At 68.9% G+C, this 57671-nt stretch carries 48 protein-coding genes, 4 pseudogenes and 1 riboswitch (2 of these 53 cut by a window edge); of the genes and pseudogenes, 22 read left to right on the forward strand and 30 right to left on the reverse strand.

Translation table 11 applies throughout. From position 1 onward, the window contains the following. From IU449_RS02030 to IU449_RS02040, 3 genes are all read right to left on the reverse strand, one after another. Positions 1 to 166, reverse strand: the 5' portion of a protein-coding gene (locus IU449_RS02030; protein WP_195000262.1) for a GlsB/YeaQ/YmgE family stress response membrane protein. The gene continues 104 nt to the left of window position 1, outside the view; only the first 166 of its 270 coding nucleotides appear in the window; the start codon lies at positions 164 to 166; its stop codon lies off the left edge, out of view. Positions 167 to 306: 140 nt separating this feature from the next. Further along, entirely contained in the window at positions 307 to 1884 is a 1578-nt protein-coding gene (locus tag IU449_RS02035) for a threonine/serine ThrE exporter family protein (protein WP_195000263.1), read from the reverse strand. 37 nt (positions 1885 to 1921) lie between these two features. Next, positions 1922 to 2470, reverse strand: a complete 549-nt coding sequence (locus tag IU449_RS02040; RefSeq protein ID WP_195000264.1) for a TetR/AcrR family transcriptional regulator — start codon at positions 2468 to 2470, stop codon at positions 1922 to 1924. Positions 2471 to 2586: 116 nt separating this feature from the next. Here IU449_RS02040 and IU449_RS02045 point away from each other — a divergent pair, with 116 nt between their 5' ends. Then, positions 2587 to 4515 carry an acyl-CoA dehydrogenase gene (locus IU449_RS02045; protein WP_195000265.1) on the forward strand — a complete coding sequence of 643 codons (1929 nt, stop codon included), beginning with the start codon at positions 2587 to 2589 and terminating at the stop codon, positions 4513 to 4515. Here the strand turns inward: IU449_RS02045 and IU449_RS02050 are convergent. The 4 genes from IU449_RS02050 to IU449_RS02065 all read right to left on the reverse strand — a co-directional run bounded on the left by IU449_RS02050 (position 4503) and on the right by IU449_RS02065 (position 9380). After that, on the reverse strand, positions 4503 to 5168 hold the full coding sequence (locus tag IU449_RS02050; protein WP_228803639.1) for a phosphatase PAP2 family protein: 666 nt from the start codon (positions 5166 to 5168) through the stop codon (positions 4503 to 4505). The two genes, IU449_RS02045 and IU449_RS02050, sit on opposite strands and share 13 nt — an antisense overlap. Positions 5169 to 5190: 22 nt before the next feature. Further along, entirely contained in the window at positions 5191 to 6078 is an 888-nt protein-coding gene (locus IU449_RS02055; RefSeq protein ID WP_195000266.1) for a nuclease-related domain-containing protein, read from the reverse strand. A gap of 101 nt (positions 6079 to 6179) precedes the next feature. Continuing rightward, positions 6180 to 7571 (reverse strand): DUF2252 domain-containing protein, encoded by a 1392-nt coding sequence (locus IU449_RS02060; RefSeq protein WP_195000267.1) that lies wholly within the window; start codon positions 7569 to 7571, stop codon positions 6180 to 6182. Between the two features lie 111 nt (positions 7572 to 7682). Continuing rightward, positions 7683 to 9380 (reverse strand): GMC oxidoreductase, encoded by a 1698-nt coding sequence (locus IU449_RS02065; protein ID WP_195000268.1) that lies wholly within the window; start codon positions 9378 to 9380, stop codon positions 7683 to 7685. A 166-nt stretch (positions 9381 to 9546) separates the two neighbouring features. On the opposite strand from IU449_RS02065, the gene IU449_RS02070 reads away from it, so the two are divergent. The 7 genes from IU449_RS02070 (at position 9547) to gcvP (ending at position 16687) form a co-directional block, all read left to right on the forward strand. After that, a complete protein-coding gene (locus IU449_RS02070) occupies positions 9547 to 10140 on the forward strand; it encodes a CDP-alcohol phosphatidyltransferase family protein (protein WP_324188046.1) in 594 nt (197 codons plus the stop codon). 42 nt (positions 10141 to 10182) lie between these two features. Then, entirely contained in the window at positions 10183 to 10581 is a 399-nt protein-coding gene (gcvH, locus tag IU449_RS02075) for a glycine cleavage system protein GcvH (RefSeq protein ID WP_195000270.1), read from the forward strand. A 164-nt stretch (positions 10582 to 10745) separates the two neighbouring features. Further along, the gene (gene garA / locus IU449_RS02080; protein ID WP_067862573.1) at positions 10746 to 11228 is read left to right on the forward strand and encodes a glycogen accumulation regulator GarA; all 483 of its coding nucleotides are present in this window, start codon (positions 10746 to 10748) and stop codon (positions 11226 to 11228) included. 122 nt (positions 11229 to 11350) lie between these two features. Further along, on the forward strand, positions 11351 to 12118 hold the full coding sequence (locus IU449_RS02085) for a MerR family transcriptional regulator (RefSeq protein ID WP_195000271.1): 768 nt from the start codon (positions 11351 to 11353) through the stop codon (positions 12116 to 12118). A 145-nt stretch (positions 12119 to 12263) separates the two neighbouring features. Beyond that, positions 12264 to 12737 (forward strand): bifunctional nuclease family protein, encoded by a 474-nt coding sequence (locus IU449_RS02090; protein ID WP_195000272.1) that lies wholly within the window; start codon positions 12264 to 12266, stop codon positions 12735 to 12737. Between the two features lie 204 nt (positions 12738 to 12941). Then, positions 12942 to 13499, forward strand: a complete 558-nt coding sequence (locus IU449_RS02095; protein WP_228803641.1) for a MerR family transcriptional regulator — start codon at positions 12942 to 12944, stop codon at positions 13497 to 13499. A gap of 99 nt (positions 13500 to 13598) precedes the next feature. After that, a riboswitch (glycine riboswitch) is annotated at positions 13599 to 13695 on the forward strand. Between the two features lie 169 nt (positions 13696 to 13864). After that, a complete protein-coding gene (gene gcvP, locus IU449_RS02100) occupies positions 13865 to 16687 on the forward strand; it encodes an aminomethyl-transferring glycine dehydrogenase (protein ID WP_195000274.1) in 2823 nt (940 codons plus the stop codon). Here the strand turns inward: gcvP and IU449_RS02105 are convergent. Continuing rightward, the gene (locus IU449_RS02105) at positions 16675 to 17298 is read right to left on the reverse strand and encodes a TetR/AcrR family transcriptional regulator (protein WP_228803645.1); all 624 of its coding nucleotides are present in this window, start codon (positions 17296 to 17298) and stop codon (positions 16675 to 16677) included. The two genes, gcvP and IU449_RS02105, sit on opposite strands and share 13 nt — an antisense overlap. A gap of 66 nt (positions 17299 to 17364) precedes the next feature. Here IU449_RS02105 and IU449_RS02110 point away from each other — a divergent pair, with 66 nt between their 5' ends. Then, positions 17365 to 18846: an ABC-F family ATP-binding cassette domain-containing protein gene (locus tag IU449_RS02110; protein WP_416382147.1), complete on the forward strand. Its 1482-nt coding sequence runs from the start codon at positions 17365 to 17367 to the stop codon at positions 18844 to 18846. After that, a complete protein-coding gene (locus tag IU449_RS02115; protein WP_195000277.1) occupies positions 18839 to 19744 on the forward strand; it encodes a virginiamycin B lyase in 906 nt (301 codons plus the stop codon). The genes IU449_RS02110 and IU449_RS02115 overlap by 8 nt, the downstream gene beginning before the upstream one ends. Positions 19745 to 19872: 128 nt before the next feature. On the opposite strand, the gene IU449_RS02120 is transcribed toward IU449_RS02115, so the two are convergent. From IU449_RS02120 to IU449_RS02135, 4 genes are all read right to left on the reverse strand, one after another. Next, positions 19873 to 21540, reverse strand: a complete 1668-nt coding sequence (locus tag IU449_RS02120; RefSeq protein ID WP_195000278.1) for a VWA domain-containing protein — start codon at positions 21538 to 21540, stop codon at positions 19873 to 19875. A gap of 143 nt (positions 21541 to 21683) precedes the next feature. Then, a complete protein-coding gene (locus IU449_RS02125) occupies positions 21684 to 21956 on the reverse strand; it encodes a WhiB family transcriptional regulator (protein ID WP_195000279.1) in 273 nt (90 codons plus the stop codon). 56 nt (positions 21957 to 22012) lie between these two features. Beyond that, positions 22013 to 22555, reverse strand: a complete 543-nt coding sequence (locus tag IU449_RS02130) for an HNH endonuclease (RefSeq protein WP_195000280.1) — start codon at positions 22553 to 22555, stop codon at positions 22013 to 22015. 531 nt (positions 22556 to 23086) lie between these two features. Further along, positions 23087 to 24607, reverse strand: a complete 1521-nt coding sequence (locus IU449_RS02135) for an acyl-CoA dehydrogenase family protein (protein WP_228803646.1) — start codon at positions 24605 to 24607, stop codon at positions 23087 to 23089. A 98-nt stretch (positions 24608 to 24705) separates the two neighbouring features. On the opposite strand from IU449_RS02135, the gene IU449_RS02140 reads away from it, so the two are divergent. Next, complete coding sequence (locus IU449_RS02140; protein WP_195000281.1) at positions 24706 to 25476, forward strand: winged helix-turn-helix transcriptional regulator; 771 nt, start codon at positions 24706 to 24708, stop codon at positions 25474 to 25476. 17 nt (positions 25477 to 25493) lie between these two features. Here the strand turns inward: IU449_RS02140 and IU449_RS02145 are convergent, their stop codons facing one another. The 4 genes from IU449_RS02145 to IU449_RS02160 form a co-directional block, all read right to left on the reverse strand. Further along, on the reverse strand, positions 25494 to 26021 hold the full coding sequence (locus tag IU449_RS02145; protein WP_195000282.1) for a DM13 domain-containing protein: 528 nt from the start codon (positions 26019 to 26021) through the stop codon (positions 25494 to 25496). A 95-nt stretch (positions 26022 to 26116) separates the two neighbouring features. Further along, complete coding sequence (locus IU449_RS02150; protein WP_195000283.1) at positions 26117 to 27406, reverse strand: acyl-CoA dehydrogenase family protein; 1290 nt, start codon at positions 27404 to 27406, stop codon at positions 26117 to 26119. Positions 27407 to 27408: 2 nt separating this feature from the next. Further along, the gene (locus IU449_RS02155) at positions 27409 to 28047 is read right to left on the reverse strand and encodes a TetR/AcrR family transcriptional regulator (RefSeq protein WP_195000284.1); all 639 of its coding nucleotides are present in this window, start codon (positions 28045 to 28047) and stop codon (positions 27409 to 27411) included. 19 nt (positions 28048 to 28066) lie between these two features. Then, positions 28067 to 28807, reverse strand: coding sequence for an SDR family NAD(P)-dependent oxidoreductase (locus tag IU449_RS02160; protein ID WP_195000285.1), 741 nt, complete (start codon positions 28805 to 28807; stop codon positions 28067 to 28069). A gap of 227 nt (positions 28808 to 29034) precedes the next feature. Here IU449_RS02160 and IU449_RS02165 point away from each other — a divergent pair, with 227 nt between their 5' ends. Next, positions 29035 to 31212 carry a malate synthase G gene (locus tag IU449_RS02165; protein ID WP_195000286.1) on the forward strand — a complete coding sequence of 726 codons (2178 nt, stop codon included), beginning with the start codon at positions 29035 to 29037 and terminating at the stop codon, positions 31210 to 31212. A gap of 649 nt (positions 31213 to 31861) precedes the next feature. Here IU449_RS02165 and IU449_RS02170 read toward each other — a convergent pair. Next, the gene (locus IU449_RS02170) at positions 31862 to 32278 is read right to left on the reverse strand and encodes an SRPBCC family protein (RefSeq protein WP_195000287.1); all 417 of its coding nucleotides are present in this window, start codon (positions 32276 to 32278) and stop codon (positions 31862 to 31864) included. Positions 32279 to 32377: 99 nt separating this feature from the next. Here IU449_RS02170 and IU449_RS02175 point away from each other — a divergent pair, with 99 nt between their 5' ends. From IU449_RS02175 to IU449_RS02190, 4 genes and pseudogenes are all read left to right on the forward strand, one after another. After that, entirely contained in the window at positions 32378 to 32692 is a 315-nt protein-coding gene (locus IU449_RS02175) for a transposase (RefSeq protein WP_195000288.1), read from the forward strand. A 35-nt stretch (positions 32693 to 32727) separates the two neighbouring features. Then, a pseudogene (gene istA, locus IU449_RS02180) lies at positions 32728 to 33546 on the forward strand (IS21 family transposase); the annotation flags it as partial. A gap of 60 nt (positions 33547 to 33606) precedes the next feature. Then, the gene (locus tag IU449_RS02185) at positions 33607 to 33906 is read left to right on the forward strand and encodes a transposase (protein WP_195000289.1); all 300 of its coding nucleotides are present in this window, start codon (positions 33607 to 33609) and stop codon (positions 33904 to 33906) included. 2 nt (positions 33907 to 33908) lie between these two features. Beyond that, positions 33909 to 34373: an IS3 family transposase gene (locus tag IU449_RS02190; RefSeq protein WP_195000290.1), complete on the forward strand. Its 465-nt coding sequence runs from the start codon at positions 33909 to 33911 to the stop codon at positions 34371 to 34373. Here IU449_RS02190 and IU449_RS29760 read toward each other — a convergent pair. Continuing rightward, a complete protein-coding gene (locus tag IU449_RS29760; RefSeq protein ID WP_416382093.1) occupies positions 34269 to 34544 on the reverse strand; it encodes an IS110 family transposase in 276 nt (91 codons plus the stop codon). The genes IU449_RS02190 and IU449_RS29760 overlap by 105 nt on opposite strands. Positions 34545 to 35219: 675 nt before the next feature. Here IU449_RS29760 and IU449_RS02200 point away from each other — a divergent pair. Continuing rightward, a complete protein-coding gene (locus tag IU449_RS02200; RefSeq protein WP_195000292.1) occupies positions 35220 to 35822 on the forward strand; it encodes a hypothetical protein in 603 nt (200 codons plus the stop codon). A gap of 292 nt (positions 35823 to 36114) precedes the next feature. Then, complete coding sequence (locus tag IU449_RS02205; RefSeq protein WP_195002249.1) at positions 36115 to 37140, forward strand: IS110 family transposase; 1026 nt, start codon at positions 36115 to 36117, stop codon at positions 37138 to 37140. Between the two features lie 143 nt (positions 37141 to 37283). On the opposite strand, the pseudogene IU449_RS02210 reads toward IU449_RS02205, so the two are convergent. Next, a pseudogene (locus IU449_RS02210) lies at positions 37284 to 37534 on the reverse strand (transposase); the annotation flags it as partial. A gap of 672 nt (positions 37535 to 38206) precedes the next feature. On the opposite strand from IU449_RS02210, the pseudogene IU449_RS28800 reads away from it, so the two are divergent. Next, positions 38207 to 38488, forward strand: a pseudogene (locus tag IU449_RS28800) (reverse transcriptase N-terminal domain-containing protein); the annotation flags it as partial. 123 nt (positions 38489 to 38611) lie between these two features. Here the strand turns inward: IU449_RS28800 and IU449_RS02220 are convergent. Further along, positions 38612 to 39321, reverse strand: a pseudogene (locus tag IU449_RS02220) (IS256 family transposase); the annotation flags it as partial. Between the two features lie 166 nt (positions 39322 to 39487). On the opposite strand from IU449_RS02220, the gene IU449_RS02225 reads away from it, so the two are divergent. Next, positions 39488 to 40114: a tyrosine-type recombinase/integrase gene (locus tag IU449_RS02225; protein WP_195000293.1), complete on the forward strand. Its 627-nt coding sequence runs from the start codon at positions 39488 to 39490 to the stop codon at positions 40112 to 40114. A gap of 266 nt (positions 40115 to 40380) precedes the next feature. Here the strand turns inward: IU449_RS02225 and IU449_RS02230 are convergent, their stop codons facing one another. The 9 genes from IU449_RS02230 to IU449_RS02270 all read right to left on the reverse strand — a co-directional run bounded on the left by IU449_RS02230 (position 40381) and on the right by IU449_RS02270 (position 50789). Beyond that, positions 40381 to 40998, reverse strand: a complete 618-nt coding sequence (locus tag IU449_RS02230) for a hypothetical protein (protein ID WP_195000294.1) — start codon at positions 40996 to 40998, stop codon at positions 40381 to 40383. Between the two features lie 370 nt (positions 40999 to 41368). After that, positions 41369 to 41971: a hypothetical protein gene (locus IU449_RS02235; protein ID WP_195000295.1), complete on the reverse strand. Its 603-nt coding sequence runs from the start codon at positions 41969 to 41971 to the stop codon at positions 41369 to 41371. Positions 41972 to 42291: 320 nt separating this feature from the next. Beyond that, complete coding sequence (locus tag IU449_RS02240; RefSeq protein ID WP_195000296.1) at positions 42292 to 42495, reverse strand: zinc-ribbon domain-containing protein; 204 nt, start codon at positions 42493 to 42495, stop codon at positions 42292 to 42294. Positions 42496 to 43081: 586 nt separating this feature from the next. Then, positions 43082 to 43825: a PaaI family thioesterase gene (locus IU449_RS02245; RefSeq protein ID WP_195000297.1), complete on the reverse strand. Its 744-nt coding sequence runs from the start codon at positions 43823 to 43825 to the stop codon at positions 43082 to 43084. A 97-nt stretch (positions 43826 to 43922) separates the two neighbouring features. Further along, the gene (locus IU449_RS02250; protein ID WP_195000298.1) at positions 43923 to 44846 is read right to left on the reverse strand and encodes a 3-methyladenine DNA glycosylase; all 924 of its coding nucleotides are present in this window, start codon (positions 44844 to 44846) and stop codon (positions 43923 to 43925) included. 215 nt (positions 44847 to 45061) lie between these two features. Next, positions 45062 to 46126: a hemolysin family protein gene (locus IU449_RS02255; protein WP_195000299.1), complete on the reverse strand. Its 1065-nt coding sequence runs from the start codon at positions 46124 to 46126 to the stop codon at positions 45062 to 45064. After that, on the reverse strand, positions 46119 to 47513 hold the full coding sequence (locus IU449_RS02260) for a hemolysin family protein (RefSeq protein WP_195000300.1): 1395 nt from the start codon (positions 47511 to 47513) through the stop codon (positions 46119 to 46121). The genes IU449_RS02255 and IU449_RS02260 overlap by 8 nt, the downstream gene beginning before the upstream one ends. A 228-nt stretch (positions 47514 to 47741) precedes the next feature. Beyond that, positions 47742 to 49178 carry a GuaB1 family IMP dehydrogenase-related protein gene (locus IU449_RS02265; protein ID WP_195000301.1) on the reverse strand — a complete coding sequence of 479 codons (1437 nt, stop codon included), beginning with the start codon at positions 49176 to 49178 and terminating at the stop codon, positions 47742 to 47744. 126 nt (positions 49179 to 49304) lie between these two features. Beyond that, positions 49305 to 50789, reverse strand: coding sequence for an FAD-dependent oxidoreductase (locus IU449_RS02270; protein ID WP_195000302.1), 1485 nt, complete (start codon positions 50787 to 50789; stop codon positions 49305 to 49307). A 261-nt stretch (positions 50790 to 51050) separates the two neighbouring features. On the opposite strand from IU449_RS02270, the gene IU449_RS02275 reads away from it, so the two are divergent. Together IU449_RS02275 and IU449_RS02280 are read left to right on the forward strand one after the other, a co-directional pair. Next, positions 51051 to 51653: a UdgX family uracil-DNA binding protein gene (locus IU449_RS02275; protein ID WP_195000303.1), complete on the forward strand. Its 603-nt coding sequence runs from the start codon at positions 51051 to 51053 to the stop codon at positions 51651 to 51653. 64 nt (positions 51654 to 51717) lie between these two features. Then, positions 51718 to 56367 carry a cation-translocating P-type ATPase gene (locus IU449_RS02280; protein ID WP_195000304.1) on the forward strand — a complete coding sequence of 1550 codons (4650 nt, stop codon included), beginning with the start codon at positions 51718 to 51720 and terminating at the stop codon, positions 56365 to 56367. A gap of 437 nt (positions 56368 to 56804) precedes the next feature. Here IU449_RS02280 and IU449_RS02285 read toward each other — a convergent pair whose 3' ends face one another. Then, positions 56805 to 57671: the 3' portion of a DEAD/DEAH box helicase gene (locus IU449_RS02285; protein ID WP_324188048.1), read on the reverse strand. It continues 678 nt past the right edge of the window; the window shows 867 of its 1545 coding nt (coding positions 679–1545); its start codon lies beyond the right edge, outside the window — the gene reads right to left on this strand; it ends in the stop codon at positions 56805 to 56807.

Below are 57671 nucleotides of genomic sequence, written 5' to 3' on the forward strand. Positions count from 1 at the left end.
CGATGAAGCTGGCGAGCACGCCGCCGATGAGTGCGCCCGCCATGCCGAGTAGTGCGGTGAGCCCGAAGCTCATCTTGTCGTCACCGGGCTTCAGTGCGCGGGCGAGGAATCCGATGATCACGCCGATGATCAGGAAGCCGACGATCTGTACGATTGCGTTCCACATACCGGACAACTCTCCAACCGGTGAGGCGGCTTGTCCAGCGACATGCCGAGAAACTCCGCTGTACACGGCGTGAATTCCTGCTACCGATTGCGTTGCGACCACGCTGAACTCGTGCGGTGGCCGCGCATGTCGGATATGTCCTATCCGGACACGGTGGGCGGTTTCGGTCCGTGGCCGTGCGGGCGCCGCTTGCGCAGGGCCACCGGTTTGCGCAGCACCACCGGCTTGCGCCGGATCACCGGCTTGCGCAGCGACCCGAACCGGCTGAGGATGCGCGGCCTGCGCAGCGTGCGGTCGAACCATTCACCGAGGGTGACGCCCGCGGCCAGCGCGCAACCGACGCCGAACGCGGCGAACAGGTGGTCGAACCCCAGCGCCAGTTCGTCGTTGAGCAGCGCCGACAACCCGCGATAGACCTTCAGGCCGGGCAGCAGCGGGGTGATGCCGGCGACCGCGACCACCAAGGGCGGGGTCATCGCGCGGCGTGCCATCAGACCGCCGGCCAGGCCGACCAGCGTCGCGGCGACGCCGGAGGAGATGATCGGGCCGAAGCCCAGATATTGCACGAAGAGATAACTGATGGTGCCCGCCGCGCCGCCGAGGGCGGCAGCCGTCAAGGCGCGGCGCTCGGCGTAGCAGGCCAGTGCGAAGGCCGCCGATGCCGCCGCGCCGGCGATGATCTTCACCGGGAGATCGGTGATATCGCGGCCGGAGACCAGATCGATGGAGGGCACCGTCGCGCCGACCGTGACGCCCAGCCGCAGCGCCAGCGCGATACCGGCGATGATGCCGCCGGTCATCATCACCAGCTCGAGCATCCGGGCCGCCGCCGTGATCGGCGCCCCGGTGATGGCGTCCTGCACCGAGCCGACCAGGGCGAGACCGCTGAGCAGCACGGTGATGCCCGCGGCGACGATGAGGGTCGCGTCGACGCCGAGGCCGAGCGGCTCGGCGAAGGTGGCAAGTACGACGGCCGGGGTGGCGGCGATGAATCCGCCCACCACGTGCTGGAAGAAGAACGGCAGGCCGTACTGGTTGAGTGTGCGGTTGGTCCGGTCGATCGCGCCGGTGGTGACGAAGCTGATCGCCGTCACCAGCAGGTCGGCGCCGAGCAGGGCGGCGATCGCGGCGGCCATCAGCGACCAGCCCAGCGTCGCCACCCACCGCGGATAGGGGTGCGGCGCGGCGACGATGGCGTCGAGTTCGGCGCGCGCGTCGGCGGGGGACAGGACGTGGTCGCGGATGCGGCGGGTGAGCCGGTCGGCGGCGGCCAGCCGGGTGAAATCGTGGGAGCGGTACCGCACGATGCGCATGGTGCCCGCCGGGGGCAGCCGCGGGCCGCGATGGACCCAGACACGGATGGAGTCGTAGGTGACATCGACATCGCAGCGGGCCAGACCGTAGGTGGCGGCGACGAACCGGACCTGGGTCGCGGTGTCGATCACGCCGGTGCCGGACGCCAGCACCACCTCGCCGACCCGGACCGCGAGGTCGAGTACCTCGGCCACCGCCGCTTCGTCGGTGAGATCGATCGGTTGCAGCGGTGCGGGAGGAGCCAGGATGGCGTCGGCGGTGGCCGGCCGGTCGGCGACCAGCACGCCGACCGCCTGTTCCAGCAGTTTCGGCGCCCTGCGCAATCTGCGGTGACCACCCCATGCGGTACGCGGCTCGTGGCGGACGAGGTGGTCGACTCCTCTCGAATACGCGTCGGAATCCATGCCCGCGAAGGTAGTCGCCGCGTACGCGCCGGTCTCGCTACGAGGTTCGGGCGGCATACCTGTCCTCGAACTCGCGCAGCAGCCTGCGCAACGTCCATTCCAGCGTGGCGGTGTCACGATCGGCATCCAGATCCTGGTATCCGGCCAGCAGATACATCGCCCAGCGGGCGTGCTCGGCCGCCTCCTTCTCGTCGTCGAAGACCGCGCGCGCGGCGCGCAGCACCACCTCGGTGCGTCGGTTGTCCACCTGGTCCTGGACGGCGCGCACCTCGGGGTCGACTCTGCTCCACACCCGGATCGCCGCCTCGGCGCGATGCGGTAGCGCCAGCGTGAACTGCAGCAGGGTCTCCAGTTGCTCGAGTGGGTCGTCGAGATCTCGGGTCAGACCGACCAGCCGGGTGGTGCGTTCGGCCAGCCAGTGGTCGAGCAACTGGCTGGTGAAGTCATGCCAGTTGTCGAAGTAGTGATAGAACGACCCGGTGGTCACATTCAGCCGTCTGCACAGCGGCGCCTGCTTCAGCGCGCTGTAACCCTGCCCGGACAGCATGTCGAACGCGGCGTCGAAGTAGTCCTGCTTGGTGGCCATCGGTCTCCGTCGGTGGATCGGGGGTGGTGGCTGACCATTGTCCTCCGGTGGCGTGGCACACACCGGGGCCGCTCCGCATCACGTTTGATCACCGGTTTCGCGGTTATGGTCCAGACATGGGAACTGGTAGCTCGACGGCTGGACATCTTCGCGCGGCGCTCGACGGATCGTGGCGAGACATACGGGAACAGGCGCGCAAGGAACTCGCCGACGAACGGTTCCACGGCGATCCGACGCTGGACTACAAGGCTGCCCGGGCGCGGGTGCTCGACCAAATGCGTGAGCTGGCGGCAATGGACTATGCCAAGCGCGGGTTCGGTCTGGCGGCGGGCGGGCTGGCCGACCCGGGTGGCGCGGTCACCGCGCTCGAGATGGTCGCCTATGCCGACCTGTCGTTGTGGGTCAAGTGCGGCGTGCAGTGGGGCCTGTTCGGCGGCGCGGTCGAGAATCTCGGTACCGAACGGCACGACGAGTACCTGAAGAAGCTGATCTCGCTCGATCTGGTGGGCTGTTTCGCGATGACCGAGTCGGGCCACGGCAGCGACGTGGCCAGTCTGGAGACCACCGCCACCTACGACCCTGCCACCGAGGAATTCGTGATCCACTCGCCGACGCCGTCGGCGCGCAAGGACTACATCGGCGGAGCGGCCGAGCACGCCCGGATGGCGGCGGTGTTCGCGCAGCTGATCACCGGGGGCGAGAGCAAGGGCGTGCACTGCTTCCTGGTGCCGATCCGCGACGAGCGCGGCATGGACCTGCCCGGCGTCACCACCAGCGACGACGGTCTCAAGGGTGGTCTGCTCGGCGTCGACAACGGCCGCATCGTCTTCGATCACGTGCGGGTGCCGCGCGAGGCCCTGCTCAACCGCTACGCCGATGTCGCACCGGACGGCACGTACGAATCGCCCATCGAGAACCCGAGCAGACGCTTCTTCACCACGCTGGGCACGCTGGTGCGCGGTCGCATCAGTGTCGGCGGCGCGGCTGCGGCGGGCGCGCGGGTGGCGTTGAGCATCGCGGTGCGCTACGCCTTGCAGCGCCGTCAGTTCTCCGACCCGGACACCGGGCGCGAGATCGTGCTGATGGACTACCGGATGCATCAGCGCAGACTGTTGCCGCTGGTCGCCAAGTCCTACGCCTATGCCTTCGCCCAGAACGATCTGGTACGGCGCATGCACCTCGTGCAGAGCGGCCAGGATCTCGATCCCGGAGCGCAGCGCGCGCTGGAGAAGCGGGCCGCGGGCTTGAAAGTCGCCCAGACCAGGCATGCCACCCGCGCGATCCAGGAATGCCGGGAAGCGTGCGGCGGCGCGGGCTACCTCACCGAGAACCGGCTGGTGACCCTGAAGGCCGACACCGACGTGTTCACCACGTTCGAGGGTGACAATGTCGTGCTGACCCAACTGGTCGCCAAAGAACTGCTCACCGACTACTCCGACGAGGTGCGCGACCTCGACGCGATGGGTTGGGTGCGGTTCGCGGCCACCATGGCCGGTGACGTGGTCCGCAAGCGTTCCGGGGTGCGCCAGCTGATCCAGACCCTGCGCGATCGCGGCGGCGAAACGGTGGACGAGGCCGATCTCTCCCGCCGCGACGTGCAACTGGCGCTGTTCGCCGACCGCGAGGACTACCTGGTGCGGACCGCCGCGCACCGGCTGCGCGCCCGGGCCGAGGACACCGGTCCGTTCGAGGCGTTCAACAATGCCCAGGACCACATCCTGGCGGCCGGGACCGCGCACATCGACAGGCTGGTGTTGGAGGCGTTCATCGAGGGCATCGCCGACATCGAGGATCCCGAGGCGAGGAAACTGGCCGAGGACATGTGTGATCTCTTCGTGTACACGCTGCTCGAGGAGAACTCCGCCTGGTTCGTCATGCACCGGTTCATGTCGGTGGAGCGGGCCAAGGCGGTGCGGCGCGGGGTCAACGAACTCGTCGATCGGCTGCGCCCGCACGCGCTGACCCTCGTCGAGGGTCTCGGCGTGCCCGAGGAGATGCTGGGCGCCGCGCTGCTGCACGATGCCAATGTGTATCAGCGCTGCTGAGGCTCGCCGTCCGGGCGCTGCCGGTGAGCGTCCCGGGCTGCGTCCGGTTCGCCGGTTCCGTGTCGACCGGCGACGAGTTCCACCGCGGTACAGCAGATGATCGCGATGCTCAGCCCGGCCGCCGCACCGCCGATGACATCGGTCAGATGGTGATACCCCATGCCGACCTGTCCGGCCGCCACCGCGACCACCGCGAGGCCGGTCAGGACGGCGACCACCGACCCGGCCCGTCGCGAATCGCTGAGCAGCACGAAGGTGCAGGCCACGGCGACCATGTGGACGGTGTGCCCGCTCGGATAGGCGAGATAGTCGTGCAGCGGACGGTCGAACAGCGGCTTGAGGACCGCGGTATTCACGATCAGCGCCACCTCGGGCACCACCAGCATGGTGGCGGCCACCCGCCGACGACGCCGCCACGCGAACCACGCGACGGCGAGCAGTAGCGCCGCGACCACCACGGGCGCGTCACTGGGCGCGACGAGCCAGCGGTCCGGCGCCGAGGGCGGCCCGGCGGCCACCACATCGGCGAACGCGCTGTCCAGCGGGGTCGGGCCGCCACCGGGCGGGAACGTCAGTGGCAGCGCGAAGGTGGTGAGCGCGGCTGCTGTGGCGGTGACCGCGCGGATACCCATCCCCGCGTGTTGTCGGAGCATCCGACGACGATACGAGCCGAGGTCAATCCACGATGTAGGTGCCGAGCAGGGCCAGCACGAACCACGCCGCCCAAACCACCACGATGACCATGGCGATGGCCAGGGTGGTGCGCATCCAGGCGCGGCCCATGTCGATGTCGCCGGACTCACCGGGATAGAGCTTCCACGGGCTGAACCAGGGCGCGCGCACCAGCCGCGGACGGGCGTCGCGCTCGAGCTGGGCCAATTCCTCGGCGTAGGCCTCGGCCTGGGCCTGGTTCGGGCCGCCGTGCCAGAGCCCGATGTCGATCGGGCCGATGAAGCCTTCGTTGAGCAGTTCCTGCGGGGCGGGCAGGTAGGGCAGCAGGCCCAGGCCGCGGAAGGCGACCGCCACGTCGTTGGCGGTCCACAGATGCTTCTCGCTCTGCGCGAGCGTGTCGAAGTAGTGGCGCAACCGTGCCGGGTCGCTGCCGAGGATGGCGTCGAAACTCGGATCGCGCCACGCCTGGTGGATCTCGACGGTGGTACCGCGCGGCGGAATGATCAACGACACGCCGTGCACGGCGCGCTGTCCGAGGCCGCGCGCCGACAGCCAGTCCTGCAGCGCGTGGGTGTGCTCACGAGAGCGTTCCAACGGCGTTCGCTTGTCGCGGCCGAACACGACCGGGGACCCGCCGAGTGTCCACGAGCCGTTGAGCGGGATGTCGAGCACGCCGTCCTCGTCGATGTCGGGCACATCGGCCTCGATCACCACGCAACTGGTCGGGGTCCACACCACCGCGTCGAACTGGTGCAGCCGATCGCGGTGAAACAGGCTGCAATTGATCGTCGCGACACCGTGCGGACTGCCCGGGTCCTTCCAGGTGCGCAGCCAGTCGATCAGCGCCCGCTCGGCATCGGTGCCCGCCGGATTCTGTACTCGCACAAGCATTCGCGACCGCCCTTCACGTCGTCACCCCACCAGGGGACAGGATACGGGCGATCGGCGCGCCGCGGCGCCGCGCGCGCCGGGGCCGTGGGTATCGGCTCGGATCAGTCCGGAAGTTCGGCTCGTATCCGGCCCGCCGTGACCGCCCGCGCCAACTCCGCGTGATCGGCCTCGGTCTGATCGGCATAGCGCACCGCGAAGGCGGTCATCGACTCCTCGAATCGCTCGTCGCCGTCGAGATAGCCCGACAGCAGACGCGGATCGACCGACCTGGCGTGCGCCCTGGCCAGCAGCGCGCCCGCGAGCCTGCCGTAGTCGTCGAGATCGTCGGCGCCGAGCCCGGCCGGATCGATGCTGCCCTTGAGATTGCGGAACTGACGCACGATGAACGGCAGTTCGCGGCCGTTCAGACGCAGTGTGCTCCAGCCGAGCAGGATATCGGTCTCGGCCTGAACCAGTCTGGCGCCCTGCACGATTCGTTCGCCTTCGTGGGCCACCGGCGGTGCGGTCAGGTACGGCGCGAGCGAGGAGGGGATCGACTGCTTGAGCTGGAGCACCAGCACTTCGCCGTCGTTGCCGTGCAGCAGGGCGACATAGCTGTGCAGGCCGACGCTGCCGGTGCCGACGATGCGGAAAGCCACATCCGATACCGCGAATCGGGCGAGCAGATTGCGTCGCGACTCCCGAAGGGTGCTCGCGTAGCGCTCGAGCCCGCCGGTCACTTCGTCGGCGACCTCGTCGGTGACCGGGGTGAGTACCGGCGGATCGCTGACGAAGCGATGTCTGCGCACGCCGGTCTCGTGGTCGTCGATGTGCTCGGCCCACTTGGCGGCGACCTTGGCGCTGGTGTTCTTGCGCGCCTTCTTGGCCGCCTTCTCGAAGTCGTCGATGAGGTCGCCTGCCTCGGCGTGCTCGAGGATCGACTTGTCGGGCAGCGCGCTCCACGACTGCATGAACGGCTGTTCGGCCAGTGTGTCGATGGTGAGCCGGTAGGTGCGCGCGGCGTCGCGGGCCGCCCGTGCGCAGTCCTGCTCGCCGACTCCGGACTCCCGGCCCGCCAGCACCAGACTGGCGGCCAGGCGCTCGAGATCCCACTCCCACGGCCCGGCGATGGTCTCGTCGAAATCGTTGATGTCCATGACGATCTCACCGCGCGAGGTGCCGTACAGGCCGAAATTCGCGGCGTGCGCGTCACCGCACAGCTGCGCGTGTACGCCGCTGACCGGGCCGTCGGCGAGGTCGGCGGCCATCAGCCCTGCCGTGCCGCGATAGAAGGTGAACGGCCCGCTCGCCATCCTGCCCACCCGCAGCGGCACCAGATGCGCGAGCCGGTCGGCGTGCGCGGCGGTGAGGAACTCGAGCACGCCGGGACGGCGCTCGCCGCGGGCCTGCCGGTCGCGTGCGGTCACCGGCACCCGCTCGCGCAGCGCGCGGCCGCGGGCCCGCACTTGTTCGGCGGGCACGTAGGAGCGGAGATTCACACGATCATCGAGCACAAGCGATCACGGTAACCCCACGACGGCCCGCCGCGCGCGTCGCGGCGGGGTGACCTGCCGCGGATCCGGACTTCGCCGCGGCGCCGGGCAGGTCACCGGGACCGGTTCGGATCAGGGAGCCGTCGGGACCGGGGGATCGATCGGGGTGATCGGCAGCCGCAGCGCGCCGGGCGCGGCCTCGGGCACCGTGGGGTGCACCGGCCGGACCGGCTGGATGCGCCGGTACTGCTCGCCCAGTTCCGGCCGTGGATCGGTCTCGCCCTTGTTCGGCCAGAACGCCATCGCCCGCTCGGCCTGGGCGGTGATGGTCAGCGAGGGGTTCACACCCAGGTTCGCGGTCACCGCCGAGCCGTCGGCGATGTGCAGACCGGGATGCCCGAACACGCGCTGGTAGGGATCGACCACGCCGCTTTCGGGCCCCTCGCCGATCACGCAGCCGCCGATGTAGTGGGCGGTGGCGGGGATGTCGAACACATCCATGATCAGGCCGTGGGCGTCGCCGTCGACCTTGTCGGCGAAGCGCTCGGCGATCTCGTGGGCCAGCGGGATCCAGGTCGGGTTGGGTTCGCCGGTGCCCTGTTTCGTGCGCAGCGCACCGCGCTCGAGGAAGGAGGTCAGCGAGTTGTCCAGCGACTGCATCACCAGCAGGATCACCGAGCGTTCCGAGCCGCGATAGATCCAGCAACTGCGCAGGAAGTGGATCGGGTGCAGCAGTGTCGCCAGCAGGAACCGCAGGAACCGGAACGCGCCGCCGTCGATCATCGGGACCGCCATCGTCGCGAGCGCGTTCTGCCCGGCGCCGTAGTGGCAGACCTCGACGTGGGTGTTCGGCTCGGGGTGGATCGAGGAGGTGATCGCCACGCCTTGGGCAAAGTCGTAGCGAGTGCGGCTGGCGACATTGAGGATCGCCTCGGAATTGCTGCGCGTCAGCTCGCCGAGCCGGGGCGAGAGGTCGGGCAGCACGCCCTCGTCGCGCATCTTGTGTAGCAACTTCTGTGTGCCGAGCGCCGCGCCGGCGAACACGACCTGTCCGGCGGTGAAGGTCTTGGGCTCCTTGCGGATCCAGCGCCCGGAGCGCACCGTGTCGACCGCGTAACCGCCCCCGTCGAGCGGGCGCACCGCCGTCGCGGTGGTCAGCGAATGCACCTGCGCGCCCGCCTGCTCGGCGAGGTAGAGGTAATTGGTGGGAGTGGTGTTCTTGGCGTTGTGCGGGCAGCCGGTCAGGCAGCGCGAACAGTGGATGCAGCCGTTGCGGCGCGGGCCCGCGCCGCCGAAGTAGGGATCGTCCACCTCCACGCCTTCGGCCTCGTCGTTGAAGAACACACCGACCCTGGTCGCGTGGAAGGTGTCGCCGACGCCCATGTCCTCGGCGACCTGTCTGATGATGTCGTCGGCAGGGGTCGTGCGCGGATTGGTCACCACGCCGAGCATGCGCTGGGCCTGGTCGTAGTACGGGGCCAGTTCGCTGCGCCAGTCGGTGATGTGGGCCCACTGCTTGTCGGTGTAGAAGGCGGGCAGCGGCTCATAGAGCGTGTTGCCGTAGATCAGCGATCCGCCGCCCACGCCCGCGCCGGAGAAGACCGCGCACTTGCCGAGGATGCTGATGGCCTGCGGGCCGGTCATCCCCAGTTTCGGCGCCCAGATGGACTTGCGCACGTTCCAATTGGTCGTGGGCAGGTCCTCCGCGGTCCAGCGCCGGCCCGCCTCGAGCACGCCGACCCGATAGCCCTTCTCGGTCAGCCGCAACGCACTGACGCTGCCGCCGAACCCGGAGCCGATCACCACCACGTCGTAGTCGAACTCGGCCATTGTTTCCTCTCGATCACCAACGGTTCGATGAGATGCTTTCACAGTCATTCTTTCACCGTGGTCGTTGTGGCGAAAAGCAATGCCGAGGTTCGATGCCGAGCTCTGCGGTGGCCGCGACGGCGCGCCCGGATGGCGAGTCCGCACGCGCGTGCGGTATGCACAGCGGGTGACCACGAAAGCCGCCGACCGCATCCTCACCATTCCCAACGTGCTGAGCGTGCTGCGCCTGATCGGCGTGCCGGTGTTCCTGTGGCTGATGCTGGTCGAACACGCCGACGGATGGGCCTTCGCGCTGCTGGTCGCCAGCGGCCTGACCGACTTCCTCGACGGCAAACTGGCCAGGCTGCTCGACCAGGGGTCCCGGCTCGGCGCGATCCTCGACCCGCTCGTCGACAGGCTGTTCCTGGTGACCACCCTGGCGGCTTTCGTGGTGCGCGGGTTACTGCCCTGGTGGGTCGCCTTGCTGTTGATCGGTCGGGACGTCGTACTGGCGCTGCTGCTGCCGATCTACCGCCGCCGCGACCTCGACCCGCCCGAGGTGATCTACCTCGGCAAAGCGGCGACTTTCGCGCTGATGTCGGCGCTGCCGTGGCTGCTGGCGGGAGAGATGGATTGGCCGCTGGCCGGATTCGGCGCGGCCTTCGGTGCTGCGCTGCTCATCTGGGGCACCGTGGTGTATCTCTGGACCGGCCTGTTGTACGCGGGCAAGGCGGTGGCGGTGGCGCGCGCGATACCGGCTGTGCGGCACGGTCACCCATAGCGGATAAGGTTGCGTGCAACGTTCACGACGAAAGGACGCCACGTGGCCCTGACCCCCGAGGATCTGCGCTACACCGAGGAGCACGAGTGGGTACGCCGGATCGGCCCCACCCGGGTGCGGGTCGGCATCACCGACTACGCGCAGTCCCAGCTCGGTGATGTCGTGTTCGTTCAACTGCCCGACGTGCCACGCGCGGCCGAGGCGGGGGAGAGCGTCGCAGAGGTGGAGTCGACCAAGAGCGTTTCCGACATCTACGCCCCTCTCGCCGCGAAAATCATTGTGGTGAACGAGGAATTGACGGCCGCGCCCGAGACGCTGAACGCCGATCCGTACGGCGCCGGGTGGCTCTTCGAAGCGGAGGTGGACGACGCTTCCCTGCTCGACACCACACTCGGTGAACTGCTGGATGCGGCAGGTTATCAAGGAGTTATCGGGGGCTGAATCAGCCTTCCCGGTTCCCCCTGCACGGGCAGCCCCCGGCAGGGTACGGTCAAAGCCAACGGATGAGCCGGCGCTCTCGCGCGGGCATTCTGCCGACACGAACTCGTGTCGACCAAAGCATCACCTGCTTGCATGGATAATCAGGTTCGAGGAGGAGAGAAACGGTGAGCGAGAACAAAGACCCGGGTTACCAGGAGACCGCGGCCGAGACGACGTCGGTCTTCCGCGCGGATTTCCTGAACGAGGTCGACGCGTCGCGCTCCGAGCAGACCGGCGAACCGCCGGTCCAGGGGGTCGAGGGCCTACCGGCGGGAGCCGCTCTCCTTGTCGTCAAGCGCGGACCGAACGCGGGGTCGAGGTTTCTGCTGGATCAGCCCACCACGTCGGCGGGTCGCCATCCCGACAGTGACATCTTCCTCGACGATGTCACCGTCAGCCGGCGGCACGCGGAGTTCCGTCAGGACGACGACACCTTCCAGGTGGTCGATGTGGGCAGCCTGAACGGCACCTACGTCAACCGGGAGCCGGTGGATTCCTCCGAACTGCAGAACGGTGACGAGGTACAGATCGGCAAGTTCCGCCTGGTCTTCCTGACCGGGCCGCGCGCGCAGGCGAACGAGTCCTCGGCGGGTGCGGGAAGCATGTGAAGCGCTGCTTCGGGTGGCGGTGTCGGGAGGTATCGATCCAGTAGCGGCGTCGCCTGGAACAGGCTGGGGGACGGGAAGGGCTGGCGACGGTGAGCGGTGCGGCGCAGTGGGCGCGCGGAGGGATGTCCATCGGCTCCGTGCTCGACCTGTTGCGCCCTGACTTCCCGGACGTCACCATTTCCAAGATTCGATTCCTCGAGTCCGAGGGCTTGATCCGCCCGGAGCGCACGCCGTCGGGATACCGGCGGTTCTCGGTGGCCGACTGCGAGCGGCTGCGGTTCATCCTGACCGCGCAGCGCGACCAGTATCTGCCGTTGAAGGTGATCAAGGAACAACTCGAAGCGATCGACAGCGGGGCGGCCACGCTCGGCGTCCGGGAAGCGCGCGCCCGCTCGCATCCCGGTCGGCCGGGCGCCCCGGAACCGGAGCGTTCCGCCGGCGCCGACGGGCGCACCATGCCGCGTCCACTCAACGTGGTGGGCGAGACGGTGAGTCCCGAGGAATTGCGCTTCGATCACGAAATCCGGCTCACCCGAGCCGATCTGCTCGCCCAGGCGGGTGTCGACGAGAAGTTTCTCAACGACCTCGTCCGAGCGAATCTGGTCACTCCCGGCCCGGCGGGGTTCTTCGGCGCCGACGATGTGCCGCTGGTCAGGACCGCCCGCGCGATGGCCGAGTTCGGACTGGAGGCGCGCCATCTGCGTGCCTTCAAGCTGGCCGCCGACCGCGAGGCCGCGCTGCTCGCTCAGATCGCCGCGCCGATCGCCAAGAGCCGGGACGCGGGCGCGCGGGCGCGGGCGGAGGAGACCGTGCGCGAGCTCGCGGCGTTGTCGCTGAGCCTGCACACCCACTTGGTCAAGGCCGCGGTCCGCAGCGCTCTGGGCAATTGACCCGGCCGGCGTGACCCGACGGTGTCCGATACGCCATCGGGCCGCGGCAGCCGATCGCGGCACTCCCTGGAATTCGCTTAGACTCGTATTCACGGCGAGCTCTGCGGCGGTCGGCGGGCGGTCGGCGATTATGGGAGGCAGTGGCATGAGTGAAATGCGTGTGATCGGCATCCGCGTCGAGCAGCCACAGAACCAGCCGGTGCTGTTGCTTCGGGAGGTGTCCGGGGAGCGGTATCTGCCCATATGGATCGGGCAGGCCGAAGCCGCGGCCATCGTGCTCGAACAGGAGCATGTGACCCCGGTACGGCCGCTGACGCACGACCTGATCAAGATCATGATCACCGAACTCGGGCATACGCTCAAAGAGGTCAGGATCATCGATCTCAAGCAGGGCACCTTCTACGCCGATCTGGTGTTCGAGAACGACGTGCGGATCTCCGCGCGGCCCTCGGATTCGGTCGCCATCGCGCTGCGCGTGGGTTGCCCGATCTATGCCGAGGAGCCGGTGCTCGAGGAAGCGGGCTTGGTCATGCCCGACGAGCGCGAGGACGAGGTCGAGAAGTTCAAGGAGTTCCTCGACTCGGTATCGCCGGACGATTTCAAGGCGACCGACGGCTGATTTCTCTACCTGAAGTACAGCCTGAGACTTTTACCGCGCGTCGCGTTTGGTCCGACGACACCGGTGCCCGGAGAATCGACGGGAGTAATCTCGATAGTCGGGCCGTGGTCGCTGTCGGTGGAATCCGGCGGATGGTGAGCGTCGGTCGCTAACGGAGTCGGGTCATCGATGGGGCCAGGCGTCGGCGGAGCAAGGGAGTGGTCAATGGCAGAGCAATCGCGGGATGTGGTACAGCCAGGCCTGTTCCCCAACGATGCGGTGCCGGACGATTTGGTCGGGTACCGGGTTCCCAGCGCGTGTCAGGTCGCGGGCATCACCTACCGTCAGCTCGATTACTGGGCGCGCACGGGACTTGTCGTGCCCTCGATTCGCAGCGCGGCGGGCTCGGGAAGTCAGCGGCTGTATTCGTTCAAGGACATTCTGGTCCTGAAGATCGTCAAGCGGCTGCTCGACGCCGGTATCTCGCTGCAGAACATTCGCATCGCGGTCGATCATCTGCGCAGCCGTGGCGTGGAGGATCTGGCCGGGATCACGCTGTTCTCCGACGGCACGTCGGTCTACGAGTGCACCTCGCCGGAGGAAGTCGTCGACTTACTGCAGGGCGGGCAGGGCGTGTTCGGAATCGCGGTCAGCGGTGCGATGCGGGAACTGACCGGCATCATCGCGAATTTCCCGGCCGAACGTGCCGCGGCGGTCACCGAGCGGCCCGAGGACGAATTGTCCTACCGCCGCAAGGCGCGGATGAATCGCGCCACCGGATAGGCGTACATCGGCGTTCGCCGGATGTTCGCGGACAGTGACGAGCGCGACATGGTCTCCGGCACGTCGATTCACAGACACCCGGCCTAGACTGGGTGGGCGTCGCGTCGTGCGGGAGAGTCCCGGTTTGCTGAAACCGGGCGCCGAAGGAGCAGCACCTCCCCGTCAATCTCTCAGGCACCAGGACCGTACGACCTTCGACGCCTCTGGAAAGCGGTGATCCGTGCCTCGGCGCGGTAGCGCCCGCCCACGGGGAAAGGGACTCGGCAGCACGCCCGGTTCCCGAATCTCTCAGGCAGCAGCGACAGAGGGGGAGGGCAGGAAACCGTCGACCTGGTCGACCCCGCCCCGCCTTGGGAGTTGCCGCCGTGACCCGATCATCGTTCGCCGACCGCCATATCGGCCCCGACGCCGACGAACTGGCCAGGATTCTCGACGTCGTGGGCGTCGGATCCCTCGACGCGCTGGCCGCCGCCGCGCTGCCCGCCGGCATCCTCGACGACGCCGAAGGCCCGCTGGCCGCGCTGCCACCTGCGGTGAGCGAGCACGAGGCGTTGGCCCAGCTGTCGGCGCTCGCGGCCGCGAACACCGTCGCGACGTCGATGATCGGTCTGGGTTATTACGACACCTTGACTCCGCCCGTTCTGGTGCGCAATCTGATCGAGAACCCGGCCTGGTACACCGCCTATACGCCGTACCAGCCCGAGATCAGCCAGGGCCGCCTCGAGGCGCTGCTCAACTTCCAGACCATGGTCGCGGACCTCACCGGCATGCCGGTCGCCAACGCGTCGATGCTGGACGAGGCGACCGCGGCCGCCGAAGCCATGACGCTGCTTCGCCGGGCGGGGAGGTCGCATTCGGCCCGGCTGGTGATCGACACCGACCTGTTCCCGCAGACCCGCACCGTGCTGTTCACCCGCGCCGAGCCGCTGGGGATCGAGATCGTCGAAGCCGATCTGGCATCGGAGGGGCTGCCCGAGGGTGCGTTCTTCGGCGTCGTCGTGCAGACGCCGGGCGCGTCGGGGCGGTTGGTCGACTGGTCGTCGCTGATCGAGGCGGCGCACGAGCGTGGTGCGCTGGTCGCCGTCGGCGCCGACCTGCTGGCGATGACGTTGGTGACCCCGCCCGGCGAGCAGGGCGCCGACGCGTGTTTCGGAACCACCCAGCGCTTCGGCGTGCCGATGGGCTTCGGCGGTCCGCATGCCGGGTATCTGGCGGTGCGCACCGCGCACGCCCGTCAGCTGCCGGGCAGGCTGGTCGGGGTGTCCAAGGACGCCGACGGCAATGCCGCCTACCGGCTCGCGCTGCAGACCCGCGAGCAGCACATCCGTAGGGAGAAGGCCACCTCGAACATCTGCACCGCCCAGGTGCTGCTGGCGGTCCTGGCCGCGATGTATGCGAGCTACCACGGGTCCGACGGGTTGCGCGAGATCGCGCGGCGGGTGCACGCGCGAGCCCAGCGCCTCGCGGCCGCCCTCGGTGACGCGCTGGTGCACGACCGGTTCTTCGACACCGTGCTGGCCCGGGTGCCGGGCCAGGCCGAGGCCGTGGTCGCCAAGGCCGCGGCGTGCGGGATCAACCTGCGCCTCGTCGACGCCGATCACGTCGCGGTGGCCTGCGACGAGGCCACCACCGATGCGCACATCGAGTCCGTGCTCGATTCGTTCGGCGTCGCCGAGACCGAGCCGACGGCGGTCGGTGGTGATCGTGTCGCCGGGGTCGAGGATCGGACCTCGGACTACCTCACCCATCCGGCGTTCACCCGCTACCGCACCGAGACCGCCATGCTGCGCTACCTGCGCGGGCTGTCGGACAAGGACATCGCCCTGGACCGCAGCATGATTCCGCTCGGCTCGTGCACCATGAAGCTCAACGCCACTGTCGAGATGGAGCCGATCACCTGGCCCGGCTTCAGCAAGCTGCATCCCTATGCTCCGGTCGAGGACGCCCCCGGTCTGCTGAAGCTGGTCGCGGATCTCGAGACCTGGCTGGCCGAGATCACCGGCTACGACGCGGTGAGCCTGCAGCCCAATGCGGGCAGCCAGGGCGAGTACGCCGGTCTGCTGGCGATCCGCCGCTATCACCTCGATCGCGGCGAGACCCATCGCGACATCTGTCTGATTCCGTCCAGTGCGCACGGCACCAACGCCGCCTCCGCGGCGATGGCGGGACTGCGTGTCGAAGTGGTGAAATGCCGCGACAACGGCGACGTCGATCTCGACGACCTGCGCGCGAAGATCGCCGATCACGCCGAGCGGCTGGCCTGCATCATGATCACCTACCCGTCCACTCATGGCGTCTACGAGCACGAGGTCGCCGAGTTGTGCGCGCTGGTGCACGACGCGGGCGGGCAGGTCTACGTCGACGGCGCGAACCTCAACGCCCTGGTCGGGCTGGCCAGACCGGGCCGGTTCGGCGGCGACGTCAGCCACCTCAATCTGCACAAGACCTTCTGCATCCCGCACGGCGGCGGTGGTCCCGGCGTCGGCCCCGTCGCCGTGCGCTCGCATCTGGCGCGGTACCTGCCGGGCGATCCGCTCGAGCCGGGCTCGCACGCGGTCTCGGCCGCTCGCTACGGCTCGGCCTCGATTCTGCCGATCACCTGGGCCTATATCCGCATGATGGGCGCCGAGGGCCTGCGCCGGGCGACGCTGGCGGCGATCGCCTCGGCCAACTACCTCGCCCGTCGCCTCGACGAGTACTTCCCGGTGCTCTACACCGGCGAGAACGGCATGGTCGCCCACGAGTGCATCCTCGACCTGCGCGAGATCACCAAGAACACCGGCGTCACCGTCGACGATGTCGCGAAGCGCCTGGCCGACTACGGTTTCCACGCGCCGACGATGAGCTTCCCGGTCGCGGGCACCCTGATGGTGGAGCCGACCGAGAGCGAGAACCTGGCCGAACTCGACGAGTTCGTCGAGGCCATGATCGCCATCCGCGCCGAGATCGATCAGGTCGGCGCGGGGGTGTGGCCGGTCGAGGACAATCCGCTGCGCGGAGCGCCGCACACCGCCGAATGCATGGTCGGTGAGTGGGACCACCCGTACTCTCGCGAGATCGCCGTCTATCCCCGGGGGATGGGGCACAGCCGGGCCAAGGTGTGGCCGTCGGTGCGGCGCATCGACGGTGCGTTCGGCGACCGCAATCTGGTCTGCTCCTGCCCGCCGCCGGAGGCCTACACGCAGTGATCCGCCGTCGCGCCGGACTCTCGATCGAGGAGTCCGGCGCGGGCCGCGGCGGCCGCGATGTCGGCGGCGCGGCGCGTGAACGCCTCGTCGACCGGCTCGTGAGTGATGAGCAGCCGGTGGAAGACCGGGGCGAGGGCTTGGCGGATCACCGCCTCGGCGTCGATTTCGGCGGAGAGTTCGCCACGCTCGACCGCGCGGGCGACGATCACCGCGCACTGCCGATGCCTGGCGCGGTAGAACTCCCGTAACGCCTCGGCCGCTTCGGTGCTCTGCAGCGCCGCGGTGACGAAGGCGGTCGCGACCGGTCCCGCGGCGGGATCGGCGAAGCCGGTGTGCAAGAGCGCGGTCAGCGCCCGCAGATCCGTGCCGAAAGCACCCGTGTCGGGCAGCGGCCACGGCTCGTCGGCGGCCAGTTCGAGCGCGTCGGTGACCAGGCCGGCCGCATCACGCCAGCGACGGTAGACGGTCGTCTTGTGCACGCCTGAGCGCTGCGCCACGTTCTCCACGGTCAGTCCCGCGAATCCATGAGCCACCAGTTCGTCGAGCGTCGCCTGCCGGACGGCGTCGCGGACCCGTGCGCTGCGTCCGCCGGGTCGCCTCGAAGTTTCCAAAGACAACTCCTGTTGCATTAGTTGTTCGACTGTCGTATCTTAATGCTACACAAGTAGCGATTGGAGATTCGACTGACCACTCAACTGACCCTGCGCAATGTCGGGAAGTCCTACGGCCCGCGCGTCGTCCTCGACGCGGTATCGCTGTCGATCGCCCCCGGTGAGCGGGTGGGTATCGTCGGCGAGAACGGTTCGGGGAAGTCGACGCTGTTGCGCATCATGGCCGGGATCGAGGCGCCCGACGAAGGTGAGGTCGTCTGCTTCGCGTCCGGTGGCACGGGCCATCTCGAGCAGACTCTCGATGCCGAAACCGTCGGTGACGCGGTAGATGTCGCACTCGCGGATATTCGTGAGACGGCCCTGGCCATGCAGCGGGCCGCCGAGGCGCAGGACATGGAAGCCTATGGCGAACTGCTCACCGTGTTCGAAGCGCGCGACGGCTACCAGGCCGACCTGAGGGTCGAGCAGGCGATGCACGGCCTCGGTCTCGGGCACCTGGACCGGCATCGGGCCGTCGCTACCCTGTCCGGCGGCGAGCGCGCACGCCTGGCGCTGGCCTGCCTGCTGGCCTCCTCCCCGGAGATCCTGTTGCTCGACGAGCCGACCAACCATCTCGACGACGCCGCGCTGACCTGGCTGGAGGACCGGTTGCGTGGGCACCACGGCACGGTCGTCGTGGTATCGCACGACCGGGTCTTCCTGGACCGGGTGGCGACCGCGGTGGTGCTCGTCGAGGAGGGCGGCCTCACTCGTTTCGGTGGCGGCTATTCGGATCTGCTCGCAGCCGAGGCGGCCGCACGGCATCGGTGGGGGCAGGACTACGCGCGCTGGTGCGCGGAGATCGCCCGGCTGCGCGAGTTCTCCCGCGACACCGCGCACCGGGTCGCGGTGGGCCGGGCGCAGCGCGACAACAACAAGATGGCCTACGACCGGCATGCGGGCCGGGTGCAGAATTCGGTGTCCTCGCGCGTGCGCCAGGCGGTCGAGAAAGTACGCAGGCTGGAGGCCGATCCGGTGCCGCGGCCGCCGGAACCGTTGCGGTTCGGCGGGGGATTTCGCGCCGCGCGCCCGGTCCGTTTCGAGCTGGGTGTGCTGACACTGGGCCCGCGGGACCGCCTGCTGATCCACGGGCCCAACGGGTCCGGCAAGTCGACGCTGCTCGACCGGATGTACGCGACGGTGTCCGGGCGGGTCGGCTATCTCCGGCAGGAAGAGAGCTTCGATCCGCGGCACAGTGTGGTCGACGCCTACGGCGGTTCCCGTTCGGCACTGCTGACGACCGGGCTGTTCCGGGCGGACGCGCTGGACCAGCCGGTCGGCGCGTTGTCGGAAGGGCAGCGGCGCAGGCTGTCACTGGCCCGCCTGATCGCGGGGGAGCACGACCTGCTGTTGCTCGACGAACCGACCAATCACCTGTCCCTGCGGCTGGTGGAAGAACTGGAACAGGCGCTGGCCGACTATCGGGGCGCACTCGTCGTCGTCACGCACGATCGTGGGCTGCGGCGCAGGTTCCGGGGGACGCACAAGGAGGTGGGCGAGTTTGCCTGAGATCGTGGAAGTCGTCGAGGTCGACGGCGGTCCGTACGGTGTCGCCGTGGATGCGGCGGGCATGGTCTGGTGCACGCTGGCCGAGCGCGGAGCGATCGCACGATGGGATGGCTCACGGCTCGAGATGTTCGGGCTCGAGCCCGCCGACGGGTCGCCGACCGTCATCATCGCGCACGGAAATGACGTGTGGTTCACAGAGTTTCGCGGTAACCGGATCGGCAGGATCGGGTCGGGCGGCGCATGCGAGTACCTTCCCGCCGACTCCCCGTACGGCCTGTGCCTCGCCCCGGACGGTGCCCTCTGGTACACGGAGGTGAACGCGAACGCGGTGGTGCGTCGTGATCCGGCCGGCGCGCTCGACCGGTACACCGTCGAGGGCATGCCGTCGACGATCGCCGCAGCTCCCGACGGCACGGTCTGGTTCACCCTGAATCAGGCGAACGCGATCGGCCGGATCACCGCGGCAGGAGGGCTCTCGGTCCAGTCACTGCCCACCGAAGCCGCGGCGCCGGTGGGGATCACCGTCCGCGGGGACGGCGCCTGGTTCGTCGAGATCGGCGCCGGGCAGCTCGGCCACATCCCTGCCAGAGGCGCAGCCGGTTCCGACGACGCGGTTGCCGCTCACGGCACAGTCGCCACCCACGGTCCGGTCATCGAATTCCCGTTGCCGGATCGCGCGGCGAAGCCACACGCCGTCGTCGCCGGTCCCGACGGTGCGCTGTGGTTCACCGAGTGGGCGTCGTCGCGGCTGGGCCGGATGACCGTGGACGGCGCGGTCACCGGGTCGGCGCTCCCCGGCGCGGAACCGCACGGTCTCACCGTCGCGCCCGACGGCTCGATCTGGGTCGCGATGGAGTCGGGTGCCCTCGTGCGGGTGCGCCCGGACACGACTCGGTGACGTCGGGCTGGGCCCGAGCGCGCTGGGCAGCCGGATCGCCTCCGGGGCGCGGCCGCACCTGATGCGGTGCGGCCGGACACCGCCTGGCGCTTGCCGACCGGGACTCGTCGCCCCGGCCCGATCTCCGGCTAGGTGGTGGTCAGCGCCTGCACCACGGCGGTGCCGAAGCTCAGGTCGTCGGACGTGGTGACCTGGGTGTAGGTGCCGCCGGTCCGGCCAGCGGCCGTTTTCAGCGACTCGGAGCCGTCGCCGCCGATCGCGATCACGTCGAGGCGGACCGGGCGTTGCGGATCCGCTGCCTCGGTCAGCGCCGACAGCAGCGCGGCGCCGGTGAGCGAGGAGTCGTCGTCGGGGCCGTCGGTGATCAGCAGGATCGAATTGGTGCGTCCGGCTTCGTAGTTCTCGATCGCCGCGCGGTAGGCCGCCAGCAGCGACGGATACGCCTGGTCGGCGGCGGTCGATGTGGCTTCGACTCCGCCGAGCGCCTCGTCCACGGCGGCGCGCTGGGTGTCGGTGAGCGTGGCGGTCTCGGCCCGCACCTCGTAGGGCGTGCTCCCGTCGAGGTTCTTGCCGAAGGTCCAGAGACCGAAGCCGAAGTCCGGCGGCATGACAGTGAGGGTGGACCGCAGCGCGCCGAGGGCATTGGTCAGGCGGGTTGTCGCGCCTTCGGCGGTCGACATGGAGGAGGAGACGTCGAGCAGGACGGTCGCATGCACGCCCAGGACCGGATTGTCCAGGGTGGCGCGGACGGTCTCCAGCGCGGCGCGATTCGCACCCGCACCGGTGGGAGGCGGGGTCGCGGTGAAGCCCGCGGAGCTGAAGAACTGGGCTTGCTGGGGGTGGCGCAGATAGTCGATGAACATCCCGGCGGCCAGGTTCGCGGTCTGATCGACCCATGGTCCCGACATGAGCGCGGCCGGGTGGTCGGCGTAGACGGTGGTGCCGACCGGGCGGTAGGCGATCAGCCCTGGTTGTCCGGCGATCTGTTGTTCGGTGGCCGTCACCGCGTGCACGCCCGACCCCGCGCCGCCTGCCGCGGCCAGCGCGGAGGCCACGTCGGTGGATTCCGGAGCGCCGACCGCGAGACCGGACACCGCGGCGACCGCTTGCCCCGAGGACGCGCCCGATTCTGTCAACGGCTCTTCGCCGGACACCGCCGCGGCGACCGACATCGCGACCGCCAGGCTCGCATCGCCACCGGGCAGCGCCAGCCCCAACCCGCCCCATCCGGACAAGCCCAGCTCGTCGAGCGTGCCCTGCTGGAACCGGGCGAGATCCGCCCACGCGACCTGTGCGAGCGTCAGCGCGGCGTGCAGTTGCTCGGGCACGCCCAGCGCGATCGGGGTGGACGCGATGGGCGAGGGTTCACCGGCGATCAGGCCGGGCACCCGCATGTACTCCACCGAACGCGAGGAGTCCGGAATCCACAACACCGGCTGCGGGCCGAGTTCGCCCTCGTCCCACGCGCCGCCCGCGCGGAACGCCTCCGCGATCGCCGCCGACGGCCGCGCGAGGACCGAGACCCGCACGCAGTGATCGCGAACGATCGGTTCGGTGGCGTTGTACTTCTCGGCGACCGCTCGTACCGGCGCCTCGATATCGGGATCGACCGTGACGTCGACGACCGCTTCGCCTTCCACGCACTCGGCCGCCGCCGCGCTGTCGCGGTCGGCCGCTCGATCCTGGAACCGGAACCACGCGAAGACCGCCACGACCAACAGCAACAGGGCCACCACGGCGAGAACCGGACCCTTGCTGATGCCTCTGGATCCGTTGTCGCTGCGATGTGTACCCACGGCCGGTAAGTGTATGGTCACGCGCCGTGTGACGAACGTCGAGGGAGGCAGTCGCCCGCGGACGGGGGAATCGCCAGGTCAACCGCATCAGACCCGGCAGGCGAGCGCCTCGCCTCGCCGGGCCTGACGCATCGCGGACCGGATCAGTCGCGCACCAGGTGCCCCCGGTCGAACTCCGAACCGCCCCAGACCCCCGACTGCCCGGTCTCGGCGGCGAACTCACCGCAGGCGGTCCGGATGGGGCAGCTCGCGCAGATGGCGCGGGCGTAGTCGAAGTCCTCGGACGGGAACGGGAACCAGGCATCGTGGTTGGGATCGCCGCGGCAGGCGGCGCGATGCCAGTCCCGCGCGTCGGACAACGGCAGCAGGTCGGCGAGGACCCGCTGGGCCGCGGTGGGCAGGGTTCGGACAGACATGACGGCGGTCTCCTCTCTGTGTGCCGCTGTCGGCTGTGCCGGGCGTGCGCAGTCGGCTACGCCGGCAATTGCCTCCAGATCTGACGTTGCCGCTTGCCCAGGTGGTCGGGTGCCTTCGGCTGCCACAGCAGCCGCATCCCGGCCTCCTCCGGCGTGCGGTCGGCCTTGCGGGTGTTGCAGGGCGCGCAGCAGGCGACGAGGTTGTCCCAGGTGTTGGGACCGCCCCGGCTGCGTGGGCGGATGTGGTCGACGGTGCGCGCCCAGTCCGCGCAGTAGCCGCACCGGTTGCCGTCGCGGCGCAGGATGCCGGCCAGGGTGGCGCGGCTGTCGTCGCGCAGGGTCACCGCGTGCTCGAGGAAGACGTACCGCAGCAGACGGATGGTCTGCGGCAGCGCGATCTCGAGCCGCTGCGACCGGATCGGGAGGTAGGGCTCGCGGTGGGCGATCGACTCGGCCGCCCCGCTGATCAGCAGCACGACGGCCCGGTCGGCGGTGACCTCGTCCAGCGCCTCGTAGGAGGCGTTGAGCAGCAGCACACGGCTGTGTATCCAGTTGTCTGCGGTGATGGCCACCGTGGTGGTGGCGGAGCTGAACGGCATCGGGCTCACCAGGTTTCGTGCGGAGATCATGGGCTGACGACGGGGCTGCGGTGATCGGCGCCGGGACGGCGGGTGATGCCGTCGGCGATCGTCGGGGAGAGGGGTACGGAATGTCAGGAACGGACGCGCACAGGTGATCGCGGTCAGCGATCGGCGTCCCGGGCGTCTGCCCGGCACATCGTGGGGAACGGCTGACGGCCGTACCCGTGTTCGCGGTGCAGTGCACTCGGTTTCGCGTCGATCAGTCGATTCGACGGCATCGGCCACCCCCTTCCCCGTGCTCGGCGCTCCGTCCCCCCGGTGGGGTGAGCGGCGTGGAATGCCATGGTGGCACGGATAAGAAGGGATTGTCGCCTCATTTTTCGACGGCCGCTCGTCCGGCCGGACGGGGAGATGCCCCGATCGCCGTGTCGCTCGGCGACCACGGCACATGCTCGGCGGCTGAGCGGGTCTCGACCGAAAACGACGCCGCACCCGTGCGTCGGTTCACGGGTGCGGCGTCGGGGTTCGTCGGCTGAGTGATCTGTCGGCTCACCCCAGCGGGCTGTGGCCGAGTTGGACGTTTCCGGTGAAGCGCAGTTGCTTGGCGCGGGGCAGAGGATGGAACAGGATGCCGTGCACGTCGCGGTAGCGGCGTTCGATGTCGCAGCCGCGGGAGTAGCCGAGGCCACCGACAGTTTCCATGGCCAGCCGGACGGTGGTCAGGAGGTGATCGGCGGCGACGGTCTTGCGGCTGAGGGTGCGGGCGGCGTGCGCGTCGGTGTTGTCGAAACCCAGGTCGTCGGAATCGGTGAACATGGCCGCGATCAGGTCGGCGGCGGTGGTGTGCACATTGGCCAGCTCGCCCACGGTCTGCACGACATGCGGGTCTGTGCGGCCTGCTGTCATGGCGAGCGCGGTGTCCACGGCACCGTCGGCGATGCCGAGGTAGGCGGCGGTGACGAGCGGCATCGCCGCGCCGATGACCGTGTTCAGCAGCGGCGGCCAGACATCGGCGGGACGGATCAGCGAGACCGCCACGTCGGGGACGAACACGTCCTCGAGCACCACCGTGTGCGATCCGGTGGCGCGCAGGCCGAGCGTGTCCCAGGTCTGCTCGATGCGCACGCCGGGCGCGGAAAACGGTACGGCGCAGTGCAATACGCGCGGACCTTCCGGTGCGCCGTCCCAGCGGACGCTGGTCACCAGGATCGTGCCCGCCTCGCAGCCGCTGGCGGGCGCCTTGCGAGCGGAGACCCGGTAGCCGCCCTCGACCCGCTCGGCGTGGCCGTTGGAGGCGACCCAGTCCGAGGCGCCGGTGCTGACCAGGATCGCACCCGCGGCGACCTTGCCGAGCACGCCGGAGGCGTCCGCGCCGTGCTTGTGCCGCCATACCTGGGTTGCGACCAGATGACAGTGCATGGCGAAGGCGACGGCGGTCGAGGGATCGTGGCGGCCCAGTTCGCGCAGGATCGTGCCCACGTCGGTGTGCGTCGCGCCGCCGCCGCCGAACTCGGTCGGCACGCCCGCGGCGGAGAGGCCGTGGTCGCGCAGCAGGTCGAAGGCGGTCCGGGACAGCTCGCCGGTGCGGTCGCGCTCGGCGACCTCGGGGCGGAGGGATTCGCCGACGATGCGCGCGCGGTCCACCCAGTCGGCGGTGGTGTGCTCGGGACCGGTCACCGCGACGGCCGGACCGGCATCGGTGGCCGTAGCGGTCGAGGTGGGGGTGCCTGTTGTCCGGGTGGTCGTGGTGGAGGTGGGTGTGTTGGTGGTTGGCGTGGCCGGGGTGGCTCCGGTGGTCGCAGTGCCGACGACGGCCGGGCCGGGCGCGACGGTCGTGGGGGCGGTGGCGACTGCGGCGGTCCGGGGCGGCTCAGGGAGCGTGATGGTCGGCGTCGAAGGGGTGGTCGTGGTCGGCGTCGAGCCGTTGGTGGCGCGCACCCTCGTGGTCGGCTCCGCGGTCGGGTCGGATGTGCGGGGGGACGCGGCGGGGATGACGGCCTCGGCCGGGTTCGGGCCGGCGGTGGTGGCCGGCGTGGATTCGGGGGTCGGGGAGGCAGCGGTAGTGGTCATGTTTCGAAGCTAGGAACCAGCGCGATAACCGGATAGTCCAGGAAATGAACTCCTCCGGTGCACGAACAGGACCGGCGGACTCGCCAGGTGGAGGCCTCATGACGAATCCGACCGCGCTGAACCCGACCCAGCTGGATCCGACCGCGCTTGATTCGACCGGTGCGCCTGGGAATTCGGTCGCGCCGAACGTGAGCGCGGGCTACGGCCAGTACTGCCCGATCTCGCGTGCCCTGGAACTGCTCGGCGAGCGCTGGTCGTTGCTGATCCTGCGCGACCTGGTGCTCGGCAGCACCCGGTTCAACGATCTGGCGCGCGGGCTTCCCGGCCTGTCGCGCAGTCTGCTGGCCAAGCGGCTGCGGCAGTTCGAGCGCGCCGGGCTGGTGAACAAGACCGGCGCGCACTATGTGCTCACCGAGTCCGGTCGCGACCTCGGGCCGATCCTGTTCGGCCTGGCCGAATGGGGCGCGAAATGGACTTTCGGCGAGCCCGACCCCACCGAGATGGACCCCGACCTGCTGGTGTGGTGGATGCACACACGGCTGGACACCTCCGCCCTGCCCGGGCACCGCCAAGTGTTCGCGGTGCGCTTCACCGACGATCACCGCCGCTACTGGATCGTCGTCGACCGCGGCGCGCCCTCGGTGTGTGTGACCGATCCGGGGTTCGACGTCGATGCCACCATCGTCTCCGACGTCGGTTCGCTCTATCAGGTCTGGCTGGGCCGGATGCCGATCCTGCACGCCATGCGCTCCGGCCGCCTGACCTTCACCGGCCCCTCCGCGCTCACCCGCCGGATGCCCGAGGTGCTGCGCCTGAGCCCGGTCGCGCCGTACTTCGCGACACCGCTGCACGCCGAAGTCAGCGCCTGACTTGGGCAGGACTGGGCTCAGGTGAGCGCGAGTTCGGCCGCGCCGAAGGAGACGTCGAAGCGGTCACACCAGATCGACACGTTCGGCACGGCGGCGAGATCCACCTCGGCGGGGACCGGGTAGTTCTGATCGCCGCGATTGCCTTTCAGCTGACCGAGGTCGACGTGCTCGTCGTCGTCGAACACGTGCCAGCCTTCCCTGCCCGCAAGGACAGGTGCGGCGGCGAGCCAGACGTGCAGGTCGGGACCGTCGGATGTGTCCAGATTCTCCACGCGCAGGACGCGGGAGCCGTCGGCCAGGCCGAGTACGACGACCGTGCCCGAGGTGGCGTGCTCATGGGAGATGAACGCGCCGCGCGCCAGCACCCGCGGCTCGGCGGGATCGTCGCCGGCGACCGCCGCCGTCGGCGCCGGCTCCTCCACCGTGGTGGAGGTGAACAACCGCCACGGCTCGAATACGACGGTGGCGGCCACGAGCACGATCGCCGCGACGACCACGAGCGCCCAGGTGATCGGCGAGCGGGCGAGGGAACGGGCCGAAGGCATACTGTCCTCCCGGGTCGGGTGCGAAACGCCTCAGGCAATCATGTCCGCCCCGTGTCCCTGCCGCCATACCTGTTTTTCGCGGGTCGGTGAATCCGTCAGAGGTTGCCGACGATGTGTTCGAGCCGCTGGGCGACCAGCTCGCGCGCCTTCTCCTCGAGCGCCGGGCGGTACCCGCTGGGGTACACCTGGTCGCCGGGCTCATAGTTCTTCAGCACCTCTTTGGCGAGGGTGACCTTGTGGACCTCGGTCGGACCGTCGGCCAGGCCCATCACCTCGGCGTAGGTGAGCATGTCGACGAACGGCAGGTCGGTGCTGACGCCGATGGCGCCGTGCAGGTGCAGCGCGCGCTGGGCGATGTCGTGCATGACCTTCGGCATGGCGACCTTGATGGCGGCGATGTCCTTGCGGACCGCAAGATAGTCCTGTTCCTTGTCGATGCGCCAGGCGGTGCGCAGCACGAGCAGCCGGAACTGCTCCATCTCGATCCAGCTGTCGGCGATGCGCTCCTGGGTCATCTGCAATCCCGCGAGCGGGCCCTTGCGCATCTGCCGCGACACCGCGCGCTCGCACATCATGTCGAAGGCCTTGCGCACCAGGGCGACCGTACGCATGGCATGGTGCACCCGGCCGCCGCCGAGACGGGTCTGGGCCACGATGAAGCCCTGGCCCTCTTCGCCGAGCAGGTGGTCGGCGGGCACCCGCACATCGGTGAACCGCAGGTGGCCCTCGTGCTCGCTGAAGCCGGGGACGTGGAAGTTCTTGACGATCTCCAGGCCGGGGGTGTCGGCGGGCACGATGAACATCGACATGCCCTGGTAGGGGCTGACCTCGCGGTTGGTGACCACCATGACGATGTGGAACGAGGCGAACTGGGCGTTGGAGTTGAACCACTTCTCGCCGTTGATGACCCAGTGGTCACCGTCGCGCACGGCGGTGGTGGTGAACAGCGTCGGGTCCGAGCCGCCGGTGGGTTCGGTCATCACGTAGCAGGAGCCGATCTCGCCGTCGAGCAGTGGCTGCAGGTACTTCTGCTTCTGCTCCGGGGTGCCGTAGTGGGCGAGGATCTCGGCATTGCCGGAGTCGGGGGCCTGGCAGCCGAACACCGATGGCGCCCAGACGGAGGTGCCGAGCACTTCGTTGAGCAGGGCGAGCTTCATCTGGCCGAAGCCGGGACCGCCGAGCTCCGGGCCGAGGTGACAGGCCCACAGACCCTGCTCCTTGACCTTCTCCTTGAGCGGGCGCATCAACGCCATCGCTTCTCTGTCCGTGCGGTCGTAGGGGTTCGGGTAGATCAGGTCCAGCGGCTCCACCTCGGTGCGGACGAACTCCGCGGCCCAGTCCAGTTTCTTCTGGAACTCCGGATCGGTTTCGAAATCCCAAGCCATGGTCAGCCTTTCGTGTCGGGGTCGGTGCGGACACCGTCGAGAACGGTGCTCGCGAGAATGTCGGCGATCTCCTCTGGGGTGCGGCCGCCGTGCGGGCGGTACCAGAGCACCACCGTGTTCAACATGCCGAGCAGGCTGTTGGTGACGACGTGGTCGGCGGTGCGCAGCACGCCCGCCGCCGCGCCCGCGTCGAGCGTGCCCTGCCACTGCCGCTGGATGCGGTCGCGCAGGTCCTGTAGTTGCGTGCCGCGCTCGCCGGTCAGCGCGGTCACGTCGCGCAGCTGGATGGCGACCTGGCGGCGGTGCGCGACGATCAGGCGCACGTGGCTGTGGATCAGCAGGCGCAGCGTGGTGACGGGGTCCTCGCCCGCGGCGACGATGCGGTCGGCATCGGCGAGCATCAGCTCGGTGTAGTCGCGCAGGATCTCCCACAACAGCTCCTCCTTGGAACCGATGTGGTAGTAGAGCGCGCCGCGCTGCACGCCCGCCCGGTCGCCGATCTCGGCCACGCCGGTGCCGTGGAAACCCTTCTCCGCGAACAACTCCACGGCGGCCTCCATGATCCGCGCCCTGGTGTCGCCGGGCGCGGAGGTGGCGGCGGGCGGGCGGCCGCGTCGGCGCGCGGGCGCGGCGTCGGTCATCGCCGCGCCGTCCCGGCCGTCATCGCCAGCCGCCGTCGAGGGCGAGCGTGGCGCCGGTGGCGAAGGAGGACGCCTCGGTGGCGAAGAACAGTGCCGCTCCCACGATCTCGTGCGGCTCGCCGACTCGGCCGAGCGCGTTGCGCCGGGTGAGCTCGGCGCGCATCTCCTCGGACCAGGCCGCGGAGATGTCGGTGGCGAACGGGCCGCACTGGATGGTATTGACCCGCACCGAGGGTCCGAAGGTCTGCGCGAGGCCCGCGGTGAGCGCGTTCAGGCCCGCCTTCGCCGCGGCGTAGGGCACCGCCAGTGGCTCCGGCTCGGCCGCCTCGATCGAGGAGATGTTGATGATGCTGCCGCCGCCTGCCGCCGCCATCCGCGTGCCGATCAGGGCCGCCAGCCGGAACGGGCCCTTGAGGTTCACCCCGATCACCTTGTCGAACATCGCCTCGCTCACCTGGTCCACGCTGGGATAGAGCAGCGACATGCCCGCGTTGTTGACCAGCACGTCGACCCGGCCGAACTCGTCGTAGGCCGCCTCGACCAGGGCGTCGCACTGCGCCCAGTCGCTGATGTTGGCGGCGACCGGCAGCGCGCGGCGTCCGTGCTGTTCGCGGACCTGCGCGGCGAGCTCGGCGCAGCCGTCGAACTTGCGGCTGGCGATCACGACGTCGGCCCCCGCGGCGGCGAAGGCCAGCGCCATCTGTCTGCCGAGGCCGCGGCTGCCGCCGGTCACGAGGACGACCTTGTCGGTGAGGGGCACCGGCACTCCTTCGATCGGGGAAGAGCGGAACGCGGAGAAGATCGGAACACGGACATGTTCCGAAGTAAATGTTCCGATCAGTACATTAAAGCGGCCGGCCGCCGAGAGCAAGAGCCCGCTCCCGCCAATCCGCAGCTACGCCCTCGGCCCTGGCAAAGTGGCCGACTACCGGTGGGTAATATGAAGGCCGTCCTTTCCCACCCGGCTTCTCGGAAATGAGGCAGTAGATGACAGAGCGGATTCAGGTCGGCGGGCTCCAGGTGGCCACGGTTCTCCACGACTTCATCGAGAACGAGGCACTGCCCGGCTCCGGCGTAGATTCCGCCGCGTTCTGGGCGGGTGCGGAGCAGGTGATCAACGATCTGGCTCCGCGCAACCGCGCCCTGCTGGCCGAGCGCGACGAGATCCAGGGCAAGCTCGACGCCTGGCACGGCGAGAACCCGGGCGCAGGCTACGACAAGGCCGCCTACAAGAACTACCTCACCGAGATCGGTTACCTACGGCCCGAGCCCGCCGATTTCACCATCGGCACCGCGAACGTCGACGCCGAGATCGCCACCACCGCGGGCCCGCAGCTGGTGGTGCCGGTGATGAACGCGCGCTTCGCGATCAACGCCGCCAACGCGCGCTGGGGCTCGCTCTACGACGCGCTGTACGGCACCGACGCCATCCCGGAGACCGGCGGCGCCGAGAAGGGTTCGGGCTACAACCGGGTCCGCGGCGACAAGGTCATCGAGTGGGCGCGCAACTTCCTCGACGACGCGGTCACCCTGATCACCGGTTCGCACATCGGCTCGACCTCCTACAAGATCGTCGACGGTGAGCTCGAAGTCGGTCTGGAGGACGGCACCGAGATCGGCCTGGCCGATGCTTCGCAACTGGTCGGCTACCTCGGCGATCCGGCCTCGCCGACCTCGATCCTGCTGAAGCACAACGGATTGCACATCGAGATCCAGATCGATCCCGAGTCTCCGATCGGCAGCACCGACACCGCGGGCATCAAGGACATCGTGCTCGAGTCCGCCGTCACCACGATCATGGACTTCGAGGACTCGGTCGCCGCGGTCGACGCCGAGGACAAGGTGCTCGGCTACCACAACTGGCTGGGCCTGATGACCGGCACCCTGGCCGAAGAGGTCGCCAAGGGCGGCAAGACCTTCACCCGCACCATGAACCCCGACCGCGTCTACACCGCGCTCGACGGTTCGGAGCTGACCCTGCACGGCCGTTCGCTGCTGTTCGTGCGCAACGTCGGTCACCTGATGACCTCCGACGCGATCCTCGACGCCGAGGGCAACGAGGTGCCCGAGGGCATCCTCGACGGCCTGGTCACCTCGCTGATCGCCAAGCACTCGCTGCGCGAGGACGTCGCTCTCAAGAACAGCCGCACCGGCTCGGTCTACATCGTGAAGCCGAAGATGCACGGCCCCGACGAGGTGGCCTTCGCCAACGAGCTGTTCGACCGCGTCGAAGACGTGCTCGGCCTGCCGCGCCACACCCTCAAGGTGGGCATCATGGACGAGGAGCGCCGCACCACGGTCAACCTCAAGGCCTGCATCGCCGCCGCCAAGGACCGCGTGGTGTTCATCAACACCGGCTTCCTCGACCGCACCGGCGACGAGATCCACACCTCCATGGAGGCCGGGCCGATGGTCCGCAAGGCCGACATGAAGGCCCAGCAGTGGATCGCCTCCTACGAGGACTGGAATGTCGACACCGGCCTGATCACCGGCCTGTCGGGCAAGGCGCAGATCGGCAAGGGCATGTGGGCCATGCCGGATCTGATGGCCGACATGCTGGCCCAGAAGATCGTGCACCCGAAGGCGGGCGCCAACACCGCGTGGGTGCCCTCGCCGACCGCCGCCACCCTGCACGCCACCCACTACCACCTGGTGGACGTGTTCAAGCGACAGACCGAGATCGCCAAGGGCGGCCCGCGCGCGACCGTCGACCAGATCCTGGAGATCCCGCTGGCCGCCGACCCGAACTGGACGGCCGAGGAGAAGCAGCAGGAGCTGGACAACAACTCGCAGTCCATCCTGGGTTACGTGGTGCGCTGGATCGACCAGGGCGTCGGCTGCTCGAAGGTGCCCGACATCAAGGACGTCGCGCTCATGGAAGACCGTGCGACGCTGCGCATCTCCAGCCAGCTGATGGCCAACTGGCTGCGTCACGGCATCGTCACCGAGGACGAGGTGGTGGCCAGCCTGAAGCGGATGGCGCCGGTGGTGGACCGCCAGAACGCCGGTGACGCCAACTACCGCCCGCTGTCGCCGGACTTCGACGGCAGCATCGCGTTCCAGGCCGCCAAGGAGCTGATCCTGGAGGGCACCACCCAGCCCAACGGCTACACCGAGCCGATCCTGCACCGTCGTCGCCGTGAGGCCAAGGCCGCGTGCAAGTGAGTGATGTTCGGTGATTGAAAAGTAGCTTGCTACAGCTCTTTTCGACTCGAGGCCCCGCACCTGGAACACAGGGTGCGGGGCCTTCGTCATCACTGAAGATCAGCTCGAATACCGGCTCGTCACGCTCAGAACGGCCACAAAACGGCCACACGCGGGACATGCAGTCGGTGTCGGAAAGTGATGCTCTACCAGCGACGATGGCTGCCGCCATCCTTGATGAGTACGTCGTGGCGTGCGGCTACGGAGTGTCGTGATAGATCAGGAGGCCGCCGACCAAAACCTTCGCGGGGCTATGGGCACGGCGCATACCGAGCTAAGTCCAGCGGTCTGCGGAGGTTGAGACGGCGCAATCGCGGTCGCAAGCGATTCCGAGATTTCGACCATCGCCGTGATGTCGAGGATCCCGTCCGTTGCAGAGGTCGGCGTCGACTTCAAATCCGACCACAACCTGCGGCACCGGCATTCAGCGCTGGGCTACCGGACACCGGTCGAGTACGCTGCGGCCTGCACCCACACCCACCACCCGGTGGAGTGCGGGATCAACTACCAACGGACGAAACAACCCGGGCTCTACTCCCGGTGGTCGCATTATCGGGGACCGGCCAGTTGAACCCCGAGTATGCGGGGCGGCGCCCGGGGCGGGCGACCCTCACACCTGTTGGGCTTCCGCTCCTCGGACCAGTGCATCGACCATCGCAGGCATGCTTGCGCGCAGCATCAACCAGACAAGGGGACCGGTGAAGGGAATGCGGGAACTGAATGCCGCTTCCCAGGTGATGACGCACCCGTCGGGCTGTTGCATTATGCGGACATCGGCGCGGTGATCTCTGACGGGGATGCCCGACATGATCGTGTAGGCGTGATGGTGGGGGTGATCAGCAACCAAGATCCGTTCCCGCATGGTCAAGCCGCTCACCACGATGCGGCGTACCTCGCCTTGTTCCTCCCAGGTGGCGGTCCGGGCGCCTGCCAGCCATTCCGGCCAGCGCCCGGGATCGGCGAGCAGCTCATAGACGGTCTTCGATGATGCGTGGCAGAAGCGTTCGAATCGCAGGGAGAAGCGCATGCGATGAAGCGTGCTGTGCAGTGCCGTAGACGCTTTGCGCGGTTCCCGCTGACTGGGACTGAACTGTCACGGGTTGGATGCCGCTTCTCCTAGAGGAAGATGGTTCCCATCATGTCGAAGCGTTACCCACCCGAGGTTCGTGAGAAGGCCGTGCGTCTGGCTCTCGAACGTCTCGATGAGTACGGAACTCCTCAAGCGGCCGCCCAGGCCATCGCGCCGTTGCTCGAGGTCCATTTCGAGACGTTGCGGATCTGGATCAAGAAAGCTCTGGCAGAGGGCGCCCAGCCGAGCAGAACGTCCGGCGCGGGCTTGTCCTCGGCTGAGCGCGAGGAATTGGTGAAGCTGCGCCGCTGTCGGCGGAACGTGAAGACTGACCACCGCGCGGCAACTCAAAATGGACCATCTGGTCGGTGACCCTGGCTTGATCCGAGCCAGGGAGGACCGAAAGGATGCTTGCTGTGGAGGATTGGGCTGAGATTCGTCGTTTGCGCCGGTCAGAGGGGATGCCGATCCAGGTGGTCGCCCGGGTGATGGGCGTGTCCCGTAATACGGTGAAGCGGGCGTTGGCCTCGGACGGGCCGCCGAAGTATCAGCGTCTGGCGAAGGGGTCGGTGGTGGACGCGGTCGAGCCGCAGATACGGGAGTTGCTGCGGGCGTATCCGAGGATGCCGGCGACGGTGATCGCCGAGCGTGTCGGCTGGACTCGTTCGGTGCGGGTGCTCTCGGGCCGGGTCGCGGAGCTGAGGCCGGTGTATCTGCCGCCGGATCCGGCGTCGCGGACGACGTATGTGGCTGGGGAGATCGCGCAGTGTGATTTCTGGTTCCCGCCGATCGAGTTGCCGGTGGGGTTCGGGCAGGTTCGTGGCCCGAAGCAGTTGCCGGTGTTGACGATGGTGTTGGGGTATTCGCGCTGGTTGATGGCGATGTTGATCCCGTCGCGGCATGCCGAGGATCTGTTCGCTGGTTGGTGGGGCCATATTCATGGGTTGGGGTCGGTGCCGAGGGTTCTGGTCTGGGACGGGGAAGACGCGATCGGTCGCTGGCGGGCCGGGCGCAGCGAGCTGACCGCCGAATGTCAGGCGTTCCGGGGAACGCTGGGAACGAAGGTGTTGATCTGCAAACCAGCCGATCCCGAGGCCAAGGGCATGATCGAGCGGGCTCACGACTATCTGGAGCGGTCGTTCCTGCCGGGTCGGTCGTTCGCTGGACCGGCCGACTTCAACACCCAATTGCAGGGGTGGCTGGAGTTGGTGAACGCGCGCCTGAGGTTCCCCCGCTTTCTTGGAGGGCTCTGAGCATGGTCCGATAGGGCCAGGAAGGAGCCCCGCGTGGCAGCACCGAAGAAGTACCCGGACGAGTTGAAGGCCCGAGCGGTTCGGCTGTATCAGGACTCGGACCCGAAACCGACGGTCCGGAAGTTGGCCCAGCAGTTGGGTGTGCATCACGAAGCGTTGCGCACCTGGATCCGCCAGGCCAACGCCGGGCAGCGACCGGAACCGGCGACCGTTGATCTGGCCGAGGAGAACAAGCGCCTGCGTAAGCAGGTCGCCGAGCTTGAGCGCGTCAACGACATCCTGCGTTCTGCGAGTGCGTATTTCGCCTCGGAGCTCGACCAGACCCGGAGGTGATCGTGCGCTTCGTCGAAGACAGCCCGCACCCGGTCGAGCTCGTATTGCGGGTGCTCGGTATCGCGTCGTCGACCTACTACTGGTGGCGCAAACGCCTGCGGGAGCCGTCGGCGCGGCAGATCGCCGACGCACAGTTGCTGGCCGAGATCGTCGACATCCACACCAGTTCTGGCGGGACCTATGGCTCGCCCCGGGTGCATGCGATGCTGGCCCGCCGCGGGGTCGCGGTCGGGCGTAAACGGGTGGAGCGGGTGATGCGCGGCGCCGGGTTGCAGGGCGGCATCGAACGCATCCGACTTGCCACCGGAGGACCGATAGCGGTCGCGATACCGCGACACCGCAAACGGGTTGATCGCGAATACTTACCGTCCAACAGCGCGCAGACCAGCCACCAGCAGACCACGCGTAGTCTCGATCGCGATCGGCAACTGTTCGCCGACGGGATCATGCTCGAACAGCATCCGTGACAGGATACTCAGTCCCTCGGCTGTATCCGGAATTCGTTCGCTGGCAATCACTTTGCCGTCGTAATCGACGATCGCCACATCGTGATGATCCTGCGCCCAGTCGATCCCGCACGCCAGTGCCGCCAATTCATAGCCTCCTCGCTCGTGATCCGACAACTTGCAGCGGGGCACGGCGCCCTAATGGACAGTGTTCTGCGGCACGACATCTCACGAGCCATTCCGCCCCGCTACCGACGGGCGCCCGAACTCGCTGAAGACTCGAAGGTCTGCGGGAGACGAAGGCTCACACCCGTCAGTGACCGGCATGATCATCCTCGTGATGGTGGGTGCTGTCACATGATCGGAGACAACACCCACCACGAGGCGCCGCTCTCGATGACCGGGCTCGATGGCCCTCGGCTGGTATGGGCGTCCGTTGCCATTACGGCTGGTACAACACCCAGCGCATCCAGAAGAAGCTCGGCTGGCGATCACCTGATGAGTTCGAAGCCAGCTACCATCACCGAGTTCCAGCCCAAAGCTGGTAATCCGCCCTCCAACAATGCGGGGAACCTCATGGTGCGTGGGTGACCTGGCGGCCACCGTCATCGACGCATTCCGTGACTGAGACGTGCCGTCGGTGATCGGCCGCCGCGTCGGGGAGATCCGGCACGGGAAGAGCGGATACCGGCTGGTCGGGTTGGATCAGGGGCGGTCGAAAACATGTTGCAGCACAACATAATTGCCGATCTCAGATGGTGAAATGAATCGGCGAATCGATGTCGATTCGCCGGGGCCAGCCCGTAATTTTGATGCTGCCACGGCTCGCGAGGAACTGACCCGGGCCCCATCTGAAGGGACTCCCAGATGACCGCTGCACAAGCTGCCCCGACCACTATCGTCGGGCCGAAGGTCAAGACTGACGACCTGTCGCTGACCGGTATGGTCACCGGCCATGACAAGGGCATCGGCTATGCCACCGGCGTCGCCGCCGACGGCGGGATCGTGACCAGGCTCGCCGAGGGAACCTTCGTGCTCAACCCGAAGGGCACCAAGGTCCTGGTGGTCAACAGCGACGGGGACGTGATCGACAAGTGGCCGCTGACCATCGAACTGCGCGGTCACGTGTTCACGCTGACCCCGAAGATCCTCGAAGATGGTCATCGGCTCAAGCTCACCCCTGCCACCAAGGACGGCAAGCCGCTCCCGGCTCGGGCTCCGCGCCCCGCGGGAGCCGCCGGTGCTCCGGCACGCGCGGCGTTCTTGCCCGATGCTGCCAACAGTGACCTCCGCAACGCTCTCGAGGCGGGCGGCTTCACTGTCGGTTCGATTCTCGGTTCCATCTTCGGCGCGGCGGTGACGCTTCCGACCGGAGGAACGGCCTCGCCGGTCGGTTTCACGGTGGGCTACATCGGCGGTGGATACGCCGGCCGTTTCGTGGGCGACTGCCTGGCCGACTTCTTCGAGTAATCCTCACGACCGCGGTGACTGGGGCTGGCTGAGGTTCCGACTTATATCTCCGGTAGCGGTTTCGTGGTCGGGGTAGCTCCCCGTAGCGTGCCGCAGCGGGCCGGGTGGTTTGACTCCTGAGGTTCCTGTCGCCGGAGAACTCCCGGCTGACTCTGCGGGGGTATGTCACGCTACCCGGCCTGCGTTCGCGGCGTGACCGAAGAGAGGCATGGCCACAGGTACGGGCAAGGTACTGGAAGTCGGATTGTCCGCCGCGGATCCCTACCCATTGGAGAGAAGGGACCCGCTGTTCATGGTTGTCATCGGTGTCGATCCGCACAAGAGCACTCACACCGCCACCGCGGTGGACCCGGCTAGCAACGCCGATCTCGGTTCGGTCCGGGTCGAGGCGACCATGGCCGAGTATCGGCGATTGATTGCTTGGGCCAGGCCGTGGCCGCAACGGACGTGGGCGGTGGAGAACGCCGACGGACTCGGGCGCCACCTAGCTCGATGGCTGATCGCTCGCGGTGAAACCGCGCTGGATGTCCCGACCACTGCAACGGCGCGGGTGCGGGAACTCTCACGCGGCGGCCGCCGCAAGAACGACCGGATCGATGCCGCCGCAGCTGCGTGCGTCGTCGCGCTCCAAGGTGAAGAGCGCCCGGTCGTGCCCGACGAGCGACGAACCAACTTGTCTACCAACAGAACTCGATCGGTCGATCAGCTGCATGCACTGCTGCGTGAACTGTTGGCCGGCGGAGCCCCCACCAGCCTGACAGCGAACACCGCCGCTGCGGTGCTCCACAGGTTCCGGGCACGGACACTGTCGGATCGTGTCCGCGTCGGCCTGTACAAGGACCTGATCGCTGACGTCCGCCGCCTGGACCGCCAGCTGTCGATCAACCAGAAGGACCTCGACGAACTGCTCGACGAGCACGGCACCCGGCTGCGGACGATCGACGGCATCGGCCCGGTGCTGGCGGCTCGGTTGATCGGCCGAACAGGTCCAGCAACTCGGTTCCCGAGCGCGGCGGCATTCGCGAACTACAACGGGACCGCGCCCGTCGAGATCGCCAGTGCCGACCGTCGGATCCACCGACTCAGCCGCTACGGCGACCGTCAACTCAACGCCGCGATCCACACCATCGCCATGGTCCAGGTCCGCATGAACGGCACCGCCGGCCGCGCCTACTACGACCGCAAAGTCACCGCCGGATCGTCACACCGCGCCGCCATGCGCTGCCTGACACGCCACCTGTCCAACATCATCTGGCGAACCATGACCGCTGACGCCACCCGGTGCCGCCGCGATACCGAGTCATGTTCTACGACTTGACTAATAGAGAGACACCCCCGCTTCCTTGGAGGGCTCTGAGCATGGTCCGATAGGGCCAGGAAGGAGCCCCGCGTGGCAGCACGGGAGTGTCGGGTTGCCGGTGGATCTGACCTTGGTAGGGGTAGGTTTCCGGTCGGGGTGATCCGGCCTTCGAACGCGATCGCGAACGCGTTCAACGCCGGCTTCCACCTGATTGCCATCGTGCCCGACCCTTGCCTGTCGGGTCCAGCGAACGGGTCACCAGATGCAAGCATTTCAACGCGGCCTGCTCTGTGGGGAAGTGTCCGCGGGCCCGGACAGCACGCCGGTAGCGGGCGTTGAGCGACTCGATGGCGTTGGTCGAGCAGATCACCCGCCGGATCTCGACGTCGTAGTCGAGGAACGGCACGAACTCGGCCGTGCGACACGAGGTCGCACATGTTCAAGTAAATTGTGTTGAAGGGAGGCCGCTTTGGCGGTGACATGATCTCGGGCCCGTGCTCGGTGGCCTGTTCCCGTCCCGGCGTGCGTCGCGAGTAATCGCGGGGTGCGAAGCCCGGGGTTCAAGCCGAAGGGTCCTCGTCCCATCCGGGGACTACGGGTGAGGGAAAGACCGGGCGGGTGAACGTAAGTGAACCCTCGTTGTTGCCTCGTCATCGTGAAGATCCGCAGGTGGAGAGCGTGAGCGGGTCGAAGTAGGACTGGTCGCTGTGAAGCGGCAGGCGCCGGTAAGAGAGAGCGATCGAGCCGGGTGAGCACCGCCGTCCCGGGGTCGAGAGGGCACCCAATCCGGTCGCGTCTTGCGTGTGTGGAACGTGGAAACCCCGACGAGTCCGGGTCGGCGCTGCCGATGCCGGTGAGCCGACCGTGAGGAAGGCCGAACGCCCGGCGGGATTGGGATGACCCGAGAAGCGAACGCCGGCGGCCGAAAGGCAGTGGGAAAGCCGCGACCGTAACGACCGGACTCCTGCCGGTGGTCGTGGATAACCGGCCGGATACGAGCTGTTGCTCGGACCTGAAAGGGTGCTGACGCGGGTCGGGTGAGCCTGTGAGGATGGCGATGACGACAACGCTGGAACCGAAGGACATGTTGGACGCCGCGCCCGGCGCGGTGAACGGACCGGAGGACAACCCGCCCGATTGGGATCGGATCGACTGGTCGAGGGTCGAGCGGGAAGTACGACGCTTGCGGCAGCGGATTTTCACGGCGTCGCGGGACAAGGACCTTTCCAGGGTCCGGCAGTTGCAGAAACTGATGCTGCGGTCACGCGCCAACGCTGTGTTGAGCGTGCGCAAGGTGACCGAGCGCAATGCGGGACGCAAGACGGCGGGCGTCGACGGTGTGACCGTCGTGGAGAACACGGACAAGATCGAACTGGCCCGGTGGGCGCAGCGGTCGGCGTCGTGGACTCCGATGCCCGTGCGTCGGGTGTTCATCCCGAAAGCGAATGGGAAACAGCGGCCACTCGGGATTCCGGTGATTGCCGACCGTGTTCTTGACCTCGGTCAACACCTGCAGCCAGAACTTCGCGCCCTCGCCGCCATCACCGGCCCACAACCCGAGGATGTCACGTTCACCGGCGACGGTGACACCGATGACCACGTAGATCGGCCGGTTGGCGACCTGGCCATCTGGCGATCTTGACGTGGATGCAGCCGATGAACAGGACCGGATACACGCGATCGAGCGGCCGGTTGCACGAATCGGTCATCTCGGCGACCACCTTGTCGATGATCGCTTCAGACCGTGTCCTTCGAGATCGACGCACCATAGATCTCGGCGGAATGCGCCGAGATCTCACCGGTGGTCGAGCCTTTCGCGGTCAATGACAACACGATCTCATCGACCCCGGTCAGGCGCCGCTGACGCTTGCGCACGATCTGCGGCTCGAACGACGACGCCGTGTCACGCGGCACATCGATCTCGACCGGACTGATCTCGGTGATCACCGTCTTCGAGCGAGTCCCGTTGCGGGAGTTGCCTGTTCCTCGCCGTGCCGGATCATGTTTCTCATAGCCGACGTGCTCGGTCATCTCCGCTTCCAGAGCGGCCTCGAGCACCGTCTTGGTCAGCTGGTTGAGCAGCCCACCCGGCCCGACCAGATCGATCCCTTGCTCCTTGGCCTGGGCCAGCAACTGCTCGGCCAGCTTCTTGGTCTCCGCCGCATCGTTCTTCGCCACGGCGGCCAGTGTCTCCGACATCAGTCGGTCCTTCCTGCCGAACCATGATGGTTCGACTCATCGGACCGAGATCAGATCCGCCGAAGTTCCGACACTCCCCGACGAGCCGCAGCCGTTCACCCCCGAAGAGCTCAGCTGGTACTGGGAGGCTGAACGTGACTACTTCCCTCGCCCGAACCAATCCCGCATGTTCGAACAGCGGTACATGGATTTCACGAAGCTGGCCTACGAGTTCGCTGCTCGCCCGAGCGAGGCTTTGGCCGTCCGCTTCGACGACGTCGACTTCGACACGCATGAAATGACGGTGTCTGGCACCATCATCGATACCGAACTGCGCGTGCGGCAACTGAAGGAAGTCGTCGAGCAGTATCGGCTGCCTCACGACGAAATCGTCCTGCCTCGTGGATGGCCGAACTACGACGATGACGATGTTGTCGGCGTCGCCTACCGTCAGCCGTTCACGAAGACCGCGCGGTCGATGCGGACGATCAAGGTCGGCCCGGACTGCATGGCAATGCTGCGCCGGCGAAAGTTGGCCGCGGCCCCCGGCCACCGACTGGTGATCCCGAGCCGGACCGGCCGAGTGGTGCGGTCGGAGCAGATGTCCAAGACCTGGGCGGCGATTGTCAAAGGGCGGGACCTCGAGTGGTCGACGGTGAAGACGCTCCGCTCCACCCGCGCGACGCGCGTAGCGGAGAAGTACGGGCTTCCGGCTGCCCGACTGATCCTGGGGCACGAGGTGGATTCGGCCGTGACCGCGAGGCACTATGTCCCAGAGACTCGCCACGTTGTCGATCTTGCTGACGCTCGGTGATGCGCGGGTGGTTGGCGCTGGTTTTTCAGAACGGCCACAAAACGGTCACTGCCGATTCCGGTCTCTGTTGATCCGCAGGTCAGGCGACGAAACGGAGTTATGAAGCTACACCGAGCCGATCCTGCACCGTCGTCGCCGTAGGGCCAAGGCCGCGTGCAAGTGAGTGATGTCCGGTGATTGAAAAGTAGCTTCCGACAGCTCTTTTCGACCGAGGCCCCGCACCTGGAACACCGGGTGCGGGGCCTCTGTCGTCACTGGAGATCCGGTCAGTTCCACCCGTTGGGCAGGCTGCCGCTGAAATTGGTCCGTACCCAGGTGGCGATGTTCTGCGTCTCGGCCGGCCAGTCGGTGTGCCAGACCTGGTTGCCGTAGATCAGCGCGACGTTCTTCGTGCTCCATGGCAGTTGCATGGCCGCGTCGATCTTGTCCCAGGCGGGGAAGTGGCCGGTGAAGTTGCGCCCGACCCATTCCCCGATGGCGATCGTGTGTCCCGGCCAGTCGGTGTGCCAGACCTGGTCGCCGTGGAACAGCGCCGCGTTCTTGTCGTCCCAGGGCAGCTTGCAGGTAGCGTCGATCGTGGTCCAGGATGGCAGCTTTCCGGTGAAGTTCCTGGAGGCCCAGTCCGCGATGGTCTGCGTCTGGCCCGACCAGTCGGTGTGCCAGACCTCGTCGCCGTGGAACAGTGCCGCGTTCTTCGTGCTCCACGGCAGCTGGACGGCCGCGTCGACCGATTTCCAGGACGGCAGGTTGCCGGTGAAGTTGCGTCCGACCCATTCCGCGATGCTCAGCGTCTGGCCCGACCAGTCGGTGTGCCAGACCTCGTTGCCGTTGATCAACGCCGCGTTCTTCTCGTCCCACGGGAGTTTGCAGGATGCACTGATCATTTCTCCTCCTTCTCTGAATCTGCCGAGGTCATCCAGGTGATGACCGCTGGGACCGCACAGTAGAAAGGCTGAGCTGGAATGTTTCTCGACCGCATCGATACTCGACGAATCCGGCGTCGACGGGTGCGGCGGACCGGCACCGCGCGCGGCGTTCGGGTCGATCGCTGTCGGGATCGACGTTCCCGGGCAGGAAAGGGCTGGTCAGGACACATTCGGCATCGGCATCGATGCCGTCGGTCAATCTACGTCATGCCTCCCGGGGGCAACCGGCCGCCGATCGGCGTGTCCCGCGATCGTGTCCAGGGCGTGTCGATCCGGACCTTCCCCGTGGCAGACGTCCGGTGTGGCGGAGGCGTCGGCCCGCGGTTGATCAGTGCTGACCGGTGACGAACGCCTGTACAGCGTCGAAGAACTCCGGACCGCCCATGATCGAACCGCCGACGGTTCCGCCGACCAGCACGCCCAGGGGGATGCTGACGCCCCAGATCAGGAACAGGCATGCTCCGAGGAGTCCACCAACGATGGCGCCACCGACTACGCCGGGCATATTCTTGTCGATCTGCTCCACGAGCCGCTGGTAGGAGCTGACGTCCGTTTCTTGCGCAACACCTTCCACGGGTGGCCTCAGCGACAGGGTACGGCCGTCGGCGGCTATGTGGTGCGCCATGGTGATCGAGCGGCCGTCGGCGGTGTACGACTGCGGCACTTCCAGGACCGCCGCTCCGTCGCTCGTCTCGAGCATCACCGCGCCGTTACCCGCGAGTTCGAAGCTGCCGTTCTCTACGGTGGCGGTGATGACCTTGTCCACCGCCGACACGGCGATCCGGTAGCCGATCCCGTTGTCGACGCCCGAAATCGCTGCTTCCCGTCCTGTTTCGGTCGGTGCGGCGGGTCCTGCGTGGGCGGTTGCCGTTGTGACGGCCATGGCCGAGGCTGTCACGAGAACAGCAGCGGTCGTCTTTCCGAGCTTCATTCTTCGAACCCCTCTACTCAGGTGACTCTGATAGGCGGATCGAGTCGGACCGCGAGCGGTCGTCGGCGTGGTGCAGGAGTGTAGCCAAGAGGTGCGGGGTTCCGGATCGGTGGAGGGGGTGACGACTTGCCGCGCTCGAACCCGAACTTCTTCGAGAACTCCTGGTCGACGGCGTTGTCCCGGTACCCATCCCCCGGGCAGCAGCGCTTCCGGAGCGTCGAGCGATGCTCGGGTCGAATCCCGGGAAACCCCCGATGCGCAGTGGCGACCCCCGCCGATTCCGCTGCCCTTCCGCCGGTGCCGCCGTCGATCCAGGTGCTTCAGACGGCGATGGCGGCGCCGCAGATCCCGCAGGACTCGAACTGCTTGCGGCCCCAGCGCAGCACCGGGATGAAAAAGACCGTGAGCTGCGTGTACTCGCGCAGCCGGGTCCACTGCGTGGTGTTGTGGCAGCGCAGGCATGTCCGGGTCCCGCCCGGGCCGAGGGGCTTCTGCTTGCGCCCGTATCCGAAGAGTAGGAACACCCCTCCCAGGGTAGCCGGGGCAGCGCTCGCGGTTCATGCGCTCGATTCGGACCGAGAGGCGGTACCGCTCGGATCGGATCGGAGCGGACGCGCGGCCACGGCCTCGCTCGAGCGTACCGAACGCGTCTTCACCGCCGATCGCGCGAACCGGCTATGGGGTGGCGGACGCGACCTGCACGGACGGCCCGCTCACGCAACTCCGGCGGGTACTTCCTCGAACCCACGGACTTCATCCTTCCTCGAGAGATGAACTCCCCGATACCGTCGCCGTGAGGCCGAGGCCGCCGCGAGGGGATGAGCGGGGCCGGGACGGATCCGGATACCGGACTCGACCGTACGTGCGAGGCCGGGGCGCGGTGGTACGACAATTGCCGCTACCCTTGGCCACGCACGTGCACAATCGAGAGTTAGGTATTCATGGGAAGCGTCGTCCTCGACATCGTCGCCTTGGTCACCAACCGCGCCGCTGAGTTCTGGAACTGGCTCGCGACCGGATCCGCGGGTTTCCCGCCGGTGTAATCATCGCCGACGCCAACGCGATCAACCCCCGTCCTTCCCGGGCGGGGGTTGATTCGTGTCTGGGGGCCTATGCGCGGGAGGGCGGCGCGGGATCGCGGGGTTCGACCCACAGCGCCTCGGCCACCGCGCACAGCTCGCCCGCAGCGGTGGCCAGGGCGACGCCGACGGTGTGCTTGCGGCCTTCGGCGGCCACCGGCCATGCGTAGCTGATATGCGCGACACCGGCTTTCACCGGGGCCAATACCGTCGCGGTGAGGGCGGCGGTCACCGCGCCCGTCCTCATCCCGTGATAGGCGAAGCCCGCCACGCCGCCCGGGCAGTCCAGCGCCGACCAGACGTTCTCGATCGAGAGCGTGCCGTCGGGTCCGGCCAGGGCCGGGTCGGGCGTCCACGCCGAGACGATCAGGCCGCGCTGCCGCAATGTGCAGGGGAACAGCCGAAGGCCCCGTCCTGGCTCGCACCCCTGGCCACAGCCGTAGCAGCGGGTGACTTCGCGCCGAGCGGACTTGCGCCCGCGCTCGGTGGCGGCCACGACCTCGTCCCATTCGGGGCAGGTCGGTACGTCGAGATCCAGGCTCGCCGGACGCGCCTCGGTGAGGACGGTGCCCGCGAGATCGGTGAGCGCGGTGCCGCCGCGGTCGGTCCTGGTGAGCGCCAGCGGCGTGGCAACGGGTACCGCGGCGCGGAAATCCACGCGCTGAGTCGCGCCGGGGGAGCGGTCGGCCAGCACGCCCGCGACGTACCCGCCGAAGGCGACCTCCGGATAGCCGAATATGTGCTCGGGGACGGTGATCCGGTCCAGCTCGATCATGCGGTGCGTTGTCCTTCCGATCGCGTCACGGCCGCCGCGCCGCCGCGCTCAGGCGACCTGGCGCGGTGACGTTCGACGATACCGGGTGGACGGTTCGCTACCCGCGGGCGCCGCTGCCGGCGGAGGCCGCCTCGGCGGGCTGGTCGAGCAGTCGCTCGCAGGCCTCGATCAGGCGGGTGCGCAATATCGCGGCCCACTCGGACAGCGCGAGCTGAGCGCGTACGTACTCCGAACGGCCCGAAGGGATTTCGATGCGGACCGGTTCGTAGCCGTAGTCGCGCAGATCGTAAGGGCTGGCGCGCATGTCGAGGTCGCGGGCCGCGCAGGCGAATTCGAAGCAGTCGAGCAGCAGCTCGGAATCGACCAGGGGGACCAGCTTGAAGCACCACTTGTACAGATCCATGCCCGCATGCAGGCACCCCGGCTGCTCGTAGGCGATCTGGTCGTCGCGGGTCAGGGCGGTGGCATTGCGGCCCTCGGCGTCGGGGGTGAAGAACCGGAAGGCGTCGAAATGCGTGCAGCGCAGCGACATCGATTCGACCACCGCGTCGGTGCCCGCGCTGCCCAGCCGTAACGGCACCTGCCGGTGGCGGACCTCGTCGGTGCGGTACACCATGGCCCACTCGTGCAGTCCGAAGCAGGACAGGTGCGCGGATCGGGCGGCGGTGGCGCGCAGCAGATCGGCGACGAACCGCACGGTGTCGCGGCGGCGGTCCAGGAAAACCGGGTCCGCGGTGTACACGTCCTCGGTGGTCGGGAGCCCGGGGAGACGATGCGCGGACAGGCGGTGGTAACCGCGTGCGCCGTCGTACTCATGCGCGGCCGACAGCCCCACGCCAAACCCCGGATGCCAGCGTCGCAGTTGCGCCGGCTTCTGGCCGTAATAGGTGAACAGGAAGTCGATCACGGGGTGGGATTCGCCGGTCGCCCGCCGTCGCAGATATGGCCCGGCGAGCTCGTCGAACCGCGCGCGATGCGCGGCCGCCCTGGCTCGCCATTCCGTTCCGGCCAGCACGATCACCTCGGCCTGTTCCCTTCTCTTACAGCTCGTACTCGCCGACCGATCATCCCGCACCCCCGCGAACGGCGTGCCCGGCCCCCGCGTAAAGCTGCCTGCGGGGGCCGGGGTGAGTAGTCCCCGTCCGGTCCGGACGGGACCGTTATGTCGCCGGTGCGATGATCACGCCGCGCTTGTGAGACGATCGCCCCACGTGGCGGCGCGGAGGGCTGGTGCGATCACTCCGCGTTGCGGTGCGTGGTGTCGCGGACGGTGCCGACGAACTCCTCCACCAGATCCTCCAGCGCGACGATGCCGCAGGTGTTGCCCCGGCTGTCGACCACCCGGCCCAGGTGACTGCTGGTGCGCCGCAGCCGGGCCAGTGCCTCGACCAGCGGAGTACCGATGGTCAGGGCGGGCAGCGGCCGGATATCGGTGCGCGGGATCGGCGTGCCCGGTCCGGCGGCTTCGTCGGCGACCTTGTCCAGCACGTCCTTGACGTGCAGATAGCCCACGAGCGAGCCGTCGCCCGCACGCACCGGATAGCGGGAGAAACCGGTCTCGGCGACGGCGGTCTCGATGTCGCCGAGTGTGGTGCCCGCACCGCGCAGCGGGATCGACCTGGTGGCGGCCAGCGGCACCATGACGTCGGCGACGGTGCGCTCGGAGGTGCCCAGCGCCTGGGTCAGCCGCCGGTGCTCCTCCTCGTCGAGCAGGCCCTCCGATCGCGACTCGCCGATCATCTCGGCCAGTTCCACGCTGGACACCGTGGCGTCCAGCTCGTCCTTCGGCTCGATACGCAGCATCCGCAGCGTCAGGTTGGCGGCCAGGTTGTAGACCGCGATGAGTGGGCGGGCCAGCCGCAGGAACATCAGGTGGACCGGCACCAGCAACAGCGCGCTGCGTTCCGGGCCCGCCAGCGCGATGTTCTTCGGGATCATCTCGCCGAGCAGGATGTGCAGGATCACCACGATGGCCAGGGCGATCGCGAACGACACCGGATGCAGCAGCTGATCGGGCATGCCCAGCGCGTGGAACGGCTTCTCCAGCAGATGCGCGACCGCGGGCTCGCCGACCCGGCCGAGCAGGATCGAGCAGATCGTGATGCCCAGCTGCGCCGCGGCCAGCATCATCGACAGGTTCTCACCGGCCTTGATGACGGTGGTGGCGTTGCGCTTGCCCTGGGCGACCATCGCCTCGAGCCGGTCTCGGCGGGCCGAGATCAGCGCGAACTCCGCGGCGACGAAGAAGGCGTTGCCCGCCAGCAGCACGAAGGTCAGGACCACTCCGAAGAGATCACCCATGGTTGTTCTCCTGGAGTGTGCGCGGCAGCAGGTCGTCGGTGGGCACCGGGATGAGGCGGACGCGGTCGATGCGCCTGCCGTCCATGCGTTCCACCCGGGCGATCCAGCCGCCGTGGCCCGATTCCTCCTCGCCCGCCCGACGATGCGAAGCGCCCTCGTTCGGCAGCACCACCTGGTCGTCGACCTCGGGCATGCGGCCGAGCATGGTCAGCACCAGCCCGCCCAGCGTCTCGTACTCGCCCTCGGGCGCCTCGTAGCCGGTGGCCCGGCCGATCTCGTCGATGCGCAGCAGGCCCGAGCAGTCCCAGCCGTCGGAGGTGCGGCGCACGTCGAGTTCCTCCTCGTCGTGCTCGTCGCGGACGTCGCCGAGGATCTCCTCGATCAGATCCTCCATCGAGACCAGGCCGGCGGTGCCGCCGTACTCGTCGACGACCAGCGCCATCTGCATACCGTGCGCGCGGACCCGCTCGAGCAGTTCGTCACCGTCGAGGCTGGCGGGCACCGCGGGCACCGGGGCGGCCAGCCGGTGCAGCGCGAGGGTGCGTCGCTCGCTCACCGGATGGGTGAACGCCTGCTTGACGTGCACGACACCGAGCGTGTGGTCGAGGTCGCCGTCGATGACCGGGAACCGGGAGTATCCGGTGCGCTCGGCGGCGGCGATCAGATCGGCGATGGTGTCGTCCTTGTCGAGGGATTCCACCTTGACCCGCGGGGTCATCAGCTCCTCGGCGATGCGCTCGCCGAATCGCAGCGAGCGATCGACGACCAGGGCGGTGCGCTGGTCCAGCGATCCGCGCTGGGCGGAGGTGCGCACCAGCGATCCCAGCTCCTGCGGGGACCGTGCCGACCGCAATTCCTCGGCGGGTTCGACGCCGAGCCTGCGCACCACCCAGTTGGCGGTGTTGTTGAGGAAGTGGATCATCGGCTTGAACACCACGGAGAAGCCGACCATCGGGCCCGCCGTCGCGCGGGCGGTGGCCATCGGCTTGGCGATCGCGATGTTCTTGGGCACCAGCTCGCCGTAGATCATCGACAGGGAGGTGGCGATGATCAGTGCCAGAGCCAGGGACAGACCGCCGGCGGCGCCCTCGGGCAGGCCGATCGCGGTGAACAGCGGATCGAGCAGCCGGGCGATCACCGGTTCGGCGATATAGCCGGTGATCAGGGTGGTGATGGTGATGCCGAGCTGCGCGCCGGAGAGCTGGAACGACAGGGTGCGATGGGCCTGACGGACCATCCGCGAGCGCACGTCACCCGAGCGGGCCGCGGCCTCGACGGCACTGCGTTCCAAGGCGGTCAGGGAGAATTCCGCGGCGACGAACAAGGCCGTGCCCGCGGTCAGGGCGATGAAGCCGAGAATGCTGAGAATCGTCAGGACGGTGGTCATGGCCGGCACCGTCCGGGGGGAGCGTTATCGGGAAGTGCGCCGGGTTTGTCACCCGGCTCGGTAGAGGAGCCCTCCTGAGTGGCGCCCTCGGACGCGGGTGGCAACGTGTTCCCTTTCGACGTGGCAGCGCTGTGCCGTGATGCGTGATACCGGGTGGACCCGGCAATCATCATGTTACCGGGCCGACCCCGTCGCGCCGCACCGTGGCGTCGGTGGGTTCGTGCCGGTTCACCACCCGCCGGGCAGTGGCCGTCCTTCGGCGAAGCCCGCCGCCGATTGCACGCCGAGCACCGCACGCTCGTGGAACTCCGGCAGGTTTCGGGCGCCCGCGTAGGTGCACGCGCTGCGCAGACCCGAACAGATGTGGTCGATGAGATCTTCGACACCGGGACGCTCGGGGTCCAGCCGCATCCGCGATCGGGAGATGCCCTCTTCGAACAGCGCCTTGCGGGCCCGGTCGAATCCGCTGTCGGTGGCCGTGCGGGCGGCCACCGCGCGCTTGGACGCCATGCCGAAGCTCTCCTTGTAGGCATTGCCGTCGCGATCGACCCGCAGGTCGCCCGGGGATTCGTAGGTGCCGGCGAACCAGGAGCCGATCATCACGTTGGCGGCGCCCGCCGCGAGCGCGAGCGCGACGTCACGGGGATGGCGGACACCGCCGTCGGCCCACACGTGGACGCCGATCTCCCGCGCCGCGGCGGCGCACTCGGCGACCGCGGAGAACTGCGGGCGGCCGACACCGGTCATCATCCTGGTGGTGCACATCGCGCCGGGGCCGACACCGACCTTGACGATGTCCGCGCCCGCCGCGGCGAGGTCGCGGGTGCCCTCGGCGGAGACGACGTTGCCCGCCACCAGCGGCACGCCCAAGCCGAGTCCGGCCACCGCTGCGAGTGATTCGAGCATCTTCTCCTGGTGACCGTGCGCGGTGTCGATGACCAGCAGGTCGGCGCCGGAGTCGACCAGGGATTTCGCCTTGGCCGCGACATCGCCGTTGATACCGACCGCCGCCGCGACCCGCAGTGCGCCGTCGGCGTCGACGGCGGGCTGGTAGATGCCGTCGCGGACGGCGCCGGTGCGGGTCATCACCCCGGCCAGCGAGCCGTCCTCGGTGGTCAGCACGGCCAGGTGCGCGTGCTGGGACTCGAGCAGATCGAACAGCTCGCGCGGGGAGGTGCTGGCCGGAGCCCGCACGAAGTCGCCGGTGGCGATCTCGCTGATCCGGGCGAAGCGGTCCACGTCGGCGCAGGCCGCCTCGGTCACCACACCCACCGGCTTGCCCGCTTCGACCACCACGACCGCGCCGTGCGCTCGCTTGTGCATCAGCGCCACCGCCTCGGAGACCGAGCGGTCCGGCTCGAGCGCCACCGGGGTGTCGGCGGTGAGCGAGCGGCTCTTGACGAAAGCGATGGTGTCGGCGGCCGCGCGGAGCGGCAGATCCTGGGGCAACACGACGATGCCGCCGCGCCGGGCGACGGTCTCGGCCATGCGCCTGCCCGCCACGGCGGTCATGTTCGCCACGACGATCGGGATGGTGGTGCCCGATCCGTCGACGGTCGACAGATCCACGTCGAACCGGGAGGCCACATCCGTCCGGTTCGGGACGAGGAAAAGATCGTCGTAGGTCAGGTCGTAGGGCGGCTGGTGTCCGGGAAGGAACTGCACTGGACCGATCTTAACGACGACGGGGCGGGCGCGCCGGGTTCCTCGCGGAGTGCGTGCGCGGGGAAACCGGCGCGGCCGGCAGTCGTGGCACCGACGCCCCCGCCTCCGCTGCCCGGCGCGTGAGGTCTACGGCGTGAGCGGTCCGGTGGCGGGCCCCTCGAGGACGGTGCCGTCCGCGGCGAAGCGGGAGCCGTGCAGCGGGCAATCCCAGGACTTCTCCGCCGAATTCCAGCGGACGACGCCGTACAGATGCGGGCATATCGCCGACACCGAGGTGGTGACCCCGTCGACCGTGGCGGTGGCGACCGGCCGCAGCCCCTGCCTGCGCACCCGTCCGCACCCTTCGGCGGGCAGGTCCTCGGGGCCGTCGCCACGCATCCCGGTCAGCCATCCGGTCGTGAGATGTTGCAGCACAGCGGTATTGGCAGAGACGGTCGAGGTGATCGCGTGCAGGGCGGGTGGTCGCCATGTCGTGAAGACGGGCGCCCATGCGGGCGGCGCACCGGTGATGTGCCCGGCGAGGGCCAGCGCGGCGGCCACGCCGTTGGTCAGCCCCCATTTGGCGTATCCGGTCGCGATCAGGATGCGATCGCTGCCGGGCAGTACTGGTCCGGCATAGGGCAGCTCGCCGACCGGCATGTAGTCCTGGGCGGACCAGTGCGTGACCGGTTCGGCGGTGGGCAGTACGCGCCGCGTCCACTCGATCAGGTCGTCGACCAGTTCGGCGGTGTTCTCCGCGCGACCCACCTCGTGACCGTTGCCGCCGACGAGGAGCAGTTCCCCGTCGTCCACCGGGACGGTGCGCAGCGACCGGGTCGGTGAGTCCGCGCTGATGAACATCTCGTCCGGAACCGGCTCGCCGATCCGGAACGCGCTCAGATAGGAACGCTGGGCGGTCACGCGGGCGAAGAAGCCGCCGCGATCGAGCAGGGGCGCGCCGGTCGCCAGGATCACCGTCCCGGCGCGCAGGTCGGCCTGGTCGGTGCGGACGAGGTGGTCGCCCCGGGCTTCCCATCCCACGCCGTGTACGCGGGTCGACTCGTAGATCGGGATCGACCGGGCCTCGAGGTCGGCTGCCAGGGCGAGCAGCACGTCCATCGGGTCCAGCTGGGCCTGATCCGGCAGGCGTACCCCGCCGAAGGAGGGGAACGGCGTGTCGAGTTTCGCGACGTACTCCGTCGGCAGACCGGCGGCACGGGTGATCTCGTGCTCTGCGCGGATGTCGTCGGTCGCGGCGCCGGTCTGCGCGTAGGTCACCGCGGCACGATGCTGCACCGCGACGGCATGTGACTCGCAGAATTCCAGCAGCCAGCGCTGGCCGTCCCGGTTGGCGTCCAGGTAGCTGCGCAGCGTGTCGAGGGAACGGTGTTCGGCGATCCGGCTGGCCCGGGTGCTCTGCAGAAGGCTCACCTTGCCGGTGGTCAGGCCGGTGGTGCCGACCCCGATCCACCTGCCCTCCACCACCGCGACGTCCTTGCCCGCCGCGGCCAGCAGCAGTGCCGTGACCAGTCCGGTCAGACCCGCGCCGACGACGACGAAGTCGTGCCGCTGTCCCGGCGGCAGCGGCGGGCGTGTCGCGGTGTCGTCGGTCTTCCACCAGATGGATGTCATGGGGCCATCCCTTTCGCTGCCATCGGATTTCTCGGTACGCGGCACAGGCTCGGGTCGGCTACCCGCGAGGTCGCGGGACGAAACGTCGGTCCGGAGGCGTCTCCCCACGGGTGAACAGGTTCCGTCCCGGGTATCGCTTCCGGTGCGATCCACTCGCGAGATTCGGACGACTCCGGATCTCGACCACGACAGGATCTCGACGGCGACAGGATCTCGGCGGCGACAGGATCTCGGCGACGAGAGGAAGGGGAGATCTCCACGATGACCGGTGCGACCGACTATCTCCCCGAAGGCCGGCCCACGCTCGGTGGCCTCGCCCACGCGGCCGAGGGCTGTCGGGGCTGCGATCTCTACCGGGACGCCACCCAGACCGTCTTCGGCGAAGGGCCGGCCGACGCGCGCATCGTCATGATCGGCGAACAACCCGGGGACCAAGAGGACAGAGAAGGGCATCCGTTCATCGGCCCCGCGGGCGGCCTGCTGGACCGCGCGCTGACCGAAGTCGGGATCGCACGCGAGGAGGTCTATCTGACGAACGCGGTGAAGCACTTCGCGTTCGTCGAGCGGGGGAAGCGCCGCATCCACAAACAGCCTGGGCGTACCGAGATCGTCGCCTGCTCGGCCTGGCTCGACGCCGAGCTGCGCGTCGTCCGGCCGAGCATGGTGGTCTGTCTGGGCGCGATCGCGGCCAAGGCGATCCTCGGCCCGTCGTTCAAGGTGACCGAGCAGCGCGGACTGGTGATCGCGCGGCCGGACTACGAGGTCGTCGCCACGGTTCATCCCGCGGCGGTACTGCGTGCGCCGGACCGGCGCTCGGCCTACGACGCGTTCGTCGCCGACCTCAGGAGCATCGGAACGCTCTGAGCAGCGCGGTCCCGATCCCGCTGAGCGGCCGTTTTGCCCTCGGCTGCTGGGGTAGGCGACCCCCATGAGCTTCACTGTGCGTGATGCGGTCTCGTCCTGGTGGTTCGAAGCGCCGCGCGCGGTCGCGACAGATCTGGTGCGCGCCGGCGTGCGAATCGCCGCGCAGGCCACGGTGACCGCGGTCGATGCTCCGATGCGGGTGGTCGACGCGGGTGCGAGGGCGGGGGCATCGGTCGTGGAGTTCGGCCGCGGTGTCGGGTTGGGCCACGAATTCGGCGCCCTGCTCGATCCGCACGCGCGCCGATCGCAGCGCCGGGTGGCGCTGCACCGGGACCGGGCCACGGTCGAGGTGCGCGGGCTGGCGAGCGAGAAGGGCGACGCGGTGATGCACGCGCTGGCCGAGCATCTGTCCCGGCGGGACGTGGTGCGATGGTGGCGGGTGAACGCGGTCACCGGTCAGATCGTCGTCGCACTCGCGGAGGGTGCGAACGATGTGCCGGAGCTGCTGTCGGCGATCGAATCGGTGGAGGCCGACGCCGAGGTCGAGGATATGGACTGGAGCCGCACCGTCGAGCACCCCGACGATCGGGAACCGGTGCTGGCGGCCGGAATGCAGGTCGCGGGCGACGTCTGCGCGATGGCTCTGTCGGGAGTCGGCGCGCTGCTGCCCCTGCGCGGTCCCGCACGCGCACTGCGCGCGGCGGCGGCCTTCACCGATACCCAGCCGCGCGTGCGCAGGGCACTGGAGCAACGGCTGGGACGTCCTCGGACCGATCTGCTGCTCACCACGACCGGCGCTGTGGGAAACGCCCTCGGCGACCGGGCGGCGCGGGGCGTCGCCGACCTGATGGTCGACACGGTGCAACGCAGTCTGATGCTCACCGAGGCGCTGGCGCGATATGCCCGGTGGCAGCAGTGGGAAGCCGAGGTGGGGAGCCGTCCACCGGCGGTGCCCGTCGGGCTCGCGGCTCGCCCCCGGCCGGCGGACGCGCCCCTCGGTCCGGTGGAGCGCGTCGCGGACGAAGTCGCGGTGGGCTCGATGGCCGGGGCGCTGGCCACGATTCTGGGCAGGCGCGGTGTCCTCGGCACCACCGGCGCGCTGGAACTGGGCGCTCCCAAGGCGGCGCGTGCCTGCCGGGAGGCCTACGGCTCCACCGTGTCGGTGATGATGTCGAGAGCGGGCGCGCTGACTCTGCATCCGGGAATCTGGCGGCGACTGGATCGGCTGTCCGCTCTGGTCGTCGATGGGGAAACGTTGCTGACCTCTCGGCGGGTCGTGCTCGCCGCGGAACTCGTCGACACCGAAACCGCGGACGGGGAGTGGACGCGCACGCAGGTCTGGAGCGCCGCCCAGCGCCTGCTGTGGCACAGCGACACCCGTGACGACGCCGCCCTGGCGCTGGTGCACCTCGGGACCGGCCAGCCCGATCGGGGGGTGACCGCGCGTCCGGTATGGCGGGAACTGCGCGAGGCCGGACGGCCGGTCGGAAAAGTGCTCATCGGACGTGAACTCGACGAGCGGGCGCATCTGCTGCTGCAGCAGGCGCGGGCCGCCGGGCTGCGGGTGGTGCTCACCGGGAGCGCCGACACCGCGGACCTGCGTTCACTGTCCGACCAGTTCGTCGATCGCTCCCGGTCGATGAGCAAGATCGTGCGTGAGCTGCAACAGGACGGGCACATGGTCGCCGTCCTCAGCCCGCGCGCGCACAAGGCCATGGCCGCCGCCGATGTCGCGATCGGGCTGGCGCGCCGCGACCACGGCGCATGGCAGATACCGTGGGCCGCCGACGTGGTCTGCCGGGACATGACACAGCTGCACCGGGTGCTCGCCGCGGTCGCTCCAGCGCGCCGGATGAGCGAACGCGGCCGCTCGCTGGCGCTGTCCGCGGCAGCGCTGGGCGGTCTGCTGCTGGCCGTCGCGCCCGAGGGGGGCAACAGCACGGTGCCGATGACCGCGGCGCATTCCACGGCGCTGCTGACCGGTGCTTTCACCGGATGGCGTGCGACGCGCGCCGAACCACCGGTCACGCTCGCACCGTCGCTGCCCTGGCACGCGCTCGAACCCGACGAGGTGCTGGCCCGGCTGCCGGAGCCGGTGCCGGTACCGGAACGCACCGGCACCGGGGGCGCGCGGAGCATTCCGGTGCTCTCCTCGTCCGCGGCGTTCGTGCGGCACCTGCGCGGCGAACTCGCCGATCCTTTGGCGCCGATCCTCGGAGTCGGCGCGATCGCGACCGCGATCCTGGGGTCTTCGTCGGACGCCTTGCTGCTGTCGTCGGTCCTGGCCGTCAACGCGGTCGTCTCCGCGCGGCAGCGTCAGCGCGCGGAGAAGGCGCTGAACCGTCTCCTGGAAACCGAGCGTCTCACCGGGCGTCTGGTGGAGCGCGGCGATGGCGATGCCGCAACCGAGGCGTGGCCGGTGCCCGGGCAGGACGGTGAGGTGCCCGCGCAGTTGCTGACGATCGGGGACGTCATCGTCGTGCGGCCGGGTGACGTGGTCCCGGCGGACGCCCGGCTGCTCCGGGCGGACGACCTCGAGATGGACGAATCCGGATTGACCGGAGAATCGGTGACCGTCGAGAAGCAGGTGGCCGCGGCGCCCGGCGCGGCGGTGGCCGATCGGACATGCATGATCTTCGAAGGCACCACGGTGGTCAACGGGACCGGTCGCGCGGTCGTCGTCGCTGTCGGTTCGGAAACCCAGGCCGGTCGCGCGGCATCCGGCGCCGTGCCGCCCGAAAAGGGTGGTGTGCAGGCGCAATTGCGGCGGTTGACCGATCGGGCGTTGCCGCTGACGCTCACCGGCGGCGGCGTGGTCACGGTTCTCGGCGTGCTGCGCGGCAGTGTCCTGCGGCCCGCGATCGCCGACGGGGTGGCGGTGGCGGTCGCGGCGGTCCCCGAAGGGCTGCCCCTGGTGGCGACCGTCGCCCAGCTGGCCGCGGCCCGCCGGCTGTCGCGGTACGGGGTGCTGGTCCGGGCCAGTCGCACCGTCGAGGCGCTCGGTCGAGTCGACACTCTGTGTTTCGACAAGACCGGCACGCTGACCGAGGGACGTCTGCGCCTGGTCGCCTTGGCGGACGCGGACCAGCAGTGGGCTCCGGACGCCGATTCCGAGGACGCGCGCAGGCTGCTGCGGGCCGCGGCCAGGGCATGCCCGGACCCGGACGACGGCCCGGTCGTGCACGCCACCGACCGCGCGGTGCTCGACGCGGCCGAAGTTCTCGGCGGCGACGATCGATGGGATTCGATCGAGGAGATCCCCTTCGAATCCAACCGCGGCTATGCGGCCGCGCTCGGCCGCACCACTCGCAAGTTGCGACTGATCGTGAAGGGCGCACCCGAGATCGTCCTCGCCCGGTGCACCCGGGTGCGCGCGGCGGACGGCGATGCCGAGCCCTTCGACGGCGCGCGGCGCGAGCGCGCCGAACAGATGGTGCACGAGCTGGCCGAGCAGGGCCTGCGTGTGCTGGTGGTCGCGCGTCGCGACCTCTCCCGTGAACCCGACGACGTCGAAGGCATGGTCGGCGAACTCACCCTGCTCGGCTTCCTCGGCCTCGCCGACATCCCGCGCCCGCAGTCCGAGGCCCTGGTGCGCGCCTTGCGGCGCAACGGGATCAGCGTCCGGATGATCACCGGCGACCACCCGGTGACGGCACAGGCGGTCGCCGGGCAACTGGGCATCGAAGCGGCCGAGGTGACCACCGGAGCCGACCTGGAGGGGCTGGACGATTCCGCGCAGAGCGAGTTGATCGAACGCAGCACGGTCTTCGCTCGCATCGATCCCGCGCAGAAGGTGCGGATCGTCGCCGCGCTGCGACGCGCGGGCCACGTGGTCGGGATGACCGGCGACGGCAGCAACGACGCCGCTGCCATCCGAACGGCCGACATCGGGATCGGCGTCGCCGCGCAGGGTTCGGTCGCCGCGCGCAACGCCGCCGATCTGGTGCTGACCCGGCCCGATCCGCTGGCACTGCTGCACGCGATCGTGGAGGGGCGGGGGATGTGGCGCCGGGTGACCGATGCCGTGGGCGTGCTCGTGGGCGGCAACGCGGGCGAGGTCGCCTTCACGCTCTACGGCACCGCGCTCAGCGGCGAGGCGCCGCTGGGAACGCGCCAATTCCTGTTGGTGAACATGCTGACCGACATGTTCCCCGCGATGGCCCTGGCCCTTTCACCCGACCGCGACGCCGCCGACGCGAACCTCACCGACGATCCGGAAACGTTGGCCCGCCTCGCGTCGGATCGGCTGGCCCGAACCGCTCCGGCCGGGCTCGGGGCCGATCTGGTCCGGACCCTGTCGGTCCGCGGTATCGCCACCGCCTCGGGAGCCTCTGTCGCCTGGACGATCGGGCGCTACACCGGCACCCGGCGTCGCGCCGCGACGATCGGCCTGGTGGCCCTGATCGGCACGCAGCTCGGTCAGACATTGGTCTCCGGCTACCGCAGCCCCCTGGTCTGGGTGACCATCGCCGCCAGCGGCGCGGTGCTCGGCACCGTCGTCATGACCCCGGTGGTGTGCAGCTACTTCGGGTGCCGTCCGCTCGGGCCCGTCGGCTGGGCTGTCGCGGGCGCCTCGGCGGCCACCGCGACAGCGACCGCCGCCTTGGCCCCGGCGTTGCTCGCCGGCAGGCGGGAGTCGAGCATCGAAGGGGCACCTCACGGGCCGTCGAACGCCCTCCCGGCTGCTGACGACTCGCTCGCGAACGGCGGATGAGCCGCTTCACGGCGACGCCACGTCTTCGCGCACGCGGCGGTCCGCTCGCCACTGCTCACCGCGCCGGTCGTCGCGGCGAGGAAGGCGCTCGACAGGTCGGGCATCTCGCCCGGCCGGCGCGACTGGGCCGGTGACGTCCGTCCGCCCAGGCTGTGACTTCTGACCAGGTCCGCGATGTCTGGCTGGGCCGTGACGTCCGACCGGGCCGCGATGGTCCGACGGCGCAGCGCGTCGAGTCGGCAGACTCGATAGCCGGTCGGTAGCGGGCCAGAGCAAGCGTGCACTGATTTCGGGCGAGTCGCGGACACCGAGCGTGTCGCAGGGCGGTCGGCGCCGCCCCTTCCGGACATCGGGCAGCGCCGCCGGCATGGCGGTCACCGATGCCCGGGGGAATCGGTGACCGGTGCCGGATCAGCACAGGGTCAGCGCAGGACGGGTCAGCCCTGTGCTCGGCGGCGGCCGCCCACGGGAGCGCCCGCGCCCCGCACGGCGCGCGGATTGCGGCCGGTGTGGCTGCCCTCGCCGGTGCGGGGTGCGCGTCGCTCGCCACCCACCACGGTCTCGCCGCGGCGGGCGCGCGCTGTGCTCGCCGAGCCGTCGGTGCGGGCGGAGGCGGGCTTGCCACCGGATCGCCCTGCTGACGCGGGCCGGTCGGCATGGCTGCCCGCGGCCGCGCCGCCCCGGCCACCGGACCGGCCGCGACGTGACGGCGTACGGCGCTGCCCGGCGCCTTCACCACGGCTCGCGCCGCTGCCCGGGTTGCCGGGCGGGGTGGGGGCGGGGACGGCGATGCCCGAAGGCGTACGCGCGCCGGTGATGTCGCGCAGGGCCGGATGTCCCGGACGGACCTCCACCCCGACGACCTCGACACCGGCCTTGCGGGTCATCTTCGCGACGTCGGCGCGTTCGTCCTCGGTCACCAGGGTGACCACCACGCCGTCCTCACCCGCTCGCGCGGTACGGCCCGCGCGGTGCAGGTAGGCCTTGGCCTCGGCGGGCGGATCCACGTGCACGACCAGCGAGATGCCGTCGACGTGGATGCCTCGGGCCGCGACGTCGGTGGTGACCAGCACCGGTACCGAGCCGTCGGCGAAGGCCGCCAGCGTGCGGGTGCGGTTGTTCTGCGCCTTGCCGCCGTGCAGGGCGCCGGAGGCGATGCCCGCCGCGCGCAGCTGCTTGGCCAGCCGGTCCGCGCCGTGCTTGGTACGCACGAACAGGATCGTCAAACCCTCGCGGGCCGCGATCTCGGTGATCACGTCGCGCTTGTCGGCCTTGCGCACGAACAGCAGGTGATGGGACATGGT

Origin of the sequence: Nocardia higoensis, from assembly GCF_015477835.1 — a bacterium.
In the GTDB taxonomy this organism is placed as follows: domain Bacteria; phylum Actinomycetota; class Actinomycetes; order Mycobacteriales; family Mycobacteriaceae; genus Nocardia; species Nocardia higoensis_A.

What these genes read in the sequence shown, in the direction of transcription:
- IU449_RS02035 (WP_195000263.1), bottom strand. Translation starts at nt 1,884, where the DNA reads ATGGATTCCGACGCGTATTCGAGAGGAGTCGACCACCTCGTCCGCCAC.
- IU449_RS02040 (WP_195000264.1), bottom strand. Translation starts at nt 2,470, where the DNA reads ATGGCCACCAAGCAGGACTACTTCGACGCCGCGTTCGACATGCTGTCC.
- IU449_RS02045 (WP_195000265.1), top strand. Translation starts at nt 2,587, where the DNA reads ATGGGAACTGGTAGCTCGACGGCTGGACATCTTCGCGCGGCGCTCGAC.
- IU449_RS02050 (WP_228803639.1), bottom strand. Translation starts at nt 5,168, where the DNA reads ATGCTCCGACAACACGCGGGGATGGGTATCCGCGCGGTCACCGCCACA.
- IU449_RS02055 (WP_195000266.1), bottom strand. Translation starts at nt 6,078, where the DNA reads ATGCTTGTGCGAGTACAGAATCCGGCGGGCACCGATGCCGAGCGGGCG.
- IU449_RS02065 (WP_195000268.1), bottom strand. Translation starts at nt 9,380, where the DNA reads ATGGCCGAGTTCGACTACGACGTGGTGGTGATCGGCTCCGGGTTCGGC.
- IU449_RS02085 (WP_195000271.1), top strand. Translation starts at nt 11,351, where the DNA reads ATGTCCATCGGCTCCGTGCTCGACCTGTTGCGCCCTGACTTCCCGGAC.
- IU449_RS02090 (WP_195000272.1), top strand. Translation starts at nt 12,264, where the DNA reads ATGAGTGAAATGCGTGTGATCGGCATCCGCGTCGAGCAGCCACAGAAC.
- IU449_RS02095 (WP_228803641.1), top strand. Translation starts at nt 12,942, where the DNA reads ATGGCAGAGCAATCGCGGGATGTGGTACAGCCAGGCCTGTTCCCCAAC.
- IU449_RS02125 (WP_195000279.1), bottom strand. Translation starts at nt 21,956, where the DNA reads ATGTCTGTCCGAACCCTGCCCACCGCGGCCCAGCGGGTCCTCGCCGAC.
- IU449_RS02130 (WP_195000280.1), bottom strand. Translation starts at nt 22,555, where the DNA reads ATGCCGTTCAGCTCCGCCACCACCACGGTGGCCATCACCGCAGACAAC.
- IU449_RS02135 (WP_228803646.1), bottom strand. Translation starts at nt 24,607, where the DNA reads ATGACCACTACCGCTGCCTCCCCGACCCCCGAATCCACGCCGGCCACC.
- IU449_RS02140 (WP_195000281.1), top strand. Translation starts at nt 24,706, where the DNA reads ATGACGAATCCGACCGCGCTGAACCCGACCCAGCTGGATCCGACCGCG.
- IU449_RS02145 (WP_195000282.1), bottom strand. Translation starts at nt 26,021, where the DNA reads ATGCCTTCGGCCCGTTCCCTCGCCCGCTCGCCGATCACCTGGGCGCTC.
- IU449_RS02150 (WP_195000283.1), bottom strand. Translation starts at nt 27,406, where the DNA reads ATGGCTTGGGATTTCGAAACCGATCCGGAGTTCCAGAAGAAACTGGAC.
- IU449_RS02155 (WP_195000284.1), bottom strand. Translation starts at nt 28,047, where the DNA reads ATGACCGACGCCGCGCCCGCGCGCCGACGCGGCCGCCCGCCCGCCGCC.
- IU449_RS02165 (WP_195000286.1), top strand. Translation starts at nt 29,035, where the DNA reads ATGACAGAGCGGATTCAGGTCGGCGGGCTCCAGGTGGCCACGGTTCTC.
- IU449_RS02170 (WP_195000287.1), bottom strand. Translation starts at nt 32,278, where the DNA reads ATGCGCTTCTCCCTGCGATTCGAACGCTTCTGCCACGCATCATCGAAG.
- IU449_RS02175 (WP_195000288.1), top strand. Translation starts at nt 32,378, where the DNA reads ATGGTTCCCATCATGTCGAAGCGTTACCCACCCGAGGTTCGTGAGAAG.
- IU449_RS02200 (WP_195000292.1), top strand. Translation starts at nt 35,220, where the DNA reads ATGACCGCTGCACAAGCTGCCCCGACCACTATCGTCGGGCCGAAGGTC.
- IU449_RS02205 (WP_195002249.1), top strand. Translation starts at nt 36,115, where the DNA reads ATGGTTGTCATCGGTGTCGATCCGCACAAGAGCACTCACACCGCCACC.
- IU449_RS02225 (WP_195000293.1), top strand. Translation starts at nt 39,488, where the DNA reads ATGTTCGAACAGCGGTACATGGATTTCACGAAGCTGGCCTACGAGTTC.
- IU449_RS02230 (WP_195000294.1), bottom strand. Translation starts at nt 40,998, where the DNA reads ATGATCAGTGCATCCTGCAAACTCCCGTGGGACGAGAAGAACGCGGCG.
- IU449_RS02235 (WP_195000295.1), bottom strand. Translation starts at nt 41,971, where the DNA reads ATGAAGCTCGGAAAGACGACCGCTGCTGTTCTCGTGACAGCCTCGGCC.
- IU449_RS02245 (WP_195000297.1), bottom strand. Translation starts at nt 43,825, where the DNA reads ATGATCGAGCTGGACCGGATCACCGTCCCCGAGCACATATTCGGCTAT.
- IU449_RS02255 (WP_195000299.1), bottom strand. Translation starts at nt 46,126, where the DNA reads ATGGGTGATCTCTTCGGAGTGGTCCTGACCTTCGTGCTGCTGGCGGGC.
- IU449_RS02260 (WP_195000300.1), bottom strand. Translation starts at nt 47,513, where the DNA reads ATGACCACCGTCCTGACGATTCTCAGCATTCTCGGCTTCATCGCCCTG.
- IU449_RS02270 (WP_195000302.1), bottom strand. Translation starts at nt 50,789, where the DNA reads ATGACATCCATCTGGTGGAAGACCGACGACACCGCGACACGCCCGCCG.
- IU449_RS02275 (WP_195000303.1), top strand. Translation starts at nt 51,051, where the DNA reads ATGACCGGTGCGACCGACTATCTCCCCGAAGGCCGGCCCACGCTCGGT.
- IU449_RS02280 (WP_195000304.1), top strand. Translation starts at nt 51,718, where the DNA reads ATGAGCTTCACTGTGCGTGATGCGGTCTCGTCCTGGTGGTTCGAAGCG.